Raw genomic sequence first — 55,149 nt, 5'->3', positions numbered from 1 at the left:
AGATCCTTCCGAAAGAACCCGCGATATGCCACGCAGCCCGCAATCGGAAAACAGTGTGTCACGGCGGCCACCGAAAGCTCGGGCGTAGCGAACACGTTCCACGCCACCCATGGCCGATCCAGCTGCACGTAATAGGTGTAGCTACGGTTATCCGGCAGATCGAGCCGGGCCGAGGCGAAGCGACGCGCCTGCAGCGCGAGCTCCAGTCGCTGGCGGGTCGTGTCCGGGGTTTTCGGATCGGCCACGACCTTGTCGATGGACCGGCGTTGCGTGAGCAACGCCGCCTGGCCATGGGTCACGTGCGCGTAGTAGCCGAGCGAGCGGCAACCGGCAAGGACGGTGATCAGGGCGAGCAGGACATAGCGCATGCCTGCATTGTGCCTGCATCGCGTGCCCTGCCTCTCCTCAGTCGTTCGAGCCGCCCGTCATCGACTGCAAGACACCGTCGCGACGAATCAGTCCGTGCATCAGGGCGGCCCCCATGTGCGCGAGGAACGTCAGGAAGAACAACCACGCGAGATACCGGTGCGCTTCCCGCAACCACGCATACAAGGCCGGACCGGCCGGCAGGATCGGTGGCAGCTGGAAGCCGGACCAGAGCGTCACCGGGAAGTTGCCCGCCGACAGCATGCCCCAGCCGATCAGGGGCATGAGGATCATCAGGCCGTAGAGCATCCAGTGCGAACCGTGCGCGGCGAGCTTCTGCCACTCGGGCATGTCCGCCGGCAGCGGCGGCGCCTTGTGCGTGAGGCGGAAGCCGAGACGGATCAGGGCGAGAATGAAGATCGTGATGCCCAACGGCCGGTGGATGGACAGCAGCCATGCGTGCTTCGCCTCGACGCTGGTGACCATGCCCGCACCCACGAACAGCATCGTGAGGACCATGATCGACATCAGCCAGTGCAAGGCACGGGCGAAGGGGTGGAACGTGTCGACGCGGCTCATCGCTGATCCTCCTTCGGGTGGGCGGTACCGGGGAGATGCCCCTCCTCACCGGTGCGGCGCAGATAGGACACCGCATAGGCCGCCGAACGGGCGACGATGATGGGGTCTCCCGAGATCTCAATACCGTGCGGCAGGATCGTCGGATCGTAGTTGACGTCGCGGCAAGGGCCATTCGCCTGCGGCTGCGCGCTGTCGATGACGACCACACCCGCGTCGATCGTCTGCCGGTCGTCCGGCCACGCCTTCGTGGCGTCGTCGACCGGATCGCCAGGCGCGGCGAGGATCATCTGCAGGTGCCAGCGCACGGGCCCCTGGGCCAGGCGCCGGGTCAGGTCGGCCTCGAGGTAGTCGGTGTCGCCGGCTGCGGGCCCACCGTCGCCGGCGGCCGGTGTTTCGGGCACGACCTTCCAGCGGACGGCATGACGCTCGCCGTTCGCGTCGCGGAGGTAGAACGCGTTGATGCTCTGGTAGGTCTCATCGACGTAGCTCGCGGCCGGCTTGGCCGTCTTGATCCAGCCAAGGAAGGGACCGGTTTCCGGATGGCTCATGAAGAAAGCCTTGGCCTTCTCCGGATTCGGCTTGCCGGTGGCCGGATCCGGACTGGTCGCCTTGGTCAGGTCGAAGAACGCCTGGGGCGTCGAGACCGGAAACACCGGCATGGCATTCATCCCGGTGCGCCACTGCTCACCGTCGGCGAGGTCGAAGCGCAGGGCGAAGCTGCGGATCGGCACGCTGCTGTCGGCAGCGTACGGATTGCCGCCCGGAAGCGCGAGGCGTCCGACCACCGGTGTATTCCCGTTGGCGAACAAGGGCGACGACGAATACTTGGCCAGTGCACCACTGGGCTCGAAGTGGCCGCCGACGCAAATGCCCTTGGCATGGTTCCGGCGAAACCCCGGATGTTCGCCGCCACTGGCCTGTAACGCATCGACGATGCGTTTCGGGGTGAGGCGTGCCGGTGTCAGCCAGCCGCCCACATAAGCAAAAGCGGCGGCAACGGCTACGACAACAAGGCCTATCAGTGCCCAGCGCCCGGCCACGTTGGCCGGCGGGGGTCGCTTCTTGGGTTCTTGCATGGTCCTGCTCCTTCTCGCGGGATCGCGTTTCCAGTGTGGGACGTACGTCCACGACTTTTATTCCATTCCGGGGGAATATTTCCTCCCGAACGGCGTCTGATAGTGATGGACCGTCATGGAACGCCCAGGTGAAGAGGCCCGGCATGCCCGATCCGCGAATCGATGAAGCCCTCAGACCGATGCTGCCGCGTTTGCGGCGCTTCGCGCTGTGGCTTGCTCGCGACCCCTTCGTAGCGGACGATCTGGTTCAGTCGACGGTCGAGCGCGCCCTCTCGAAATGGGCGTCTCGCCGTGAAGACGAGAGTCTGCGCGCCTGGCTGTTTGCGATCTTGTACCGCCTGTTCCTGGATGGAAAGCGCCGCGCCACCCGCTATGCCCGGTTCCTCGGCAGCCTGCAGGAGGACGAGCCGACCTGGCCCTCGGCCGAACGTGTGGCCATCGCCAACTCCACCCTCGCCGCCTTCGCCAGCCTGCCGGTGGAACAGCGCAGCCTGTTGCTGTGGATCACGGTCGAGGGCATGAGTTACCAGGAAGTGGCCGACATTCTCGAGATCCCCATCGGCACCGTCATGTCCCGTCTCTCCCGCGCGCGCCGCGCCCTGCGCCTGCTCGGCGAGGGCGGTAGCACCGAAGCCCCTCCCCTGCGACTGCTGAAATGAATACCACGCCTCCCAGCGAACACGACATCCACGCCTATGTCGACGGCCACCTCGACGGTGAGCGTCGCGGTGAAGTGGAGCGCTACCTCAGCCGCCACGCCGAGCACGCGGAAGAGGTGCACGCGTGGCGCCAGGATGCCCAGCAGCTGCGCACCCTGGTGGCGGGAGACCTCGGGACGGCGCCCTCGCTGGAGGCTGCCCTGGACCCGGTCGTCATCCGACAGCGCCGCCACCGTCGTCGCGTAAGCCGGGCCGCCATGGCCGCCGGCCTGGTCCTGTGCCTGGCCTTGGGCGGTATCGGCGGCTGGGCCGCACGCGGCATGGGCACCGGCGGCATCGCGCCGATGGCGGACGCCATGCAGGCCTACCAGCTGCTTGCCGTCGATCACGGTGTGGGCATGGACATCACCACCGGCAACGAAGGCGATCTGCGCGCGTGGCTGGCGGGCCGTGTCGGTGCCACCGTGCACCTGCCCGACCTCGCCGATGCCGGCTTCCGCCCCATGGGCGGCCGGCTCTTCGCCACCGACCAGGGACCGGCGGCGATGGTCCTCTACGACGACGGCAACGGTCATACGGTGAGTTTCTACGTGCGGCCGCCGGGCGCGGCCAGGCGCCTGCTACCCCGAGGCGAGCGCGAGGACAACGGCCTGCTGGCGAACTACTGGTCCGACGGCTGGCATAACTACGCCGTGGTCGCGCTGGCCGACGCAGCCGGCCGGGCCGCTGCGCAGCGCGTCGTCACGAAAGCTATCTGAGGGTTGCCCGCGCTGTTGTGGGAGCCGATTCATCGGCGATTGGGTGCTCGCCGCAACCTGGCCCACTGCCACCGGACCGCCGACAAATCGGCTCCTACCCGCAACCTGGCCCGCTGGCGCGGGATCGCCGATGAATCGGCTCCTACCGAAATAGGGTCAGCGCTCGTGCAATTCGCCCGAGTGCAGCTCCAGCGTCCGGTCCATGCGACCGGCCAGGCGCGTGTCGTGCGTCACCAGCACGAAGCTCGTGCCGATCTCGTGGTTGAGCTCGACCATCAGCTCGTACACCGCCGCTGCGTTCGCTTCGTCGAGGTTGCCCGTCGGCTCATCGCCGAGCACGCAGGCCGGGCGCGTCACCAGCGCACGCGCGACGGCGCAGCGTTGACGCTCGCCACCCGACATCTCGGCCGGGCGATGACGCAGCCGGGCACTCAAGCCGACGCGATCGAGCAAGGCCGTTGCCTCTTTCTGCGCCTGCGCGATGGAAACGCCGCGAATGAGCAGCGGCATGCACACGTTCTCCAGGGCGGTGAACTCGGGTAGCAGATGGTGGAACTGGTAGATGAAGCCGAGCGAGCGATTGCGCTCGCGACCGCGCTCCGCATCCGACAACTCGGACAGCACGCGACCGTTGACCTCGACCTTGCCAGCCGTCAGCGTGTCCAGGCCACCGATGATATGCAGGAGGGTCGACTTGCCCGAGCCGGACGCGCCGACAATCGACATGGTCTCACCGCGACGCAGGGCGAAATTCACGTTCGAAAGCACACCTGTACGCAGGTCGCCTTCTTCGTAGACCTTGGCGACGCCCGTGGCGCGCAGGACGATATCGTCGTTCGTCTTATTCATAACGGAGCGCCTGGGCGGGCTGCGTGCGCGAAGCACGCCACGCCGGATACAGCGTAGCCAGCAGGGAGAAGATGAAGGTCACCAGCACCACCCAGCCCACGTCGGACCACAGTAGCTGGCTCGGCAATTCACTGATGTAGTAGACGTCCGGCGAGAGGAAGGTCTGCCCGGTGACGTGCTCGATCCACTTCACGATGGCCGGCAGGTTGAACGAGAGCAGCCCGCCCAGCAGCACGCCGAAGCCGATACCGACCACGCCGACCAGGATGCCCTGGACCATGAACATGCCCATGATGCTGCGCGGGGTGGAACCCAGCGTGCGCAGGATCGCGATATCGGCCTGCTTGTCGGTCACCAGCATCATCAGCATGGAAATGAGGTTGATCACGGCGACCAGGATGATCAGCGACAGGATGACGAACATCACCGTCTTCTCCATGTCGATCGCACGGAAGAAGTTGGCGTGCGTGTCCATCCAGGTCTCGACGCGATAGGCCTGGCCCAGCTTGTTCACCAGCTGCTGCGCGACCGGCCATGCCTGGCGCATGTCGTCGAGCTTGATGCGGATACCGGTCGGTCCCTCGAGGCCATTGAGACGTTCGGCGTCGGGCATGGAGACCAGCGCGAGGTTCGCGTCGTACTCCTGCATGCCCAGCTCGAAGATACCGCTCACCGTGAAGCTGCGCAGCTTCGGCACCGAACCCATGGGGGTGGCCGTGAACTGCGGCACGACGACGGTGAGCTTGTCGCCCACGTTCACACCCAGCGTGAGGGCCAGCTCGCGACCCAGGATGATCTTCCAGCTGCGGTCCGTAAGATCGGACATCTTGCCTTCAACCATGTGTTTGTCGAGGTCGGAGACATTCGGCTCCATCGACGGCACCACGCCGCGGATCAGCGCACCGCTGGGGCGCTTGGCCTGCAGGAAGGCCTGGGTTTCGACATAAGGCGCGGCGCCGAGCACGTGCTTGGTGCCCTCGGCCGTTTTCACCGCGGTCTGCCAGTTCTGCACGGTATCGTCGATACCGGACACGGTGACGTGCGACACGGCGCCGAGGATGCGCGTGCGCAGTTCGCTGTCGAAACCGTTCATCACCGACATCACGGTAATCAGCGCCGTGACGCTGATCGCGATGCAGACGATCGACACCGTGGAGATGAAGGAGATGAACTGGTTGCGACGCTTGGCGCGCGTGTAGCGCAGTCCGATGAAGAGTTCGAGGGGTCTGAACATACCTGTCGATCGCAGCCTGTAAGAAGGGAGCCCGCCACGAAAGGCATGCACCGCGCGGCAGAGTGCCCGATGCCGCCGGTTCCGGCAAGCTGGCGGCCTCAGTGCGCCGCCGGGAGCCTGGCCCTGAGGACGCGCAAGTGGCCCGCATCGGTGTTATCGGGAAGCAGGGCCACGTGCCCTGCCCGGCCGTCCCAGCGAAAATGCAGGAAGACCGAGGTTCCGACCACGCGCCAGGCCACGAGTTCGGCCGGATACGTGCGTCCCGAGCGCTCCCTGACCGTCCAGAGACCGTCGAACGCCCAATCCAGTCGATCCATGACCGGCCTGCGACCATGCGCCGCACGCGCAAACCCGACGGCGGCGATGAGGCCAGCCAGGGCCCAGCGGGCGATCCAGGGGAGCGAGGTGAACAAGGGGGCGACCGTCGCGAGCGCGACGACCAGTAACACGAAACGGCTCAAACGAGCCGAAGGCCTGACCTCAAAGCTGATGCCGTGCGCGGATCTCATCGATGATCGCCTGCCAGTCGTCGCGAGGGGCGGTGGCATGACCCATCACCCAATCCCAGAGATCGGGATCCTGCACGTCCAGCAGTTCATCGAATGCCATCCGCTTCGCCTCATCGGCGTCGGCGTAGCGCTCGTCCAGCCAGCCACCAAACAGGCGATCGAGCTCGCGCGTACCCCGGCGGGTACGCCAACGCAGTCGCTTGAGGCGGGCTTCTTCCATAGCGTAAGGCTCTAAAACGCTCATTGTAGGAGYCGATTCATCGGCGATGGCCGCGTAGCGGCCGCCAAGTGGCCGCAAGCACCCATTCGCCGATGAATCGGCTCCTACCTGTTCTTATCAGGCCGAGCGACGCTGCACGATCAGCTTCTTGATCTCCGCGATCGCCTTGGCCGGGTTGAGACCCTTCGGGCAGGTGCGCGCGCAGTTCATGATCGTGTGGCAACGGTAGAGCTTGAACGGGTCTTCGAGATCGTCCAGGCGGTTACCGGTGTCTTCGTCGCGGCTGTCGACGATCCAGCGGTAAGCCTGCAGGAGGATCGCCGGACCGAGGTAGCGGTCGCCGTTCCACCAGTAGCTCGGGCACGAGGTGGAGCAGCACGCGCAGAGGATGCACTCGTAGAGACCGTCGAGCTTCTTGCGGTCTTCCGGCGACTGCAGGCGCTCCTTGTCGGCCGGCGCCGGGCTCTGCGTGCGCATCCACGGCTTGATCGACGCGAACTGGGCGTAGAAGTGCGTGAGGTCGGGCACCAGGTCCTTCACCACCGGCATATGCGGCAGCGGGTAGATGGCGACCGTCCCACTGCTGCACTCGTCGATCGCACGGGTGCAGGCCAGGGTGTTCGTGCCGTCGATGTTCATCGCGCACGATCCGCAGATGCCTTCGCGGCACGAGCGGCGCAGCGAGAGCGTCGAGTCGATCTCGTTCTTGATCTTCAGCAGGGCGTCGAGAACCATCGGGCCGCACGTATCGAGATCTACTTCGTACGTGTCGGTGCGCGGGTTCTGGCCGTCGTCCGGCGTCCAGCGATAGACCTTGAAGGTGCGCACGTTCTTCGCGCCCTTCGCCGGGAAATGCTTGCCGGCCTGGATCTTGGAATTCTTGGGTAGCGTGAACTCTGCCACGATTGCCTCTCCGGTCCGGTATCAGTAAACGCGCTTTTTCGGCGGTACGACTTCAACGTCGTCCGTCAGGGTGTACATATGCACCGGGCGGAAGTCGAAGCTGGACTTGCCTGCTTCGTCGATCCACACCAGCGTGTGCTTCTGCCAGTCGTGGTCGTCGCGATCCGGGAAATCTTCGCGGGCATGCGCGCCGCGGCTTTCCGGGCGCTGTTCCGCCGAATGCATCGTGGCCACCGCCTGCGCGAGCAGGTTGGACAGTTCCAGCGTTTCGATCAGGTCGGAGTTCCAGACCATCGAGCGATCGCTGACCTTGACCTGGGCGAACGAGGAGTAGACCTCGGAGATCTTCGCCTTGCCTTCCTTCAGCGTCTCGCCCGTGCGGAACACCGCCGCGTCCGACTGCATCGTCATCTGCATTTCAGCGCGGATGTCGGCGGTCGGCTTGCTGCCATCGGCGTGGCGCAGGGCGTCGAAGCGAGCGAGGATCTTGTCCAGCGCATTGGCCGGGAGATCCTTGTGCGGCGTGCCCGTGGTGATCAGCTCGGCGCAACGATGCGACACGGCGCGACCGAAGACGACCAGGTCGAGTAGCGAGTTCGAGCCCAGGCGGTTCGCACCGTGGACCGATACGCAGGCCGCTTCGCCGATGGCGAACAGGCCCGGCACGATCGAATCCGGATCGTCGTCGCGCTTGGTCACGACTTCGCCGTGATAGTTGGTCGGGATGCCGCCCATSTKGTAGTGGACGGTCGGCAGGACCGGGATCGGCTCCTTGGTCACGTCGACGCCGGCGAAGATGCGTGCCGACTCGGCGATACCCGGGAGACGCTCGTTGATGACCTCGGGACCGAGGTGCATCAGGTTGAGGTGGATGTGGTCCTTCTTCGGGCCCACACCGCGACCTTCGCGGATCTCGATGGTCATCGCGCGGCTCACGACGTCGCGCGAGGCGAGGTCCTTCGCGTTCGGCGCGTAGCGCTCCATGAAGCGCTCACCCTCGGAGTTGGTCAGGTAGCCACCTTCACCGCGGACACCCTCGGTGATCAGGCAACCCGCGCCGTAGATGCCCGTCGGGTGGAACTGCACGAACTCCATATCCTGCAGCGGCAGGCCGGAGCGCAGCACCATGCCGCCACCGTCGCCCGTGCAGGTGTGCGCCGAGGTGGCGCTGAAGTAGGCACGGCCGTAGCCACCCGTCGCCATGACCACGGCGTGGCCGCGGAACAGGTGCAGGGTGCCTTCGTTCATGTCGAGGGCGAGCACGCCCACGCACTTGCCATCCTCGAACACGAGGTCGATGGCGAAGTATTCGATGAAGAACGTGGCGTCGTGCGCCAGGGCCTGCTGGTAGAGCGTATGCAGGATGGCGTGACCGGTACGGTCGGCCGCGGCGCAGGTGCGCTGCGCGGTGCCCTGGCCGTAATGCGTGGTCATGCCGCCGAACGGACGCTGGTAGATCTTGCCTTCCTCGGTACGCGAGAACGGCACGCCGTAGTGTTCCAGCTCGATGATGGCCGGAATGGCCTCACGGCACATGTATTCGATCGCGTCCTGGTCGCCGAGCCAGTCGGAGCCCTTGATCGTGTCGTAGAAGTGATAGCGCCAGTCGTCCTCACCCATGTTGCCGAGCGCGGCGGAAATACCACCCTGCGCAGCCACCGTATGCGAACGGGTCGGGAAGACCTTGGTGATGCACGCGGCCTTGAGGCCCTTCTCGGCCAGGCCGAACGTGGCACGCAGGCCCGCGCCACCGGCGCCGACCACGATCACGTCGTACTTGTGTTGTTGAATCTTATAGGATTCCATCGATCAGCTTCCGAGCGCGATGCGCAGCACGGCCAGCACGCCCATGAGCGCGGCAAGTACGGCGATGAACTTGATGAGCACCAGCGAAGCCACTTCGAGCCAGCGGGTGTGGACGTAGTCTTCGATCACCACCTGCAGGCCGAGCACGGCGTGCTTGAACATGGTGATGATGAGAGCGATGAGCAGCACCGCGTTCCAGGGCTTCGCGATGGTCGCGCGGGCCGTGGCGTAATCGGTGTGCATCAGGCCGAGCACGGTGATGACGAACCACAGGGTCAGGAAGACCAGGGCGAGCGCCGTGATGCGCTGGGTCATCCAGTGGCCAACGCCTTCCTTCGCCGAGCCCAGGCCGCGTGCGCGGGCGAGCGGGTTACGCAGGTCCTTGCTCATGCGTGGCCTCCGGTCAGTACATAGGCCCAGACGGCGACCGTGAGCACGATGGAGACGATGATCGCCATCCAGCTCGAACGGACGAACGACTCGATCGCGTAACCCTTGCCGGTGTCCTGGACCAGGTGACGGATGCCGTTGCACAGGTGATAGAAGAAGGCCAGGGTCCAGCCGATCATGATGATCGTACCGAGAAGGCTGGTGGCGCAGGCGGTAAAGGTCGCAAAGGCGTCCTGACCGGCAGCGAGGGCAGCGAGGCCCCATACGATGAGCAGGCTACCGACGGCGAGGATGATGCCGGTGGCACGATGCAGGATGGAGGAAGCCATCTGCACTTGCCACTTGTAGACCTGGAGATGCGGTGAGAGCGGTCGTCCCGTTTGTGCCATGGCGGCTATCCTGGATTGGAATCGCTGATGCCCGACGATCTCCCTCGCCTTCCGATCCTCAGAAGTCGATGCAGCGTCCGTTCTTTTCCCAGTCGCCGTAACGCGTTGGGTCCAATGGCGCTTTCTCGACCCCTGGCGCGCCGTTCGTGGGGACGAGCGGCGTGACGAGCGGTTTCGCCGGAGCGGAATCATTCGCGTCTTTGGGTTCGGAGGAATTGTCGGACATGGTTATAAAGCCCTAAAAGCGTAATACCTGTGCCCCGGCAGCACAACCTTCACGATCATGAAGAGGGTTGGTTTGCCCTTGGGCCGACCGTATATCTTACGCCTCCGCCCTGCCTTGCGCCTCCCCATGCCGAGCCGTACCACTCGCAGCATCACCCTGACCGGCCCCGACGCGGCCTCCTTCGCCAACGCCCAGTTCAGCAGCGACGTCCTCGCGCTGGCTCCCGGCCGGTGGCAGTGGAGCGGCTGGCTCGACCCCAAGGGCCGGGTCCGCGCGTTGCTTCAGATTGCCCGCCCCGATGACGAGCGCTTCGTCGTGATGCCCCGTGGCGGCGACAGCGAAKCGATCGCGAACGACCTGCGTCGTTTCGTTTTTCGATCCAAGGTAAAGATCGTCGTGTCCGACGTGCTGCATACGAGCGACGGCGATGCACTCGATGATTCACATGCAAGCGAAGATGCAAGTGGTGCGATCCGTTTCGGCGAAGGCGACGCATCACTGCGTTACAGCAGCGCGACGCATGCAACGACCGACGCGTGGCACACGCGGCACATCGAGAAAGGTTACGCATGGTTGCCCGATGCGACGATCGACACGTTGTTACCACCCGCACTCTCGATGGAGCGCCTGAGTGCCGTCTCATTCACTAAAGGTTGTTTCCCCGGCCAGGAAATCGCGGCGCGCTTGCATCATCTGGGCGGTCACAAGAAGCATCTACATGTCGTTGCAAGCGAGCGCGCACTCGTCGAAGGAGATTCACTGCGCGTTGACGGCAAAGCTGTCGGCATCGTGCTGATGTGCAACACATCATCAACGAGGCCTATATCGCTTGTCGTACTGGATGATGCGGCCGTCCAGGCGGACACTCTTGAAATCGAAGGCATACGTCTGCACATCGTTTCGACGTTCGAGGCATGAGTTCTTGCAAGCATGTTCGTAAAATAACGTTTCACGGTGTGTGTGAGTAAAAGCTGAACCGTACCGCGCACGCACTTGCCAAATTTGCATCCCGCTACTAGGCTCCGCCGATCCATTTCAGTGTCCGTGGTGTTGCGCCACGGTTACACCCGCGACGATCCGTCGATGATGACGGTTCTGGCGCGACCCGGTTAAATCACCGGAGCACGAAACGCGCGCACGTTCTCACTGCGCGTCGTAAGCCGACGGAGCCGCCGCCCATTGCGCGATGCCGCTCCCTTTCGGTGCACCCCCATTACCGGACGGCTCCGGACAGCCGTTTAGTACAGTCACAGTGTGTGACGCCCGACTCGTTCGCCTAACAGATTCACAGCGAATGTCCTCGGTTGGTCCAGGTAGTAACGGCCTGCCCGCCCGTCTACCGCTCATACGTCCCCCATGGCTCTTTCCAAAGAATGCCGCAAGTGACGGAAAAGCTCGTTGGAGGCAGATACACATGAAACTTTCCGCTTTGCTATGGATGGCGTCCGTCCTTCCTAGCCACCTCGCTGACCAGACGTGCCTGGCAACGACGGTTTATCTCGAAGCACGCAGCGAACCCACCATCGGCCAGTACGCCGTGGCGGAAGTCGCCCTACGGCGCCGCGATCGCGGCATGGGCGGCGATAAGGTGTGTGCCGTCGTCTCGGCGCCACGCCAGTTTGCAATCACGACGACACCGAAGGATTTCGAAATCACCGATCTCGTTTCGTGGACCAAGGCGTGGAAAATCGCCGGCGACTCGCTGAACAACTGGAGCCTGCCAAAGAGCGAACGCCTGGTTTATGTTCCACAGGCCGATCATTTCGCGACCGTAGCCGTCGCGCCGAGCTGGTCCGCCAGCCGCATCGTTCGCAAGATCGGTGACCACGCTTTCTACGCCGTCAACTGACGTAAGCGAAGGAAAGCGCGGGGAGAAGGAATCCAGGCGGGCAGCTTGGGATTCCCGGGAAAAGGGCCCTCGGATGAGGGCTTTTTTTTGCCCTTTTTTCAGACCCAACGCCGACTAATGCAGCGCTCTTTGTAGGAGCCGATTCATCGGCGAAAGGACCTCGCCCCCATGCATGCAAATAGTCCCAAAAAAAGGCCAGCTACGTAGCTGGCCTTTTTTTGTTTAGACGTCTAGACGTCCGATAAAAGCTTAGCCAATGAATCGGCTCCCACAAAAGCCAGAGTTACCGGCGATAAACGTGATCGCCCTGGATGACGACGTAGTCACCGCGACGCAGCTGCGGATCTTCCCGCTGCGTCACCGTCGCCACGCGTCCGTCGTCCAGGCGGATACGCACCCGGAACGCCACCTCGTCAGCACCGTTGCGTTTGCCGACGGCATTGCCGACGAAGCCACCGGCCACGGCACCGCCGACGGTCGCGGCCGTGCGGCCGTCGCCGTGACCTACCGTATTACCCAGCAGGCCACCGGCCACCGCGCCGATCACGGCACCCAGTGGCGACGAGTCACGCTGCGTGTAGACCTGCTCCACATCGCTCACCGTGCCGCACTGGTCGCAGCCCCGCGGCGGGCCCGAATACACCACGCGATCCTGTTGGTAGACCCGCCGCGGCGGCTCATAGCACGCCGTCAACGACAGGGTGGCTACGGCAGCGGCGACGAGGCCGGACTTACGGACGAGATTGTGCATGGGTGACGTCCTGGTGGATGTGGTTATCAACGTGCGTCGGAAACGACGGAAACGCCTTCCTGGACCTCGACGCGATCGCCCGGATCGTGATCCATGCGTACCGAACGGGTCACGCCGTTGTACTCGTAGCGCACGTCATAGGCGACGACCTTGTCACCGCTAGTGCCCTGCACGGTTTCACACTTGCGCACCGTGCTAGTCGTCGTATTCGACTCCTGACGGTTTTGCTGGATCTCGTGGCCGGCGTAGCCGCCACCCACCGCACCCGCCACCGTGGCGAGCGTACGGCCCTTGCCGTGGCCGATCTGGTTACCCAGCAGGCCACCCGCAACGGCACCGATGGCCGTACCGGCGATCTGGTGCTGGTCCTTGACCGGTACATGCCGGGTCACCACCTCGTCGTGGCACTGGCGCTGAGCTGCGGAAGCCGCCTCACGCACCGGATCGACGCTGACCACGCGGCCGTACTTCGGGCCCGCCGGCTCCGGCGGCGGCGCGGCAGCAGCGTTGAGCGCGGCGGTGCCGGGGCTCTGGGCATTGGCCACATCGGCGTTCGCATCGCGATTGCAGGCGGAAAGGCTCAACACCAGGGCCGCGCCCAAACTCGCATTCAGGACGGAAATCTTCAACCTGCTCATAACCCTACTCTCCTAACAAAGGTCGGCGACTCGATGGCGCGACAGCACCATCACCCGGAAGTCGCCTCGGTTCACATTTGACAGTCGTTAAACTGAACGACGCCTTAGACTCAAGCCTACAACCCCACCGGCCGCTGACTGACATGCTCGATCTGGTAGATACCCACGCGCATCTGGACGACCGCTCGTTCGACGGCGACCGCAGCGCGATGTTCGGACGAGCCAGCCAGGCCGGCGTGCGGCGCTGGATCGTACCGGCGATCGACCGCGGAAACTGGGAGGCCATCGAGGTTTTGTGTGCGGCGCGTGAAGGTGCCTTTCCCGCTTACGGGTTGCACCCGCTGATGATCGACGCGCATCGAGAGGAGCATCTGGCCGAATTGCCCACCTGGCTCGACGCCCACGGCGCCATCGCCGTCGGCGAGATCGGCCTGGATTTCTACGTCGAGGGACTCGATCCCGCACGACAGCGGGAGGTGTTCCTCCGCCAGCTTGAGATCGCGCGTCAGCACGACCTGCCTGTCATCGTGCATGCGCGGCGCGCCTTTGAAGAAACGATCCACACCTTGCGCCGCTTCAAGGGCTTGCGCGGCGTGGTGCACAGTTTTTCCGGGAGCGAAGAGCAGGCACGGCAGCTCTTTGATCTCGGCTTCCACCTGGGTATCGGCGGCCCGGTGACCTACGAGCGCGCCAATCGCATCCGCCGCGTGGTCGCCGCGATGCCCCTCGAATGGCTGCTTCTGGAAACCGACGCGCCCGACCAGCCCTGCGCTCACCATCGCGGCGAACGCAACGAACCGGCCTACATGACCGATGTGCTCGAGACGATCGTCTCGTTGCGCGGCGAATCCGCCGAGGACATCGCCGCGGCCACCACGGCCAACGCGGTCAAGCTCTTCAAACTCTAACGCCGGAATCCGCAGAGGATCGGGTAGGAGCCGATTCATCGGCGATCCCGCGGCAGCGGGGCCAGCCTGAGGCGAGCACCCGATCGCCGATGAATCGGCTCCTACAATGGTCGAGCGACCCGGGCACATTGCGCCGAGCCCGGACTGCTTGCTAACCTGATAGTTCACCAGCGAACTATTAGCCAGCGAAATGTCTAGCCTCAAACCCTGTGTCGATGCCCTCTACGAGGGTGTGGACCGCGTCGCGCAAAGCGTTCCCGGCGTGCCCCAGTCCGAGGTCTTCCTCGTCCGTCTGCTGATGCTGACCGCAGGCGCGCTGCTGCGCGAGTTCGAGCACAAGCTCAAGCCCTACGGCATGAACGACAGCGACTTCCGCACGCTGATGATGCTTTACAGCAGCGAGGACGGCAGTGCGACGCCCGGCGAGCTCTGCGCCCTGGCCGAGCAGAAGCCGACCAACATGACTCGCATCGCCAACGCGCTGGCCAAGAAGGACCTGATCTCTCGGTCGCATGCCACGCACGACCGCCGCCAGGTCTTGCTCAGAATCACCCCGGCCGGCCGGCGCTTCGTCAACAAGATGCTCCCGCCGATGTTCCCGCCCCTGGTGGAGAACTTCGCCTGCTTCAGCTCCGCCGAGCGCAAGACCTTCGAAAAGCTCCTCAAGAAGCTGGCCCTGCACATCGACCGCACGGTCGACACGGACGACACACCATGACACCTGCCCTGCTCCGCCCGGCCCTGCTCGCGGCCGCGGTCGCCACGCTGCTCGCCGCCTGCCATATCCCGGCGAAGGTCGACCGGCCCGTGCTTCGCGACGAGGCACCGCTCGCCGGTCTCACCACCGATCAGCGCCCGGGCTGGCCAGCCGCCGAATGGTGGCGCGCCTATGGCGACCCACAGCTCGACACCCTGATGGACATGGCCCTGCGCGGTGCACCGGACCTCGCCCAGGCGAAGACTCGCGTGGACACGGCCCAGCAGAACATCCGCGTGGCCGCCGCTCAGGCCGGACTACGGGTGGACGGCAGCGCGCAGGTGACACGCCAGCGGATGAGCGAGCACGGCCTGATTCCCGCGCAGTTTCTCGGTTTCACCTGGTACAACCAGGCCGATCTCGGCGTCCAGGTGAGCTACGACTTCGACTGGTGGGGAAAGAAACGCTTCGCCCTCGAGTCCGCGATCGACAGCGCACGCGCCGCGGAAGCGGAACGCTCGGCATCGTCGTTGGCTATCCAGGCCGTTGTCGCCGATACCTATTTCGGCTGGCTCGCCGACATGTCGCGCGTCGCGCTCGCTGACCGGCTGATCGCGGCACGCCAGCGCGCACTGCGCATCGCCGAACTTCGCGTCAAGCAAGGCGTCGATGTGCCGGACACCGCGCAGCAGGCACGTGCCGAACTCTCCGCCGCGAAGCAGCAGCGCGTCGCACTCCAGGGTTCGGCGGACATCCGTCGTGCCTCGATCGCGACCCTCGTCGGCGTATCGCCCGCCGCCCTGCCCGCCCTCACGCCACGACCGCTGCCCACGGTATCGCCCGGCCTTCCCGCCAACGTCGGCGCCGACCTGATGGCACGCCGCCCGGATATCGCGGCGAGCCGCTGGCAGGTGGAAGCGGCAGTCCGGCAGACCGATGCCGCGCGGGCACAGTTCTTCCCCGACGTGAGTCTCTCGGCCATGGCTGGCCTGTCGAGTATCGACCTGGACAAGTTCTTCACCACGGGCAGCCGGGTGTTTTCACTGACGCCGGCGCTGCATCTTCCGATCTTCGAAGGCGGTGCGCTGGAAGCCAATCATGGCGTCACCCAGGCCCAGCTCGGTGCCTCCGTCGCCCAGTACAACGCCACCGTCGCCTCGGCCGCGCGTGATGTCGCCACGCAGGCTCTCGGCGCGCAGCAGATCGCCGGCCGTCGTGTGCAGCAGGCGGAGCAGATCGACGCCGCCAACATCCTTCTCGCCAGCGCGAAAGCGCGTGCGGCGCGAGGCGTACGCGACGACCGCGAGTCGCTCGCCACCGAGGCCAGCCTCATCCAGCAACAGGACATGGACGCCGACCTGCAAGGCCAGGCGCTGTCGACCGATGTTGCCCTGATCAAATCCCTCGGCGGCGGATACCGCGCTGAAACCCCCGATTCCAACGGAGCCAAGAGCCCATGAGCGCCACCACGACCGACACGCCGCCTCCCCAGGACGAAAGCGGCAACGCACCCAAGGACAAGGGTAAGCGGAACCGTGCGCTGCTCATCGCCGCGCTCGTCTTCGGCCTGGGCGCCCTCGCCTGGTTCCTGCTCTGGCTGTTCGTGTTCTCGAAGCGAGAGACCACCGACGACGCCTATGTCGGCGGCAATCAGGTGGGCATCTCGGCCCAGGTGCCGGGCATCGTCATCGGCGTCTACGCCGACGACACCCAGCGCGTGAATGCCGGCCAGTTGCTGGTGAAGCTCGACCCGACCGACGGCGATGTCGCCTTGCGCAAGGCGAGCAGCGCTCTCGCCCAGGCCGTGCGCCAGGTTCGCCAGCAGACGCAGTCCGCCGCCAGCGCCGACGCCGCCCTCGGCACGCGCCGCCAGGACCTGAAGCGCGCCCAGGACGACCTCAAGCGCCGGATTCCGCTGCTCGCCGAAAAGGCCGTGGCGCCCGAAGAAGTGCAGCATGCGCGCGACGCCGTCGACACCGCGCAGTCCGCGCTCGAATCCGCCCAGCGTCAGGCCGACGCCTCGCGTGCCCTGATCGATGGCAGCGACGTGGAGACCAACCCCACCGTGGAACAGGCCCGCGCCGGCTTCCGCCAGGCCTGGATCGCCGCGCAGCGCAACGCCATCGTCGCGCCCATCGACGGTTATGTCGCGCTTCGCAGCGTGCAGGTCGGCAACAGCGTGCAGCCCGGCCAGCCGCTGATGACCGTCGTGCCCTTGCATGATCTGTGGGTGGACGCGAACTTCAAGGAAAGCCAGCTACGCCACGTGCGTATCGGCCAGCCCGCGAAGATCGAAGCCGACATCTACGGCGGTGGCACCGAGTACCACGGCAAGGTGGTCGGTCTCGGCGCCGGCACGGGTAGCGCGTTCTCGCTGCTTCCCGCGCAGAACGCCACCGGCAACTGGATCAAGGTCGTGCAGCGTATTCCCGTGCGCATCGCGCTCGATCCGAAGGATCTCGACAAGCATCCGCTGCGCATCGGCCTGTCGACTGCGGTGACCGTCGACATCACCGACGACAAGGGCGATGTGCTCGCGCCGTCGCCTTCGACGACACCGGTCGCGCAGACCAAGGTCTATGACGATGTGGCCGCCAAGGCCGATGCCGCCGCGGACGCGATCGTGCGCAAGAACCTTGGAGCGAGCGTGCCTTGAGCGACGCCGCCGCCCTCCCCGACGCCGCACCGGCGAACGGCCTCAAGCCGATCCAGGGCGCGACACTCGTCCTGTTGACGATCGCCGTCGCGTTCTCCACGTTCATGGAGATCCTCGACACGACGATCGTCAACGTGGCCGTGCCGCATATCGCCGGCAGCCTCGGCGTGAGCTCGAGCGAGGGCACCTGGGCGATCAGCTCGTACTCGCTGGCCAGCGCGATCATGCAGCCGCTGACGGGCTGGCTGGCCAAGCGCTTCGGTGAAGTGAAGACCTTCGTCTTCTCCGTGATGCTGTTCGTACTGTTCTCGATGCTGTGCGGCCTCGCGACCAGCATGCCCATGCTGGTGATTTTCCGCCTGCTGCAGGGTGCGGGCTCGGGACCGATGGTCGCCTTGTCGCTGTCGCTGCTGCTGTCGAGCTATCCGAAAACCAAGCAAGGCATGGCGCTGGCGATGTGGGCGATGACCGTGGTGGTTGCGCCGATCTTCGGCCCTATCCTCGGTGGCTACCTCACGGACAATTTCTCGTGGCCGTGGATCTTCTACATCAACGTACCCGTTGGCGCGCTGGCCGGCGTGATCACCTGGACCATCCTGCGTGAGCGCGAAACGAAGATCGTCCGCGCGCCGATCGATACCGTGGGCCTGGCGTTGCTGGTCATCGGCATCGGCTCGCTGCAGTTCATGCTCGACAATGGCAACGACCACGACTGGTTCGCCTCGCCCCTGATCCTCACCCTCGGCCTGATTGCCCTGGTCGCCCTGGTTTTCCTGGTGATCTGGGAACTCACCGCGAAGCATCCGGTGGTCGATCTGTCACTGTTCGGCCGGCGCAACTTCGCCATCGGCGTGACCGCCCTGTCGCTGGGCATGCTCGCCTTCTTCGGCATCAACGTGGTGTTTCCGCTGTGGTTGCAGACCACGCTCGGCTACACCTCGACCTGGGCGGGCCTCGCCACAGCGCCTGTGGGCATTCTCGCCTTCATCGTCTCGCCCTTCATCGGCAAGAACATCCAGCGGCTGGAACTGCGTGCGGTGGTGACCTTCGCATTCATGGTCTTTGCCTTCACCTCGTTCTGGTTCGCCGGCTTCAACAGCGGTGCCTCGTTCGCCGCCCTGGTGCTGCCGCGTTTCATCATGGGTATCGCGATCGCCTGCTTCTTCATCCCGCTCAACCAGATCTTCCTGTCCGGCCTGAATCCGGACCAGATCGCCGGTGCGTCGGGTCTGGCCAACTTCTGTCGCACCCTGGCCTCCAGTGTCTCCACGGCGCTCACGGTGACGCTCTGGCAGCACCGGGGCGAAGCCCACCACGCCTCGCTGACCGAGTACGTGACCCAGGCCTCGCCGGCCACCACGGCGTACACAGACAGGCTGGCCACCCTGGGCATCCACGGCAAGCCGTCGCTGGCGGTGGTCGACCAGATCCTGACTCGAGAGGCCCTGACCCTCGCCGTCAACGACGTGTTCTTCGGCTGCGCCGTCCTGTTCCTCGCCCTCATCCCGATTCTTTGGCTGGCCAAGCCGCCCTTTGGAAATGCCGGTGGTGCCGCCGCACATTAAATTGCCGTTATCTGAATCGATTGAAAAACAACATGTGAAATCCGAAAACGATTACGCCCCCTTTCGGCAACTGGTGCGGCGCAATACCTCGTGGTAGCTTTCGCCGCATGGCACAAACCCTACGCATCATTAAGAAGTATCCGAACCGCCGTCTCTACGACACGGAGATCTCGAGCTACATCACGCTGGAGGAAGTCCGTCAGCTGGTGCTCGATGGGGAGAACTTCGAAGTCCGTGACGCCAAGTCGGGCGAGGATCTGACGCGCTCCGTCCTTCTGCAGATCATTGCGGAACACGAGGAGCATGGTCAGCCGATGCTTTCCCCGCAGTTGCTGTCGCACATCATCCGCTTCTACGGCGACTCGCTGCAGGGCTTCATGGGGCCGTATCTGGAGCGCAGCCTGCAGGTCTTCCTCGACCAGCAGCAGCAGTTCCGTACGCAGCTGAACAGCCTGATGGGCCAGACCCCCTGGTCGATGCTCAACGAGATGACCGAACGCAACCTCGACGTATGGAAGTCGATGCAGCGCGGCTTCCTCGATGCGGCCACGGCGAAGCCGGCCGAACCTGTCACGCGGACCACCCGCCCGACGGGCAAGAAAGCCAGCTAATCCTGACGCTGCGCCGCGGGCTTGCCCCCAGCGGCGCTGCGGCGCACGATGCGCTGCCCTGCAATATCGCGCCCCCGAAACCAGGCCGCCCATGCCCCGTAACGACATCGCCGTGGTCGGCGCCGGATTGGTCGGCGCCCTGGTTGCCACCTTGCTCACCCAGCGCGGTTTTCGCGTCACGGTTTACGAGAAGCGCTCCGATCCTCGCCGCGCCGGCTTCCAGGGCGGCCGATCGATCAACCTCGCCCTGGCCGAACGCGGCCTGCACGCCCTGCGAGCGACGGGCCTGGCCGATAAGGTGCTCGAACAGGCCGTTATGATGCGCGGCCGCATGGTCCATGACCCCGCCGGCCACAGCGGCCTGCAGCGCTACGGCGTGGACGATTCGGAAGTCATCTGGTCGGTCTCGCGAGGCGGCCTGAACACCCTCATGCTCGACGCCGCCGAAGCGGCCGGTGCGACGGTCCACTTCGACCAGGGCCTGGCCTCGGCCGACCTCGACGCCGGCACGCTCACCCTGAGTGACCCTCAGGGCGAGCTACGCACGGTCGATGCGCCGGTGGTGATCGGCGCCGATGGTGCGGGTTCCGCCCTGCGTGCCGCGATGCACCTGCATTCGCCCCTGGGCGAGCGCATCGAGGAGCTCGGCCACGGCTACAAGGAACTGGAGATCCCGCCGCGCGCGGACGCCTCCGGCCCCTTCGCGATCGAGCGCAACGCATTGCATATCTGGCCGCGCGGTCACTACATGTGCATCGCCCTGCCGAACCGCGAGGGCAGCTTCACGGTCACCCTGTTCCTGCCTAATGAAGGCGAGCATCCGAGCTTCCGCAGCATCGCGGGTGCCGGCGCCGCCGAAGCCTTCTTCCGTGCTGATTTCCCCGATGCGCTGGCCCTGATGCCGGAGTTCGCCACCGACTGGGCGGCCCATCCGGTCGGCACGCTGGCCACGCTGTACCTGGATCGCTGGCATATCGGCGGTCGCGCGCTCCTGATCGGCGATGCCGCGCATGCCATGGTGCCGTTCCATGGCCAGGGCATGAACTGCGGGTTCGAAGATGCGGCCGACCTCGCCGACCTTTTCGCCGCGCAGCCGGATGATGCCGCGGCGGTGTTCGCCGCGTTCGAGCAACGACGCAAGCCGAATGCGGATGCGATCGCGCGCATGGCGCTGGAAAACTACGTGGAGATGCGTGATTCCGTCGCGGATCCGCATTACCTGCGCAAGCGCGAACTCGGCGGATTGCTGGCCGAGTGCTCGCCGACGCACTACCTGCCGCGGTATCGCATGGTGACCTTTACGCATCTGCCGTATCGGTATGCGCTGGAACGTGGGCAGGCGCAGGATGTGCTGGTGGAGCAATTGTTGAAGGGGCACGAGTCGGTGGCGGACGTCGATCTCGACGCCGCGGTGCGGGCGCTGGAGGCTACGTTACCGCCGTTGCCTGCGCAGGCGTTTGAGCGGGGGTGAGGGGCGGGTACCAACCGCGTCGCTAGCACCCTTCGCCGATGAATCGGCTCCTACCTAGAGCAGTATCCGACATAGAGCAGTATCCGACTCGATGATTTCTTCGCCCGACAATAACGCCCTGCTCGAAGCGCGAGGCTTGTGCTTCCTGCGTCAGGATGAGCCGGTGTTCGGGCCGATCGACTTCGCGCTGCATGGCGGCGAGATCGCCCTGGTCGAGGGTGATAACGGCAGTGGCAAGACGACGCTGATGCGCGTGCTCACCGGCATGCTCCGACCCGGGGAGGGCGAGGTGCTGCTCGACGGCGCGCCCTTCTCTCTCGATACGGTGGCTGGTGCCGTGGTGTTCCTGGGTCATCACCTGGGGCTCAAAGTCGACATGACACCGCGCGAGAACCTGCACCTCGCGGCAGGCCTGTACGGCAGACGCAACGGGACCGACGAAAGCGCCGTGCTCCGCGAGGTCGGTCTCGCAGGCTACGAAGACGAGCCCGTGCGCCAGCTCTCGGCCGGACAGAAAAAGCGTGCCGCCCTTGCCCGCCTGCTCCTGCTGCCGGCTCGCGTGTGGCTGCTCGACGAGCCCTACGCCAATCTCGATCGCGACGGCATCGCGCTGGTGAATCGCCTGCTCGAGCAGCACGCCGCGCGAGGCGGTGCCGCCCTGGTGACCAGCCACGGCGCGGTCAGCTTCGCGGGCGGCGAGCCGCGTCGCATCCGGTTGCACGCATGACGCCCGGCAGCACGTCCGCCGCCTGCGCCGCGCTGCTGCGACGCGACCTGACGCTGGCCTGGCGGCGTCGTGGCGATATCGCCATGCCCGTGCTCTACGCGGTGATCGTCACTACCCTGTTCCCGTTTGCCATCGGTCCGGAGCCGGCCCTGCTGGCCCGCATCGCGGGTGGCGTGGTGTTCGTCATCGTGCTGCTGGCCATCCTGCTTTCGCTGGACCATCTTTTCCGCGGCGACATCGAGGATGGCTCGATGGAGCTGCTGATGCTGGCTCCGCAGCCGCTGGCCCTGTTGGTGGGCATGAAGATCCTCGCACACTGGATCACGTCGTCCTTGCCGTTGATCGTCGTCGCACCGGTGCTCGCCAGCATGCTGAAGTTGCCGCCCGAGGCCATGCCGGTGCTGGTGATCGCGCTGCTTCTGTCGACACCGCTCCTGTGCCTGCTCGGCGCGGTGCTGGTCGCGCTGACGGCCGGGTCCAGACGCTCTGGTATGCTTCTGGCGCTCATGTTGTTGCCGCTGTGCGTACCGGTCGTGATCTTCGCCGCCGGGGCTCTGGCCGCCGCGCAGGAGGGTTTGCCCTGGGTCGCGCCGATCGCCTGGCTGGGCGCTGGCCTTGCCATGGCGCTCGTCCTCGCACCGCTGGCCTGCGCCGCCGCGCTTCGCATCGCCATGGACACATGAACGCACGCAACCGTGGGGGCCGATTCGCGGACTCACGGTGTCCGAACGCATGGTTGACAGGTAACGATGGCTAACTGGGTTCCCCTCTGGCTTCACCGCCTCGGCTCGCCGCCGGTGTTCTACCGGTTCGCCGGTGCCGTGCGCCCGTGGGCGTTCGGCCTGGCGCTGCTGCTCGGCGCCGTGGCGCTGTACGGCGGCCTCGTGCTGGCGCCGGCGGATTACCAGCAGGGCGATGCGTACCGGATCATCTTTATCCATGTTCCCAGTGCCTGGATGAGCCTGTTCATCTACGGCGCGATGGCGGTCGCCGCCTTCGTCGGCCTCGTCTGGCGGATCAAGATCGCCGAGGTCGTGGCGATGGAATCCGCACCGGTCGGCGCCGCCTTCACCCTGATCACGCTGGTGACCGGTTCGCTCTGGGGCAAGCCCATGTGGGGCACCTGGTGGACCTGGGACGCCCGACTCACCTCCGAACTGGTGTTGCTCTTCATCTACCTGGGCATCATCGGCCTGTATCACTCGTTCGAGGATCGCCGCCAGGGTGCACGCGCCGCCGCCTTCCTGGTCCTGGTCGGCGCGGTAAACGTGCCGATCGTGCATTTCTCGGTGAACTGGTGGAACACGTTGCACCAGGGCTCGACCGTGCGCCTGCTCGGCCCGTCGCATATCGAGGCGAGCATGCTCTGGCCCCTGCTGACCATGATGGCCGCGACCAAGTGCTACTACGTGGCCAGCCTGTTTGCGCGCGTGCGCGCCGACCTCATCGCCTCCGAAGGTGGCAAGGCCTGGGTGCGCGAGATCGCACTCGGCCAGCCCGGGAACGACACCGCATGAGCCAGTTCCTCGCCATGGGCGGTTACGGTTCTTACGTGTGGACCGCTTTCGCCACCTTCCTCATCGTCCTCCTCATCGACACGCTGGCCCCGTTGGCCCGGCGCCGCCGCAACCTGCGCGAACTTCGCGCACGGCTCGCGCGCCAGGAAAACCGCCGCCGTCCCGGAACCCCGCCAAGCAATGAATCCAACGCGTAAACGTCGCCTCGCCATCGTGATCTCCGTCATCGCCGCCGCCGTCGTGGCGATCGGCCTGACCGTGTTCGCCCTGCAGCGGAACATGAGTTACCTGTTCACCCCGAGCCAGGTGCAGGAAGGCCAGGCCACGCAATACACGAGCTTCCGTCTCGGCGGCATGGTCAAGGCTGGCTCCATCCAGCGCGCCACCAGCAGCTTGCGCGTGAGCTTCATCGTGATCGATGCCGACGGCGCCATGCCCGTCGAATACACCGGCATCCTTCCCGACCTGTTCCGCGACAACCAGTCGGTGATCGCCACCGGTCGCATGGACAGTGGGCGTTTCATCGCCAGCGAGGTCCTCGCCAAGCATGACGAGAACTACATGCCCAAGGAGCTCAAGGACGCCATGGCCAAGGCCCACCAGAACAAGAAGATCGACGACACCGCGATGAAGGACACCCCGAAGTGATCCCCGAGCTCGGCCAGTTCGCCCTTGTCCTCGCGCTGCTCCTCGCCATCGCGCAGGGCGTGCTGCCGATCATCGGCGCCTGGCGCAACAACGCCGCGCTGATCGCCATCGCGCGTCCCGCCGCCGCCGGCCAGGGTGTGTTCGTCTTCGCCGCGATGGCGATCCTGATCTACGCGTTCCTGACCTACGACTTCTCGGTGGCCTATGTCGCCGACAACTCGAACCTCGCCCTGCCCTGGTACTACCGCGTCACCGCGGTATGGGGCGCGCACGAAGGCTCGATGCTGCTCTGGGTGTTCATCCTCAACGTGTGGTCGGTGGCGCTGGCCGCCCTGAGCCGTCACCTACCGCCGGCCTTCCTCGCCCGCGTTCTGGGTGTGCTCGGCCTTATCGGCGTCGGTTTCCTCGCCTTCATCCTGTTCACCTCCAACCCCTTCCTGCGCGAGCTGCCGATGCCCGCCGATGGCGGCGACCTCAATCCGGTGCTGCAGGACCCGGGCATGACCTTCCATCCGCCCGTGCTCTACATGGGCTACGTGGGCTTCTCGGTCGCCTTCGCATTCTCGATCGCCGCCTTGCTCGGCGGCGGCATGGAGCAGGCCTGGGTACGCTGGGCACGGCCATGGACCAATGTCGCGTGGGCGTTCCTCACCCTGGGCATCGTCGCCGGTAGCTGGTGGGCGTATGCCGAGCTCGGCTGGGGTGGTTGGTGGTTCTGGGATCCGGTCGAGAACGCCTCGTTCATGCCGTGGCTGGTCGGTGTCGCCTTGATTCATGCGCAGGCCGTGACCGAGAAGCGCGGCTCGTTGCCCGCCTGGACCATCCTGCTTTCGTTGTTCGCGTTCTCGCTGTCGTTGCTCGGCACCTTCCTGGTCCGCTCGGGCGTGCTGACCTCGGTCCACGCGTTCGCGTCCGATCCGCGTCGCGGCCTGTACATCCTCGGCTTCCTGATCATCGTCATCGGCGGTTCGTTGTTGCTCTATGCGATCCGCGCGCCGAAGGTCGCCACCGGTAAACCGTTCGCGCCGTTGTCCCGGGAGACCGGGATCATGGTGGCGAACCTGCTCTTCACCACGGCAGCCGCCATGGTGTTGCTCGGCACGTTGTTCCCCCTCATCGGCGATGCGCTGAACCTCGGTCGCGTCTCCGTCGGGCCGCCTTACTTCGGCTTCCTGTTCGTGCTGCTGATGGCGCCCGCGGTGCTGCTGCTGCCGTTCGGACCGTATCTGCGCTGGGGCCGGGCCGAAGGCAGTCAGCTGACGACCGTCGCCCTGCGCGCCGGTATCGCCGCGATCATCTGCGCGATCGTCGCGGCGTTCTTCGCGCAGGGCCACCTGCGCGCGATCGCCGGTATCGCGGGCGCGGTGTGGGTGGCGGCCGGCACCCTGTCGTACGTGATCAAGCGGTGGCGCGAGATGCCGCGCGGTCGCCGCTTCCCGGCCGAGATGGCCGGCATGCTGCTCGCGCATACGGGCGTCGCGATCTTCCTGATTGGCGTGATGCTGTCCGAATCGCTGAGCGTCGAACGCGACGTTCGCCTCGAGCCGGGCCAGACGGAATCGGTAGGCGGCTACGATTTCCGTTTCGACGGTGTCGAGGAAACCACGGGACCGAACTGGCGCGCCGACGAAGGCATCGTCGCGATCCTTCGCGATGGCAAGACGCTCGCGACGATGCACCCGCAGAAGCGCACGTATTCGCGCGGCCAGGTGCAGACCGAATCGGCGATCGATGCCGGCCTGTTCCGCGATATCTACGTCGCCCTCGGTGAACCGATGGAAGCGACCAACGTGAAAGGTGCCTGGGCCTTGCGCCTGTACCACAAGCCCTTCGTGCGCTGGATCTGGCTGGGTGGCCTCTTCATGATGGCGGGCGGCTTCCTGGCGGCCGGCGAACGCCGCTTCCGCGCCAAGCGGGCGCCATCGACCGAAACCACGACGACCGTCGTCGTGCCGCCGAAGGCATCGCTCGCATGAGTCGCCTTCTGCCCTTGTTCGGTTTCCTCGTGCTGGTCGGTCTGTTCGGCTTCGGCATCTGGTGGAACACGCAACATGACCAGCATGAGATCGTCTCGCCGCTGATCGACAAGCCCGCGCCGGCATTCGCCCTGCCCGTCCTCGACGACGCAGGCCGCACGGTCAGCAAGGCGTCGCTGCTCGGCAAGCCCTACTTCCTCAACGTGTTCGCCAGCTGGTGCATCGAATGCGTGCACGAGCATCCGCTGCTGATGACCGAGGTGAAGCAGCTCGGCCTGCCCCTCGTCGGCTTCAACTACAAGGACGATCCGCAGGCAGCGACGGCATGGCTCGCCGAGCACGGCAATCCTTTCGACGTCATCGTCGCCGATCGCGAAGGCCGGAGCGCCATCGACTTCGGCGTGTACGCCGCGCCCGAGACCTTCCTGGTCGATGCCAAGGGTGTGATCCGCTATAAACGCATCGGGCCCATCACGCCCGAGGTGATCGACCGGGAAATCCGACCGGCGTTGGCTGCGCTGGCCAAGGAAGCGCCGTGATGCCTCGCTGGTTTCTCATGCTCGCGTTGATCGTCCTGCCCGCGCTGGGTGCTGCGCAGGCGATTCAGCCGCTGCCGTTCCGCGATCATGCGGAAGAAGTTCGCTTCCAGCATCTCAGCGCCGAACTGCGTTGCCCGATGTGCCAGAACGAGACCCTCGCCGACTCCAATGCGCCGATCGCGCACGACCTTCGTCGCCAGGTGTTCGAGATGATCCAGGCGGGCAAGAGCGACGACGAGATCAAGGCCTTCCTCGTCGATCGCTATTCGCAGTTCGTGCTCTATAAACCACCGGTCGAGCCGAGCACCTGGCTGCTCTGGTTCGGCCCGCTCGTCCTGCTTGCCATCGGCGCCATCGTCGTTGCCGTGCAGGTGCGACGCCGCGCTCGTCAGGCACCCGCCGACACGACGCCGATCAACGACACCGGGGACGATTGGTGACCTACGCGTTCTATCTCGCCGCCGGGGCCATGCTGGCCCTTGCGCTGGCCCTGCTCCTGGTTCCGATCGTTCGCCATGGCCGTCGCCACGGTCGCTCGCGCGGTGTGTTCGCCCTGCTGGTCGCGATAGCCGTCGTCGTGCCCGTGGCCAGCGTGGGCCTCTATGCGCTGGTCGGTACGCCGTCGACGCTCGGTGGCGTCGAGCCGGCGAAGGAAATGGACGTCGGCGAAGCCATCACGGCCCTGCGTGCGCGCCTGAAGGAACATCCCGAGGACGCCCAGGGATGGCTCCTGCTCGGCCAGACTTTCACCATGCTCAAGCAGCCGGCCGACGCGCGCGACGCCTTTGACGGCGCCCTCAAGGCCGATCCGACCAACGGCGCGGCGATGGTCGGCTGGGCCGAGGCCGATTCGCTGGTCCGCGACGATCACCGCATCGAAGGTCGCGCTCTCGACCTGCTCCAGGCCGCCGTCGCCGCCAACCCGCAGAACCAACGCGCGCTCTGGCTACTCGGCATCAGCCAGTTCCAGCACGAGAAGTACACCGACGCGTCGGCGACATGGAAGACCCTGCAGCCGATGCTCGATCCCGATTCGAACGTGGCCCACGCCGTCGCCGAACAAATCGCACAGGCCGACAAGCGCGCGGCGGCCGGCGCAGGCAAGTAAGCGCGACACCCGTCACCCGTGGCACCATGACGGGTATCGAGTGAAGGATCTTTCCATGGGTGACGCACGCCGCTACCACGCGCTTTCCTCGCCGTTCCGCATGAAGCGCGGCGGCCAACTCCACGGCGCACGCGTCGCCTACGAAACCTGGGGCACGCTGGATGCCGCGCGTGGTAACGCCGTGCTGATCCTTACCGGCCTTTCGCCGAGCGCGCATGCCGCCGCCAACGCCGAGGATCCGACGCCAGGCTGGTGGGACGACATGATCGGCCCCGGCAAGGCCTTCGACACCGATCGCTACTTCGTCATCTGCGTGAACTCGTTGGGCAGCGACAAGGGCTCGACCTGCCCGGCGTCGATCGACCCGGCGACGGGCGAGGCGTATCGACTGACCTTCCCCGAACTCTCGCTGGAAGACGTCGCCAACGCCGCTTACGAAGCCGTGACCGGGCTCGATATCACCGAGCTGGCCTGCCTGGTCGGTTGTTCGATGGGCGGCATGAGCGCACTGGCGTATATGCTGCTGCACCCGGGCTCGGCGCGCACCCACCTGAGCGTCGACACCGCACCGCAGGCTCAGCCGTTCGCCATCGCCATCCGTTCGCTGCAGCGCGAGGCGATCCGCCTGGATCCCCATTGGAACGAAGGCCGCTACGACGACGAGCGCTGGCCGGAACACGGCATGAGCATCGCCCGCAAGCTAGGCGTCATCACGTATCGCTCGGCCATGGAATGGAACGGGCGTTTCGCACGCATCCGCCTGGACCCGGAGCAGCGCGAGGAAAACGAGCCCTTCGGCTTCGAGTTCCAAGTGGAGTCCTACCTCGAAGGGCACGCGCGCCGTTTCAATCGCCAGTTCGACCCGAACAGCTACCTCTACCTGTCGCGCGCCAGCGACTGGTTCGACATCTCCGAATACGGCGACGGCGACGTGATGCGCGGCCTGGGCCGGATCCAGGTCGAGCGCGCCATGGTCATTGGCGTCAGCACGGACATCCTGTTCCCCCTGGAACAGCAGGAAACCATCGCCGAGGGGCTGGAAGCGGCCGGCGCCAGGGTGGAGTTCATCGCCCTGGATTCCCCTCAGGGCCACGATGCCTTCCTCGTCGACATCGAAAACTACAGCCGGGCCATCGGCGGCTTTCTCGGCTCGCTTTGACCCCTTTTGCTATGATTGGGGCCGAACGGCGTCCCCACGCCACCGCCATCCAGAGGTTCCAGCCATGATCACGGTCGACTTTCCGGGCAGCCGCAAGCTCATCGATGCCATCGATGCCTCGGTGGCCCAGGCAAGCACTCCGGCGATCACCGACGCCCTGCGCAACGCGCTGTGTCGTCTGATCCGCTCCGAAGAAGTGAAGCTGCCCGAGTGCGTATTCGAAATGGCCGGCGACCACTACGCCCGCCGCGAGCTCTACCGCAGTGACGACCATGGCTACAGCGTCATCGCCATGACCTGGGGTCCGGGTCAGGGCACGCTCATCCACGATCACAGCGGCATGTGGTGCGTCGAAGGTGTCTGGGCCGGTTCGCTCGAGATCGTCCAGTACGAATTGGGCGATCACGAAGCCGAGCGCTACCACTTCCGCCCCGTCGGTTCGATCCAGGCAGGCCCCGGCTCGGCCGGCAGCCTCATCCCGCCGCACGAGTACCACACCATCCGCAATCCCAGCGAGGATTCGGTCGCGGTCAGCCTGCACATCTATTCGGGCCGCATGACGCAGTGTGCCGTGTTCAAACCCGAAGGCGACGACTGGTACCAGCGTACCGAACGCCAGCTGGGTCTCGACCAGGTCCACTGATTCACGCATAATGCGTGGCCCCATGCCGAAATGGCGGAACCGGTAGACGCGGCGGACTCAAAATCCGTTTGTAGTGATACAGTGAGGGTTCGAGTCCCTCTTTCGGCACCAGACACGAAAATCAGGGGTTGGTAAGCAATTCGACCGATCTCCAGAACCCGCCCTAACCGGCGGGTTTTTTGTTGTTCGCACTCGCACCACGGCCCGCTGGTATCGAAGAACGGCGTCTTTCTGGCCTGATAGCCAACCGGTTCCATCGGCGTCTATCCTACTCGCCACTCATGCAGGCTCGGCCGTGGCCGACGGCCTTTTCATATCATCTGCCGCACGTTCACAAAGATGCGATTCCATGACTATCCAAGTTCACGGTAAGGCACGCAGATGTGCTGTGAGGATGCTCCTTTCCTTTGCGCTTTCCATCTTTCTCATGGGCTCAGCCAGTGCTCAGGCCGCTGAGAGCCAAGGCACCACTGTCTTCCTGAGGCTCCCGGTGAAGCAAGCGAAGGCGTTTGGCCCGATCGAAAGCATCCATGTGGAGGTCGCCTGCAGCTGGATATCCGGACTGAAGAACGTTCCCGATCTCTATAACATCCGGATGGGATACGACATGCCCACAGTCAACATGTTCGACGCCGACCCTCGTCTTGGTGCCGCTGCTGTTGGACTCGCCGCATGGGATGGAGTCATCGGGGTTCGTATCCCGCCCGATGCCGACGCAAGGTCGTGTTTCAAGGTAACCGTCTCAGTCGGAGGCAGGTCGGGGAAATTTGAGACGTGGACGGGGCGACAGTTAGGATTGCCCTGACATCGGGCGACGCCGCTTCGGCTGGAGTCCTTATTCATGCGATCGCTCGATGATTGGAGACCAGACAGCGACCTCCGAAGCGGATTCCAAAGTCTTCGATTGTTCTCATTGAACCCGCCCTTCCGGCGGGTTTTTTGTTGGCTGCGGTGCGCGCCGAGCACATCCCCAACGCAGACGGCGCAAGGCCTGGCGACTCATGCCGCACAAGGACGACTGATAATGCGTTGCCCTGGACGTAGGATGTTCGGTTGGTAAATCACCGCGCACGAAAGGAACTACGTGACATCGACCGATCACGAGTGCAGTTGCCGCAGGCAGCACCCCAAGACCATCGCCCGCGTCGATACCCGTAACGCGGGATTGGAAGAGTTCGACCGTGCATGTAAAAGATTCGACGATATCTTGGAGAAGATGCGTCACCTTCCAACAAAGCGTTTCGTGAACGTGTTGGCGTGCGTCTGGCTCGTCGCACTGTTTGCCGCCACGGCCGCCATCCACATTACGGTTCTTCATATCGTCGCCGAGCGCGATGCCGCGGCAGCCGTCGGCGCCTCGAGAAGAAAATAGGCGCCGACAAACCCAAGATATCCGCGCCTCAGGACAGAAAACCACCATCGACCGTCAGGCTCGCACCCGTCGTAAAACGAGCCTCCGGGCCCGCAAGGTAAGCAACCAGCGCCGCCACTTCATCGGCCTTGCCCATCCGACCCAACGGAATCAGCGGCAAGACCAGGTCTTCGACGTAGGCAGGATTCATATCCGTGGCGATGGGACCTGGCTGCACGTTATTGACGGTAATACCGCGTGGGCCGAGGTCTCGCGCGAAGCCGCGGGTCATCGACTTGATCGCACCTTTCGATGCGCTGTAGATCGCCGTACCGGGGAAGCCGCTGCGGTCGGCAACGATGCTGCCTACCGTGATCACACTGCCACCCTCGCCCATGTGTTTCACCGCTGCTCGCGTACCTGCGTAGACCGCGCGCACGTTGATGGCGAAGACGCGGTCGAACTCCTCGACCGGCAGATCGTCGATCGGGCCGTGGGTAATCACGCCGGCGTTGTTGACGAGGATGTCGAGCCGCCCATGCCGAGCCGCCGCCGCATCGATCGCGGCCCCGAGTGCATTCGCATCGGCACTGTCGGCCCGCACCGCTGCCGCCTGACCACCCGCCGCCGCCACGTCGGCGACGAGCGCATCAGCGGCCGTTGACGCCGACGCGTATGTGAACGTGACGCTGGCGCCCTGCAAGGCAAGTCGACGGACGATGGCTGCACCGATGCCACGCGACCCACCGGTGACGAAGGCGATCTTTCCCTCAAGCGGACGTGTGTTCATATGGTCTCCAGTTATGGATTGATTGATCAATTAAAGGTCAGAAAAAAGCGAGGCATGACCCTCGCACTGGGAGCTGGCTGACCAACAACACCCCAATCATAGCAAATAACGGACTGATCATTCCACAACTTGATTCAGGGCGGCGTCAACGCCCGTAACGCGACACTTACGATCCCATGCAAGACCGCCCGCGAGGCCCCGCCGCGAGCCGCGACCTTCAGGCCCGACAGCGTCGCCAGCAGGAACTGAGCGGCGGCGGCAGGATCGAGGTCGCTGGCGAGCTCACCCCTTTCGATGCCGTCACGCAGCCGGCTCTCGAAGGCCAGCAGGGTACGGTGACCGACCGCATCCGTCACCGCACGAACGTCGGGCTCCGTGGTGCCGAATTCCGTGACGGCATGGATGCCCAGGCACGCCGGGGCGGCGCCTGAAACAGCGTCGTCCACGAAGCCCAGTAGTGCGCGCTCGATGCCTTCGAGCACGGCGTCGGTGGCAAACATGGCTGACAGCGTCGCGCCGGTGCTGTCGTCCGAATACCGGCGCAGAGCCTCGATGTACAGGCGCCGCTTGTCGCCGAACGTGTCGTACAGGCTCTGCCGCCCGATCTTCATGGCCTCCAGCAACATCGGGGTCGATGTGCCCTCGAACCCGTGGGCGGCGAAGACCTCGATCGCCCGCTGGAGTGCCGTATCGCGGTCGAATTCACGTGGACGTGCCATGCCTGATCACTTCTGGATCGAAAAGTCCACAAAATCTTAGCACGATCATGGCCTCGCCCCGCCGCAGCGGCTAGACTGCAGCCATGAGTGACGCCGGGGCCACGTTGCAAGAAGACATCGAAGCATCGATCGAAGCGATATCTCGCCTGTCGGTCGTGCCACGCATCCTCGATGCCGTGGTTCGCGCCACCGGCATGCGCTTCGCCGCCGTAGCCCGGGTCACGGAGAACCGCTGGACGGCCTGTGCCGTGCGCGACGATCTCGGGTTCGGCCTGAAACCGGGCGAGGACCTCGTTCTGGAAACCACCATCTGCAACGACATCCGTTCGCACCCCCAGCCGGTGGTATTCGGTCACGCCAGCGAACACCCTATCTACTCGAAGCATCACACGCCGAAACACTACGGGCTGGAGAGCTACGCCTCGGTCCCCATCTTCACGGTGGGCGGCGAGTTTTTCGGCACCCTGTGCGCCATCGATTCGCGCCCGGTGTCCCTCGACGAAGAACAACTCGCCACGGAGATGATTCTCTATGGCGAGTTGATTGCCACCCAGATGGCTCTCGAGGGCCGCGTCGAACACGCCGAGCGCGCGCTGCGCACTTCCGTCGACGAAGGGGTGCTGCGCGAGCAGTTCCTCGCCGTGGTCGGCCATGACCTGCGCAGCCCCTTGCAGGCGGCCGGCATGGCAGCCGAAGCGTTGTCCGGCATGGACCTGCCGCCGCGGGCCGGACGCCTTGCCAGCGTGGTCACCGCCAGCACGAAACGCATGGCCGACCTGATCGACGACATCATGGATTTCGCACGCGCACGCCTGGCATCGGGCATTCCGGTCGCCCAATTGGATCAGGGCAACCTGGGCGCCCTGATCGGTCGGGTGGTGGCCGAGGTAGCCGCCGCGCATCCCGCCGTACGGATTGCCTGCGACGTACACGTCCCGGACGCTCTTCGATTCGATCCGGTGCGCCTGCAACAGCTGTTCGCCAACCTGCTCAACAACGCCGTCGCACACGGCGATACGCGTCACCCCATCCGCGTCGACGGGCATGTCCAGGACGATCACATCGTGCTCGCGGTGACCAACTTCGGCACGCCGATCGATCTGGCGACCCAGGGCATGCTCTTCCAGCCGTTCTACCGCCCTGAGAGCGCGACGCCACGTCCTGGCCTCGGCCTCGGGCTGTATATCGCCTCGGAGATCGCGCGTGCCCATGACGGCACGCTCACTGTGTGTTCGAACACGGACGACGGTACCTGCTTCACGCTGCGCCTGCCCCTCGCGGGCATCTGAGCTTCAGCGCGCCGCACTCGCCGTCGGGTATTCGGTGGTGGTTTCGAACTCCGCGTAGGGCTGCCCGCTCTCCGCAAGGCTGGCCAGAGGCAGTCGTTCGGCAACGCCCATCAGGCGGGCGCGAAGTACGCTGACCTCACGCAGCTTCTCGGATGCCGCAAATGAGTATTGATCGGTCATTTCGAAGGCAGCGACGACGTTGCCGTCTTCGCTTCGCATGATCCAGGGGCGGCGAGCCGTGATCAGGCCCCCGCGCTGCATTGCCTCGTAGATCTCCAGCAGAATCGAAACAACCAGATCGGTGCGGCCCGGAAAAGGCCGATAGCCAACGATGATGGAGGTAGACACGTGCGGACCTCATGGCATTGGAGAGGCGACACCGCATTTGTAACCAGTAACGGTTCGGCGTCAAGCGTTACATGGAGCGGTTTCGGCAAACCTTCGCGACCGGCGTCACAGCTCGCGAACCACGCGGAATCCGACGCGTGCGCTGCGTAGATCCGCCTCGGCCCCCTGGCGGTAGGCGGAACGCACCATGTCCGGCGCACTGCCCCAGGAACCGCCACGGATCACACGCCGCGAACACCCCGGATTGACCCAGGATTCGCCCGTGCGCGGCGCGCGAATGTAGTTGTCGTGCCAGCAGTCGCCGACCCATTCGGACACGTTGCCACCCATGTCGTACAAGCCGAACGGATTCGGTGTGAAGCTCATGACGGGTGCCGGGCCCCAGTAACTGTCCTTGTAGCCGCCAAATGCGTTGCTCCAGCGCCGACCCGAGCCGGAACGGTCGTTACCGCCGGTGAGGTTCTCCACCCGCGAGGTAGGATTGTCGTTACCCCACCAGTAGCGCGTGGTGCTGCCGGCGCGTAGTGCGTATTCGAATTCGGCCTCGCTGGCGAGGCGGTACTTCTTGCCGGTGCGTTGCGACAGCCAGTCCGCGTAAGCCTTGGCGTCGTTCCAGGACACGTTGATGACCGGCAGGCGCTCCTGGCCGGGCTTGCCCGCGTAATCGTCTTGCCAGGTTGCCGCCGCATCGTCACGCAGGCCACCGCTTTGTTCGTCGTAGACGCTGCCGCCACCCAACGATTGCGACTGCGGGACGTAGCCGCTTGACCGGACAAAGTCGCGGAACTGGCCGATCGTCACGGCGCTGCGGCCCATGCCGACGCCCTTGTCGATCTGGACCTCGTGCGCAGGCGCCTCGTTCGTGTCGTGGCCTCGTTCGCCGTCCGGCGAGCCCATCATGAAGTGCCCGGTCGGCAGGACGACGAGGGCCGGTGCCTGCCCGGTCGAGTCGACGAAACGATCGGCGAAGACCTGACCCGGCTTGTAGCTCGCGTACAGACGGGCATTGGTCACCCGCTCGTTGAAGTCGTCGATGCCGGCGAGGTCGGGACTGATCTGCTGCGCCTTGGTCGCCAGTTGCTGGGCCAGTTCCAGATTGCCCGCATCCAGCGCGGAACGCGCCTGGGCGAGCATCGCCGAGCCGCTTTGGCGGCGCATGCCTTCGATGCGACCGCGCGTGTCCTGCAGCCCCTGCGATTCGGGCAGGATCGTCGCCGCTTCGGCCAGCGCGGCATCCGCCGCCGTGAAATCGTTCTGGGCGACAGCGGCCAGTGCCTTGTCGAGCACGACACGCTGGACCTGGATGATGCCCTGCTCCGCGACCGCATTGTCCGGATCCAGCTGGAGTACATCGCGATACGTGTCGAGCGCGCTGTCACCCTGGGGTCGGTCCGCCTTGCCTTCCTGAAGCTGGCTGGCGGCCTTGCCCAGCATCGGCCGCACCTTGTCGAGGAGGGCCAGTTTCTCCTGCAAGGGGCCGACTTCGGAGGCACTGGCTGGCAAGGCCTTCAGCGCGGCCAGTGCGTCACGGGCGGCATCGGCGTCGCCCAGGGCAATGTCCTGTTCGATTTCCGCCGCGAGCCGCGCACGCACTTCGTCCATGCCCCCTAGCGCCCGCTGACTGTCGGCCTTCTGCTTGAGCACGGCCATGAACATCGTGGCGGCGCTGTCCTTGCCACCCACAAGGCGATCCGCCTGCAAGGCCTTGTCCGCACGATCGAGCACGGCGGTCAGCTCGGGAGAATCCGGGGTCTTCTGCGCCGGGAGCGCGACTTCATCGGTTTTTTCACGTCGACGCGCGGCGATCACCGAAGCCGGTGCGAGCATGATGGGCGGTCCCGCATCGATTTCCGACACGATGGCCCCGGGCGCCGCCTGTGGACGCTGATCGAAACCCATCGTCGTGGGCTGCCCGCGTAGCGGCGAGTGGGCCGTGTTCTGACCTGGTTGCACGTGCAGCAATTGCGGAAAGAAGTGATAGAACAAGGCGAAACCGAGCACGGCCACACCCAGAGCTCCGCCAATGGCGCGCTGTCGGCGGACGGTTTCGGTGTTCGGCATGGTGGGCTGTTCCGTGCGGGCCTGCTATCGTGCGCTGCCACCTTAGAGAATCGCGTGCGGCAGGGCAACACGAACGTCGCACGCGCGCCATGCATGCACAAGGAAGCAGGAATGACATCGAGCGACCTCGCTCCCGCCGCACCGTGGATCGACAACCACGACGAACTGGCCACCTGGCTGGCCCCCGTCGGCCCGACCGACGTCGTCGGACTCGACACCGAGTTCATGAGGCGCAACACCTTCTACCCGCAACTCGCCCTGCTCCAGCTGGCCCACGAGGGCCGCTACGCCCTGATCGACCCGGTGGCGTTCCCGCTCGGTGACGTGCTCCGCCCGACATTCGCCGATAACCCCGTGGTCACGGTGATGCACAGCGCCGGCGAAGATCTCGAAGCCATGGCGCCGTTCCTGCCCGATGGCCCTCACACCTTGTTCGATACCCAGATCGCCGCGGCCTTCGTCGGCATGGGTCTGGGCATCAGCTACCGTGCGCTCGTCGCGGAGCTGGTCGGCGCTGAACTCGACAAAGGCGAGACGCGCAGCGATTGGCTGCAGCGTCCACTGACCGAGTCGCAGAAGCTCTACGCGACGCTCGATGTGGTCCACCTGCATCCCGTGCACGCCATCCTGAGTGAACGCCTGGTCGAGCGCGATCGCGCTGCCTGGCACGCCGAGGATTGCGCGCGGATGAAACGCCGTGCCAGCGAACGCGAAGGAGATCCACAGCCACAGCGCAGCTTCAAGAGTGCCGCGGATTGGACGCCCGAGAAGCAGGCCCTGCTACGCCGCGTGCTGCGCTGGCGTGAAACCAGTGCCCGCGAACTCGACAAGCCCCGCTCCTGGTTGCTCGAAGACGCGCAGGCGCTCGACCTCACCAGCAGCCTGCCCCGCGATGCCGCGAATCTCGACGAGCGCGTACGCGGTACCCGTGCCCTGCGTGCGCCGCAGCGCAAGGAACTGTTCGATCTACTCCAGCGCCCGCTGGAAGCCCATGAAATCGAATCGACCGCGTCGGTCGTCGGTCACCCCGTGGGCGACGCCAAGCGCGCCATCAATGAAATGCGCAGCGTGATCGACCTGCTCGCCACGCAACTCGATCTGCCGCCCGGCCTGCTCTGCTCACGCCGATCGATGGAGGAATACGTGATGACAGGCATATGGCCCGAAGCCCTCGAAGGCTGGCGCCGTGGTGTTCTCCATGAGCGCCTAGCTGGCCTGCTACCCGGCTAACCCATCCTCACCGCCGAATAAAAGAAGGTCGGTCCCTTACGGGCCCGACCTTTTTTTTGCCAGTCGCCGCTCTGGTAGGAGCCGATTCATCGGCGAACCCCGCGGCAGCGGGCCAGGGTGCGGCGAGCACCCCATCGCCGATAAATCGGCTCCTACACGAGCGGAAACACCGCCGATTTAGTTGAACGACGCGCCGAACGTGATCATGAACGCGCGCGGCTGCAGCAAGCCGTAGGTCGGCGAGCTGGTGTACAGCGAACCCTGCGTGGTCGCCAGGAACTGCGCCGAGCTGACATACGAGAACGCCTTACGATCGGTCAGATTGCTCACGTTGACCTTGATGTACGGGGTCTTCAGGGCATCCCAGTCGCTGAAGCGATAGCCACCGGCCAGGTTGAACTGCGTAAAGCCGCCGACGCGCTCGGTGTTCAGGTAATCACCGTACAGCGAGCTGGTGACGCGAGCCGACAACGTCGCCCAGATGTGCGCGCTGTCGTCGTAGCCGATGCTCACGTTGCCGATGTTGCGGGCGGTATCCGGCATCGTCTTGCCGTTGGCCGGATAGATGCCGTCGCCGCCGCCGTCGATGTTGCCGACGATCTTGGCCTGGGTGTACGTGTACGAGGCATACGCCGTCCAGTCCTGGCTCAGCTTGTAGCTGGCTTCGGAGCTGAAACCCTGCATGTGCATGCGCTTGATCGACGTGTAGTACGTGTAGCCGGTGGTCTCGTCGAACGCGCTTTCCTGCTTGTTGTTGTAGTTGCTGCGGTAGACGTCGGCACTGACCGAGAGCGCGTCTCCGTAAAAACGCCAGCCGAGATCCGTGTTCCACGCCGTTTCCGGTGCGTTGGCGGCCTGCTGGTTGGCCAGCGAGTTCAGCAACAGCACGGTGTTCGGCGGCGCGCGGAAGGTCTTGCCGCTACCGAGGTAGAACTGGTTCTGTTCGTCCATCTGGAACTTGATGCCTGCCGTCGGCAACACCTTGTGCCAGTTCTTGTCGACGTCGGTGGTGAACTGCTGCTTCGTTGCCGCGCCGGCGATCGAGCCCGGGTATTCCTGTGCGAAGCCGGTGCGGTTCGTCCATAGGTAGCTCACGCCCGCGGTGAAGGTCCAGTAATCATTCGGCGTCCAGTTATCGGTAACGAAGCCCTTCTTGATCTCGGTGTTCGTGTACTCGTTGTAGACCTTCTGGCCGAGGCCGCTGTTCGGATAAAGCACGAAGGCGTCGTCGCCCCATACCGACGCCGGCGTGCCCTGGTTGTTCACCAGGCCGTAGAGGTCAGACTGGCTCTTGCGCGAACGCTCGTACCACACGCCGTACTCGAGGCTGTTGTCCTGACCCAGGTCCTGGTTGAACTTGGCGATGATGCCGGGACGATAGGTCAGCGCGGCCGAGTACGAATAGACCACGCCCTTGTCGTTGGCGTTGACGACGCCGTTGTTGTTGACGTCCTGGTTGGCGTAGCCGAAGCGGTCCGCACCGGTCGGGCTCTCGTTCACCGTCGCGCCGGCGCCGCCACCACCGTTGCCGTACCAGAAGTAAGGCACCACGGAGAGGTGCACGCTGTCGCTGAGCTTGAACTCACCGTCGAGGCTGGCCATGTAGCTCTTGAACGGGTTGGTGCGCAGACCGTAGTAGTACGTGTTGTTGTTGATCGCGGCGGTCGAGCTGCCCGGCATCCAGGTGTTCAGGTAATCGTAGTGGTAGCCGTTCTGCGCCACCTGCGCCTTGGTCAGCGAGCGGTAGTTGATGTTGTTTTCGCGGTTGTACTGCAGGGAAGCGCTGATCGAGTTGTTGTCGTCGATCGTCCAGACCGACTTGCCGTCGACCTTGGTCACTTCCATGTCGCCCGGGCCACGCCACTTGTCGGCGGTGTTCCGCGAGTACGAAATCCACGAACGTACCGGACCGGTATCGCCGGTGTTGAGGCGGATGAACGTGCGACGGTAATCGTTGTTACCCAGGCTCTGGGTGAAATCCACGCCGGCCTTGTGCGAGGGATCGATCGTCGCCCAGCCGATGTGACCACCGCTGGCGCCGGAATCCGGCATGTCGATATCCGGGATGCCCTGGAGCACCGTGATGTCGCCCATATTCTCGCTGTCACCGTATTCGGTCGCGTACACGGAGTAGCTGCCCGAGTCGGTGATCGGCGCGCCGTTGAGCGTCATGCCGATGTCCGACGAGTCGAAGCCGCGGATCGAGTAGTGGCCGTTGGCCAGCCCCGTCACGTCATCCGTCGCGGCGTTCACGCCCGGGATCGAACCGATCATCTGGGTGAAGTTCGCGCCCGGCGATGCCTTGACGATGGCGTCGCGCGTAATCGTCGAAACCGCCTTGGCGGCCGTCTGCACCGACATCAGGCCAGCGCCGAGGGTCAGGCTCGAAGCCTGGACCTGCACGTTGCTCATCTGCTGCACGCGGCGGGTGTCGTTGGACGTCGTCGTGTTCGAGGTGCTCGAAGCGCTGCGCTGCGAAGGCGCCTGTGCCGTCGTCGAGGTATCGGCCTGACCCGTCGCATCCTGTGCCCAGACCGAAGCAGCGGTCATCGAAAAGACGACGGCAATCGCCATGGAGAGGTGGTTTCTTTTCACTGGAGTTTCCTGAGTTACAAGGGTTGAATCGTTGTCCGCAGTTAACCGCTCGACACTATCTTTCGATAATCGAAGGCTCATGCGGCTTCTGCTGTCATTTCCGCGTAATACTTGCTGTCACACGCAAGTTCACACGCTTTCCCTGGGCATAAAAAAGCCCAGTCGACGTTGACCGGGCGAATATTGCGAAATCGGTTTTTAATTGCGTCTAATCGCGAGAAATAATGCCTTGTTACTTACTTCCCCAGAATATTCTCATGCGTATTTTACAGGATATTTACAAAGGCGCCATTAGCTCCGACGGCTAACGCGATTAATGCCCTGGTTCAGCGCGTCGTGCCCCCGTCACCTTTGAAGGCGATCAGAAACTCGACGGACGACACGTAGTCGGAAACCGCGCGCAAAGCGGCGGCGGCTTCGCTGCCCAGAACCCTGTCGACCTGCGCGTTGGCGACGGCCCAATGCGTCAGCGCCCGATGCAAGAGATCGGTCCCGTCGGCAGTCAACATGGCGCGCTTGGCACGTTTGTCCGAGGCATCCGGAAACAGCTCGACCAGACCATCCCTGATCAATGGCCGTAACGCATGGGTCACCGCGGATATCTGCAGGGCGAGCTTCGTGGCGAGATCCTGCAAGGTGGGCACCTGTCCCTCGTTGGCAGCGGCAAGTCGCTCGATTTCCGCCAACAGTCCAATCTGGGTTGCCTTCAGTCCCACCGGCGCGAGCGCCTCGTCGTAGAGGCTCCCGAGGCGCCGTCCAGCCCGCCTGACGGCTGTGTTCGTGCAAGCGATGGCAAGGAAGGCGCTCAGGTCCGCGATGGCCTTATCCGTCTCCGTTGGGCTTGCAGCTGCTTTTTTTGGTGATCTTGGCATGACGTAAGGATCGTTGAGCACTGAAGCATTGACAAGACGCCATCCTACGCCTATAAGGTTGAGCCCTCAACATCATGATTGAGCCCTCAACCTAAACACGTGGAGTCACAAACATGGCCTCTTCCAGGAAAACCGCTGTCGTCACGGGCGCGTCGTCGGGTATCGGCGCCGTCTACGCCCAACGTCTGGCTGCCCGTGGCTACGACCTCGTCCTCGTCGCCCGTCGTGCGGATCGCCTCGCCGCCCTCGCCGAACAGCTCACCAAGGCCCACGGTGTCGATGTCCGCGTCGTTGCCGCCGATCTCGAGAAGGACACGGACGTCGCCCGGGTGGAAGCCCTTCTCAAGGACGACGCCAGCATCGCGATGCTGGTCAACAACGCGGGCCTGGCCCGACTTCGTCCCCTGCTCGAGACATCCACCGACGATGCACACTCGCAGGTGGCCCTGAACATCACGGCGCTCACGCGCCTGACGCGGGCTGTCCTGCCAGCCTTTGTCGCACGCGATGCCGGCACCATCATCAATGTGGCCTCGGTGCTCGCGGTGCATTCGCTGCCCATCAGCGCGGTCTACAGCGGCAGCAAAGCTTACGTGCTCGCCTTCACGCGCGGCCTTCAGGATGAACTGGCCAAGACCGGCGTCAAGGTCCAGCTTGTCCTGCCTGCCTCCACGGCAACTGAGATCTGGTCGGAGGAAGTGTCGGGCATTCCGCTTTCCGCCCTCAGGAAGGAATCCATCATGAGTGCCGAAGACATGGTCGACGCCGCGCTCACCGGGCTGGACAACGGCGAAACCATCACCTGGCCGTCCGTTGCCGACCAAGGTCTGTGGACGGCGTACGACGCCGCGCGCTCCTCGTTGTTTGCGGCGACACAAACCGGCATGCCTGCGCCGCGCTACCTCAAGGCATAACGCCTGCTAACATCGTGACGACACGCTCCACCTTTCGTCGTCAACCGAACCGCGCCTTGTGCCGATGGCGCAAGGCGCAAGGCGCTTTTCATGAAACCTCATCGATTGGGCGACATCGCGGCCTTCGTGGCCGTCGTGAAAGCGGGAAGCCTCACCGGCGCCACGGCGTCACTCGAGCTGACACGCTCGGCTATCGGCAAGAGCATCGTCCGCCTGGAAACCCAGCTGGGTGTACGCCTGCTCAACCGCACCACACGCCGGCTGAGCCTGACCGATGAAGGCGCGGTGGTCTACGCGCGCTGGCGACAGATCTTGGATGAGCTGGAAGACGTGGACGCCACCATGGCGCTCCGCCGTAGCGAACCTACCGGCACGCTGAAGTTCTTGATGCCGCCGACGTTCGGGCAACGTCATGTCCTGCCCGTGCTCAACGATTACCTCAGGCAATGGCCGGGGCTTCGTGCGGAGCTCTGGTTCACCGATCGCTTCGTCGATCTGGTCGAGGATGGTTTCGATCTGGCGATACGGATCGGCGCACCCAAGGAAGATTCGCAGATGCTCACGCGCACCGTGGCATGGCGGCAATTCATCGTCTGCGCATCGCCCGATTACCTGGCCAAGCGCGGTACACCCATGGCGCCACGCGAGCTCATCGATCACGACACGATCATGTACGCCGTCGGCGAACAACCGCGTCCATGGCGTCTGCATACAGACGACGGTCCCCATGCGTACGAGGGGCCCGCGCGCCTGGACATCGACAGTTATGAAGTCATGCGCGAACTCGCCCTGGCCGGGTTCGGGCTGACCTTCCTGCCCAACTACCTTCTTGCCGACGAACTGCGCGCCGGAACGCTCGTTGAAGTGTTACGCGACCATCGACCGCCGCCCGATCCCATCCGGCTGGTGTATCCGAGCAGGCGTCACCTTGCGCCTCGTACCCGGGCCTTCATCGACCTGCTCGCACAGCGCTGGGAATCCGCGGCGCCCTGGGACGACTGACCGTCGGCGACGCTTCGCTATTGGGGATTCGCAGGCCCGGATGAAGGTCGCCTGGGGTGGTATATCCCGGGTGCGCATCGGCCGACACTGCCGCATCGCAACTTCCCGGCACCCCACGCCATGAAAGCTTCCGTCCCTGCCACCCGCCCCACCCTGCTGATGGCGTGCGCGCTCTTCGCCGCGACCCTGCTGGCCGGCTGCCATGCCACCACCGACGCACGGTGGACGACGGCCAACGACACCGTCTATCGCTGGGAGCACGCCATGCCGACCTTGCCCGTCGAGGTTCGCGGCCAGCTGCCGAACGTCTCCAACGCGCAGATGGTCCAGGCGATCCCTCGTGCACTTCCCGCACGTCAGCCAGCCGACCAGACCGTCGCGCGACTCGTCGTCGATGCCGGCAGCGACCTTGCACCGGCCAACGACTCGTACTGCGCAGCCACGGCGCCTGCACCAGCCGCTGTCGCATCCCGCACGTCGCTCGCGCTCACCCTGGCGCTCTGCGACGGGCCACGTCTGGTCGCCTCGTCGCGTTCGCAGGTCGCGCCCGGCAAGACCCACGTCGACGACCTCCCCCGCCAGATCGACCACCTGAAAAACCTGATGCTCATCGGGATCGACGAAAGCCCTGCCCAGTACGTCCACATCCAAAGCTGAGCGCCGCGTTTTCGATCACTCGATAAGGGGACGGCGTTGATCGCCTTAAACAAACCCTGGCTTGCCGAGTTTCTCACAGGAGAGCGGCAGGCCTGGATCTTCGTGTTCAAGTGCCTGCTCGCGTTCTACGTCGCGGCATGGCTGGCGATGTTGCTTCAACTTGAACAACCGGCGACGTCGATGGTCACGGTAGGCCTGGTGATGCACCCGCAAAGCGGGATGGTGCGCGCGAAAGGCTTCTATCGCGCCATCGGCAACGTGGCGGGAAGCCTCTTCGCGCTCGTGCTCATCGCGGCATTCGCCCAGCAGCGTGAGCTGTTCCTTCTTGCGCTGTCGTTGTGGGTCGCTGGCTGCGCAGGCGGTGCGATGAAGTACCGCAACTTCATGTCTTACGGGTTCGTGTTGTCAGGCTATACCGCGGCGATCGTGGCACTCCCGGCGATCAGCGATCCCTACAACGTCTTCGACGCGGCGATGATGCGCGTGAGCGAGGTCCTGCTAGGCGTGATCGTGGCCGGCGTGGTCAGCGACGTGATTTTTCCCGATCGACTCGGCGATGTGCTTCGCCGCAGCAGGCGCGGACACTTCGAGCAGTTCATCGCGATGGCCAGCGAGCCCCTGGATGGCTCGACGCCTCGTTCCCAGATGGAACGCACGCACCTGCGGTTCGTCCGTTCAGCGGTACAGATCGAGGACCTGCGGTCATCGGTCATCTTCGAAGACCCGGACACGCGCGCACGCAGCCGTCGCATGCAATTGCATAACCTGAAATACATGGCGGCCGCGACGACGTTCCAGTCGCTGTACCACCTGATCGACCGCCTGCGCCGTCAGAGCCATCCCGATACGGCGGATGCGCTCGTCCGCCTCTACGACCCGATTGGGGAGGCCCTCTTGGCAGGTCCGACCAACGCGCCCGAACCCAAGGCACTGGCCGACCGCATCGCCGCCTCCGAGGCGAAGCTGCCCGCGCTCGCCATCGAGATGCGAGAAGCCTTTCGGAATGACCTGGACCTGCAAATGGAGTTCGACGGCGGAGCCACGCTGGTTCGCCGGTTCGCGAGCGAGTTGCACGATCTCGTCATGCTTGAAGCGACCCTGCGCAAACCTCTGGGACGCCTTCCGGACGGCATCGATCACGTGGGTTTCAAGCGGTCCAACGATCACGTCGCGCCCTTGATCACCGCGCTACGAGGCTTTCTCGCACTGGCCATGCTGAGTCTCTTCTGGATCGACACCAGCTGGGCCTCAGGTCCCAGTGCGCTGCTGACCGCCTCGTATTTCTGCGGTTTGCTGGCCACCTCGCCGACGCCGGTATCGGCCGCGATCAATATCTCGATCGGTTATGCGCTCGGGATGTCGGCGGCCTTCGTCGTCGCGTTCTGCCTGATGCCGGGCAGCGACGGCTTCACGATGCTGATCCTGGCGTCCCTGCCCCTGATGGCGATCGGCCCGTATCTGCTGACACGCAATGCGACCCTTCCCGGCATGGGTACCGGCTACGTGATGAGCTTCGCGGGCATCCTCGCCCTGAAGAATCCGATGGTCTACAACCCCGAGCAGTTCCTCAACGATGCGATCGCGTCGTGGTTCGGCGTCGTCGCCTGTGCCGTCGCATTCATGCTCATTCCCACGGTCATCGGGACGTCCTGGCTGCGTCGTCGCCAGCTGCGAAAACTTCGACAGCAGGTCGCGGTCGCCGCCTCATCACCCATGACCGGCCTGCTCTACGAGACCGAAAGCGCCAATCGCGATCTGCTTCACCAGATCGTCCAGCACACCCGCCCCGATAGCGAAGAAATGCGACACCTGCTGACCTGGGACCTCGCCGTCCATGAATGCGTACGCGCCATTATCGAATTGCGACAGGACATGCAGCACGCCGAGCTTCCGCCGCCCCTGAAGCACATCATGCAGCGTTCCGTCGACGCCCTGGCCGAACTCTACGACGCGCCCGATACACGGCGCTGGCAGGAGGCCGACCGGATCGTCGGGCATGCGATCACGTTGACCGCCCAGACGTTGCCGCGCGCCCAGGCAAGTTGTCGGCCGCCCCTGGCCCACCTCCTGCAGCTTCGTGCGGCGCTTCGCGACGACGCATCCGCCCTCGCCCCGTTCATCGCCAGCCCCCCGGAGCCCTCGCATGCCGCGTGAAGTCGACCTTGCCGGCGCCACCGTGCCCGGCCTCCTGCTCGTGTATCTCGCCTGCTTGCTCGCGCAGTGGGTCATCGACACGGTCGCCGGGCGTTTCGGCCTGTATCGCCATGTCTGGCATCCGCCCCTGTTCCGGGTCGCCCTGTTCGCCTGCCTGTTCAGTGCGATCGGTCTGCTGTTGTATCCCTGAGTACCCCGATGAAGCCCGCCCTCCAGTCATTGCTCCGCCTCGGCCTCACCGCCGCCATCGTGATCATCGCCATGTTCCTCGGGCGCGGTTTGTGGAATCACTACATGTATTCCCCGTGGACGCGCGATGCGCGCATGCGCGCCGAGGTGGTACGCATCGCGCCGGATGTCTCCGGCCTCGTCATCCGCGTTGCGGTGGTCGACAACCAGGAAGTCAGGAAGGGCGATGTCCTGTACGAGATCGATCCGGCACGCTTTCGGTTCGCCCTGCAGCAGGCAGAGGCCAGCCTCGCTGCAGCCAAGGCCAGTGCCCGCGCTGCCGGCGCCAATATCGATGCCGTCCTCGCTAGCGCCGAAGCACGGAAGACCGAGTACGACATGCGCCAGGAGCAGGCTGCGCGTCGCCAGGCGCTGGTGGACGTGGTGCCGAAGGAGGAGCGGAACAACGCCAAGTCGGTTGCCGACTCGGCGATGGCCGCATGGCACGAAGCTCAGGCCAGCGGCCATCAGGCCGGCGCCGCGCGTGAGCAGGCCCTGGCCGCCGTCGCCCTCGCGCAAGTGGCTACCGACACCGCGAAGCTGGACCTGGAACGGACCCAGGTACGGGCGCCAGTCGATGGCTACATGACCAACTTGACGGTACGCACCGGCGACTACGCCGCCAGCGGCAACGCGTCCATGGCACTGATCGACCGACACGGTTATTACGTCTACGGCTACTTCGAAGAAACCAAGCTGCCGCGTCTGCACGTGGGCGACCCCGTCGACATCCGCCTCCTGAGCGGCGGCGCCCACTTCGGTGGTCGCATCACGGGCGTCGCCCGCGGCATCACCGACCGTGACAACCCGACCGGCAGGGACCTCCTGGCCGACGTGAATCCCACATTCACCTGGGTGCGCCTGGCGCAACGCGTGCCGGTACGCATCGCCATCGACGAGGCCAGCGTGCCACGCGGCGTGATCCTGGCCGCCGGCTTGACCGCCACGGTCACAGCAAAAGCCTCTGTAGGAGCCGATTCATCGGCGATCCCGCGACAGCGGGCCCGCTCACGTCTTGGTTGCGACATCACACGCGCCACCCTTGGCGACACCAAAAACCCCTGCTAAGATCGGCAGCCTGTGGGGCCTTAGCTCAGCCGGGAGAGCGCGTCGTTCGCAATGACGAGGTCGGGGGTTCGATCCCCCCAGGCTCCACCACTTATCGAACACACGAAAACCTCGAAGACCACCGGTCTCCGAGGTTTTTTTGTGTGGCTTGTTGTAGGAGCCGATTCATTGGCGATAGCCAGCTCGCAGCAAGCCCCATCGCCGGCATAGCCGGCTCCCACACAGAGCAACTCAGCCCCGGCAACCGGCCAGGAGATCGAGCTGCGGCTCGTACACCGTCGTGCGCGTATCGAAGAAGCCCAGCAACGTATGGAAGACGTTGTCCTGGCTCGCCGGCTGCACGCGCCGCTGCGCCATGCAATCCAGACGCACTCCCGCATCACGCACCCAACCCGGCGACAGCCACAACAGCATAGGAATGTGCTTCTGCTGGCTGGGCGCCTTGTCCCAGTCCGCGCCGTGCAGATAGATATCGTTCTCGCCCAGCGATTCGCCGTGGTCGGAGAGGTACATCATCGCGCTGTCGGTCTCGGGGGCGGCCTTGAGCGCATCCACGACCTCGCCGAGGATGTGGTCGGTGTAGAGAATCGTGTTGTCGTAACTGGCGACCGCCTGGGCATAGGTGCAGGTCTGCACCTCGGCCGTATCGCAACCCGGTTTGAACACATTGAAGGCCGCCGGATAGCGCTGGAAATACGCGGGTCCGTGACTACCCTTGATGTGCAGTACCAGCAACGCAGGCGAGCGCATCTTCGCCAGGCGCTCCGGCAGGTCGGCGACCAGCACATCGTCCTGGCAACCGTTGGCATCGCACAGGCCGTCGATCTTCGCTGCCGTGAGGTCGTCGTTGGGCACGCGCAGGCAGACGTCCTTGCAGCCCTCGTCGTTGTCGCGCCAGTACACGTCCACGCCGGCATGCTGAAGCACATCCAGCGCGTTCCAGTGTGCCTTGGCCACCGGCTTGTCGAACTTCGCGCGGGTCATGTTGGAGAACATGCACGGTACGGACACCGTGGTCGCCGTACCGCACGACCACGCGTCGCTGAAGTAGAGGGCGCCGGCCCGTTTCATCTCGGGATTGGTCTCGCGTGCGTAGCCTTGCAACGACTGGTTCTCCGCCCGCGCCGTCTCACCCACCACGAACACCACCACGCGCTTGCGGGCCGCCATAGCAGCGCTGGGCGCCAGCGTGGCATCCGTACCGATCGGCGTCATCGTCTTCTTCGGACGGAAGACGTCGCGTTGCAGGTAGTGGAACGTGCCGCTGAGCGCCGCGTACGGATTGAACACCTCGTACATCGGGCGGTGATTGCGCTCGAAGTAAACGTAGTTACGACCAGTGAGCAGCGGCGGCACGAGCAACAGCGCGGCGGCACCGATCACGATGGCCGTACGCCAACGCAGGCTCCGCCAACGCGGCATGAAACGAACAGGTACCAGCAGGACCAGGATGGCCGGCAACACGCCGAACAGCGCAATCCAGCCGACGGACGCGGTGGTGATCAGCGCCATCGCTTCGGCGCGCGTCGTCTCGAAAATGCTCTGGATGATTTCTTCGTTCAGGCGCGCACCGAACGTCTGCTCGTAATACGCGCTCGCCGCCGAGACCAGGATCAGCAGGGCCAGCAAGCCCTTGCCGATCCGCGGCCACAGGGCCAGCGCAAGCGTCAGGACGAGGTTGCCGATCAACCGACAATAAACGGTCACACTCAGGGCCCAGAATCCGGGCATCCCCTGGGAAGCCGCCAGGGCCTCGCGCACCTCGGGCCACAGGGTGCGATTGAGCGCGACGAGGATGTAAACGGCAACGATGGCGCCCAGCGCCCAGGCGGGCAGCGCCCACTTCGCACGGCCTGACGCCGGGCGGTCTTGAATGATCATCCAGCATCCTGTGCGGCTCGACACGATCGCGAGCCCTTTGAAGCCGTGAAATCTACAGTAGAGCTGTCGTTGGCTCAAACGGCCACTGGCGGGCGCCCTACCCAACTAAGCTTGCGCTAAGCCGCCGGCGCCCCCGCGTGTTGGGCAAACATATCCGCAAGGCTTCCGGGAGCGCCACCGCCGAACATCAGCTCGCTCAGTGCATTGGCCTCGGTAGCCGCGACGGTGCTCCGGGGAAACATCGCCGTCTCATACGCCAGGAGCGCGCCTTCGACATCGTCGGGACGAGCGGCCAGCGCCTTGCCCAGTTCCGCGCCGTCAAGCATGGCCAGATTGGCGCCTTCACCCGACGGCATCATCAGGTGCGCCGCATCGCCGATCAGCGTCACTCCGGGGATACGGGGCCAATGATGGTCGCTGGGCAGTGCGTGGATCGGACGGGGTACCGGCGCCGTGTCGCTCCCGGTGACGAGCGCCTTCAACGCCGGCGCCCAGTCATCGAACTCTCTCGCGACCGCCGCCAGGGCTGGCGTCGCGTCCGCGAAATCGATGCCGGCGAGCCAACCTTCCGGCTTGCTCAACGCCACGTAGGTATGCAACACGGCGTTGGGCTCACGGTGGGCCAGGATCCCCTTTCCGGGTGCCAGCGCGAAGAACGCACCGCCGCCCACCGCTTGCGCGCAAGCCACGTGACGGACATCGACATCGTGCAGATAGGTCTCGACGAACGATATGCCGACGTACGCGGGCTTCGCATCCGAAAGCAGGCGGCGCACTTTCGACCACGCGCCATCGGCACCCACCAGCAGGTCGGTTGCTGCGGTCGAGCCGTCGTTGAATGTGAGTACGTGCCGGCCGCCACCAAGTGGCGACACCGATACGAGCTTATGACCCCAGCGAATGCTTGCTGCGGGAAGCGACTCGATGAGTACGCGACGTAACTGGCCTCTGGGCACCTCGGGTCGACCGCCCGTCCCATCGTCCGGCTGGTCGAAAAGAAGCTCCCCATCCTTGTCGAATCCCCGGGTGGCTTGCCCTCCGGGATGAATGAGCGCAAGGAATTCGTCGAACACGCCAGCCGCCTTGAGTGCCACCTGCCCGTTTTCCCGATGGATATCGAGCATCCCTCCCTGCGCCCGCGCGTCGGGCGACGCCTCCGCTTCGTACACCGTCGCAGCGATGCCGTGGACGTGAAGCACGCGCGCGAGGGTCAAGCCGCCGAGACCGGCGCCGACGATAGCAATGGAAGGTGTCATCGAGATTCCTGGATGATCAGCACGAATGGAACGTCATTCCAGTAGATTGGAACAGCGTTCCATTTATGTCAACATGGGCTATGGCCAAGAAACCTCCTGCTCCACCCAGGCGCGAAGGATCGCTTTCGCGGGACCGCATCATCGAAGCGGCCATCGTGATTCTCGACGAAGCTGGCGAAGCTGGACTGACCTTTCGTGCCCTCGCCGAACGACTCGTCACCGGCTCTGGCGCGATCTACTGGCACATCGCCAACAAGGGCGAACTCCTCGTCGCCGCCTGCGATGCCATCGTCGCCCGCGCGATGAGCGATGTCAGCGGCGACGCCACACCCGAAGCCTCCATTCGCGCCATCGCCCTAGGCATGTTCGACGCGATCGACGACCACCCGTGGGTCGGTTCGGCACTCACCCATGCGCCGGGCCAATTGCCAGCCGTGCGCCTTCTTGAACGATTGGGCCAGCCACTTCGCGCACTGGACGTGCCGCGCGAACGCGAATGGAAAACCGTATCCGCCTTGCTGAGCTACATCCTTGGCGTGGGCGCGCAGAACGCAGCGAACCGACAGTTCGCCTTTGCCGAAGGACTCGAGCGGGATAGCTTTCTCGCCTCGGTGTCGACCGCATGGTCCGAACTCGATGCCGCGGAATATCCCTTCGCGCGCAGTATCGCCGCTCAACTGAGCGATCACGACGATCGCGAGGATTTCCTCGCAGGTGTCGACCTGATTCTTGGCGGCATCCGCGTGCTGCCATAGCCGTTCATCTGCCAGCCAGCTACCAGGCTCGATTCCGCGTAGCCTTTCGCCGTCCCCGTTGTTGGCACACGCCCTCTCATGACTGATCCCTTGCATCCGCCCCATGATCGGGCGGCGCTTCCGCTCGCCCCCGCGTTGGACCCTGCCCTTGCGCAGGCTCACATGCCAAGCCGATTGCCTCGGCTTCGCCGGCGTCTGGTCGCCTCGACGCTGATCGCCATGCTGCTGGCAGCCGTCGTCGCGGTCATCGCATACGGGCTGACGCGACTCATTGCCCTGGTGACGCAAGTCGCCTTCTTCGGGCAGTGGAGCACGGTGTGGGTGAGTCCAGCGACCAACCAGCGCGGCGTCTGGGTCATCGTCATTCCCGTAGTCGGTGGCCTCATCGTCGGCCTGATGGCGCGATGGGGTTCTCGTGCCATCCGCGGACACGGTATTCCCGAAGCGATGGAGCAGGTGCTCACCAATGWAAGCCGCATCGCCGCGCGCATGATCTGGTTGAAGCCGTTGTCCTCGGCAGTGGCGATCGGTACCGGCGGTCCCTTCGGTGCGGAAGGGCCGATCATCGCCACGGGTGGCGCGCTCGGATCCTATGTCGGGCAACTGCTTCCCGTCACCGCCGACGAGCGCAAGACCTTGCTCGCCGCCGGTGCCGCCGCCGGCATGGCGGCGATCTTTGCCGCGCCCCTGGCGGCCGTCTTACTGAGCATTGAGCTGCTGCTGTTCGAGCGTCGTGCACGATCGCTCGTACCGGTGGCGATGGCCGCTGCGACAGGTGCGGCGGTTCGCTTCGCGCTCGAAGGCCCGGGCCCGGTGTTTCCCATGGCCGCCCTGGCACCCGCCTCGTTCGTCGCCCTGTCGTTCTATACGCTCCTGGGCCTGGTCTTCGGCGTGGCAGGCGTGGCGGTGACCCGCCTTGTCTACGGCCTGGAAGATGCCTTCGAGAAGCTGCCGATCCACTGGATGTGGTGGCCTGCGATCGGTGGACTCGCGGTCGGACTCGTCGGCTACCTCGTGCCTTCAACCCTCGGCGTGGGCTACGAGAACATCGTCGCCGTCATCGGTGGTCATCTGACCATGGGTGCACTGGCAATCCTCGCCTTCGCGAAACTGGTCTCGTGGTCGATCGCGTTGGGCAGCGGGACATCCGGCGGTACGCTCGCCCCCCTGTTCACCATCGGCGGTGCGCTAGGTGGCTTGCTCGGTGTCTGCCTGGCCCATTGGCCGATCACCCAGGTCGATCCGCGCATGGCCGCGCTGATCGGCATGGCGGCGCTGTTCGCCAGTGCGTCGCGTGCGATGTTGACGGCCGCCGTCTTCGTGTTCGAGACGACCATGCAGCCGCATGCCCTGCTGCCCCTGCTGGCGGCATGCGTCGCGGCCTACCTCGTCTCGGGACTGATGATGAAGCACACGATCATGACCGAGAAGATCGCGCGGCGCGGTGTCCATGTACCGACCGACCTCGTCGCGGACCACGCACCCTCACACACGGCATCCCACTGATCGAACGTCAGTGCTCGTCGCGCTCGCGCGCAAGGGCGTGTGTGCGCGCGACAAAATCCGCCTGCAACGGCGTCGGCATCCAGTCGCGCCGGCGGGTCAGTGCGATACGCCGGCGCAGCTCCTTGCCCAGGTCGCCGATCTCGGTCAGCGTGCCTGCGCGATACTCGAAAAGAAACTGATCCCGTGACACCAGGGTGAGCCAATCACCCTGCAGCAACAGTCCGCGCGTGACCAGCACCGAACCGCATTCGATACGCAGCCGTGGCGGTGCCACGCCACGGCTGGTGAAGATCTGTTCCCACTTGTTCCGCAGCGGAATGCCGGGTGCTGAAACCACCCACGGGTAGGCCAGCAGGTCGGAGAGTTCCAGCTGTTTCTTGTCGCGCAAGGGATGGTCCGCGCGGGCGACCACGACAGGATCGTCATCGAACAGTTCTTCCTGCACCACATCGCGGTGGGGCGCCGGATCGCGGCGGGCGCCGATGATGAGATCGAGATCGCCCTGACGCAGGCCGGCGAGCAGGTCGCGATACGGTGCCTCAACCACCTTCACTGCTGCCGAGATGTGCGCCGTGGTGAATCGCGCAAGCAGATCGGAGAAGAAGATGGCGCGGGCGCTGGGCAGGATGCCTACCGTCACGCGGCCGGCGTCGTCGGTATTCATCGCCCGGATTTCTTCCAGGCCGGCGCGCAATTCCGAAAGCATCAGTCGCGCAAAGCGCACGAAGCGACTTGCTACATCGGTAGGCCGCACGATGCGTCCCACGCGAACGAAAAGATCGGTGCCGAGAATATCCTGCAGTTCACGTACGGCACGATGCACGGCAGGCTGCGATAAGCCCGTCAACTCCGATGCCTGCACATAGCTGCTGTTGCCCTCGACGGCAATGAGCGCTCGCAGCTGCACCATGGTCACGCGCCGTTCGATGTGCGGCAGCGGTGCCAGACGTGCGGAGCGTCGTACCAGGCGCCCACCATGGGCGAGGTAGTGCAGCGCACGATCGATGCGAAGCATCATCGTGCGCCCGGCGACCGTCGCCGAAACACCGCCTGGCTGCCTGTCCAGCAGGCGCTCACCGAGCACGCGCTCCATCTTCGCTACCGCCTTCGCCAAGGCTGGCTGGGAGAGGCTGACCTCGCGTGCGGCCGCACTCATGCTGCCCGAGCGGCCGGTGACCAACAGGGCATCCAGGTGCCTCAGGTTGAGCTGGAAGATCTCATTCACGAGCAATCAATCGCATTTACTTATAGCCCGATCATAAAACGAAATGGCAAAGCGCGCACTGGGCGGTCACCGTAGAGTCATCCGCCGCTACCGAAAACGGGCATGTCAACAGTCAATACCAAACTCGAAAGGCCCGGCAAGGCACTTATCGACGCGCTGGCCGCCCTCGGGGTGGCCACGATCCACGAGGCACAGGGTCGCAAGGGCCTCATGGCCACGCACCTGCGCCCGATCTATGCCGGCGCCCGCGTTGCAGGTTCGGCGGTGACGGTATCCCTGCCTCCCGGCGACAACTGGATGCTGCACGTCGCCATCGAACAACTCCAGGACGGCGACCTGCTCATCGTGGCGCCGACGAGCGACTGCAGTGACGGTTACTTCGGTGACCTGCTCGCCACCTCGGCGATGGCCCGTGGATGCCGCGGCCTCGTGATCGACGCCGGGGTGCGCGACGTTCGCGATTTGACCGCCATGGGCTTTCCGGTGTGGTCGAAGGCGATTTCCGCCCAGGGCACGGTGAAGGAAACCCTGGGTTCGGTGAACGTGCCGCTGGTCTGTGGCAACGCCTATGTGCGTCCCGGCGACATCGTCGTGGCTGACGACGACGGCGTATGCGTGGTTCGTCACGAAGAGGCCGATGAGGTCCTTGCAAAAAGCCTGGATCGTGAAGCCCGCGAGGCGCAGGTCCGCGAACGATTGAGGACGGGCGAACTCGGGCTGGACATCTACGCCATGCGCGAGCGCCTGGCGTCCAAGGGTCTCGTCTACCGCTAACCGCCTCGCTCACGCCCCCTCCCCTGTTTCGAGAACGATAAGAAAACCCATGAAGATCTTCGATACACACACGCATGTGATCTCCCCGGATACCGCGACCTACCCGACCGATCCGATCGGCGGACATCAGTCCGAGTGGTCGCAGGCACGTCCGGTCGACGCGGCTGGCTTGCTGCGTTCGATCGACGACGCCGGTATCGCCAAGGCGGTGGTCGTGCAGGCATCGACGGTCTATGGCCACGACAATCGCTACGTGGTCGAGACCGTACGCGCCAATCCATCGCGTTTCGTCGGTGTCTACTCGATCGACGCGCTTGCGCCCGACGCGGTCGAGCGCATCGATCACTGGCAGTCGCAAGGCCTCTCGGGTTTTCGCCTGTTCACCACCGGCAGCACCATGCCAGGCCAGTCCGATTGGCTGGGCCACAAGGATTCACTGCCCGCCTGGGCGCATGCCGAGAAGCGTGGCATTCCGGTCTGCCTGCAAATGACCATGGAAGGCCTACCCGCCCTGCGCGCGATCCTCGAGCGCTTTCCGCAGGTGCGTGTGCTGCTCGATCATTGCGCGCGTCCGGAGCTTTCCGACGGCGCTCCGTTCGCGGCAGCCCAGGCCCTATTCGACATCGCGACCTTCCCGGGCGTGTACCTCAAGCTCACCAACCGCACCCTTGCGGCGGCCACCGCCGGCAAGTCGACGCCACGCGCCTTCCTGGAACGCACGATCGAGACCTTCGGTGCGGGACGGATTGCCTGGGGTTCCAACTTCCCGGCGGCCGAGGGCTCGCTACCGACACTTTTAGCCACCGCCCGCGACGCGCTTGCCAGCCTCTTACCGCAAGACCGAGCCCTGATCTTCTGCGGCACGGCAGCAGCCATCGATCCGTCGCTGTCGGAGGGTGGCACGCATGTCTGAGCCAAGCCCGATGCGGACCGTGCTCGCCACGTCGGCGCTGACCACGCCGATCAAGCGCGGCGCGTTGACCCGCCCCCGCGAGGGCTACGACTTTGTCGACGTGTCGCCGGTCCACAAAGCGTTTGCACCGATGG

59 protein-coding genes and 2 tRNA genes (1 of these 61 only partly in view) are annotated in these 55,149 nt (G+C 64.8%); 38 read left to right on the top strand and 23 right to left on the bottom strand.

The window, feature by feature from the left end:
* The 3 genes in view from AC1DYM_RS16070 to AC1DYM_RS16060 are tightly spaced (at most 37 nt apart) and all read right to left on the bottom strand, a layout consistent with a single transcriptional unit that may run on beyond the window.
* A protein-coding gene (locus tag AC1DYM_RS16070; RefSeq protein WP_477339988.1) for an aminopeptidase crosses the window boundary here: on the bottom strand, window positions 1-368 show its 5' end (the start). Its footprint begins 661 nt before the window's first position; the window shows 368 of its 1,029 coding nt (coding positions 1-368); the start codon lies at window positions 366-368; its stop codon lies off the left edge, out of view.
* A gap of 37 nt (window positions 369-405) precedes the next feature.
* A complete protein-coding gene (locus AC1DYM_RS16065) occupies window positions 406-945 on the bottom strand; it encodes a cytochrome b (RefSeq protein ID WP_477339986.1) in 540 nt (179 codons plus the stop codon).
* Window positions 942-2,021 (bottom strand): catalase family peroxidase, encoded by a 1,080-nt coding sequence (locus AC1DYM_RS16060; protein WP_477339984.1) that lies wholly within the window; start codon window positions 2,019-2,021, stop codon window positions 942-944. The genes AC1DYM_RS16065 and AC1DYM_RS16060 overlap by 4 nt, the downstream gene beginning before the upstream one ends.
* A gap of 143 nt (window positions 2,022-2,164) precedes the next feature.
* On the opposite strand from AC1DYM_RS16060, the gene AC1DYM_RS16055 reads away from it, so the two are divergent.
* Window positions 2,165-2,680: an RNA polymerase sigma factor gene (locus AC1DYM_RS16055; protein WP_477339982.1), complete on the top strand. Its 516-nt coding sequence runs from the start codon at window positions 2,165-2,167 to the stop codon at window positions 2,678-2,680.
* Complete coding sequence (locus tag AC1DYM_RS16050) at window positions 2,677-3,438, top strand: anti-sigma factor family protein (protein ID WP_477339980.1); 762 nt, start codon at window positions 2,677-2,679, stop codon at window positions 3,436-3,438. The genes AC1DYM_RS16055 and AC1DYM_RS16050 overlap by 4 nt, the downstream gene beginning before the upstream one ends.
* Before the next feature lie 156 nt (window positions 3,439-3,594).
* Here AC1DYM_RS16050 and lolD read toward each other — a convergent pair whose 3' ends face one another.
* From lolD to AC1DYM_RS16005, 9 genes are all read right to left on the bottom strand, one after another.
* Window positions 3,595-4,287: a lipoprotein-releasing ABC transporter ATP-binding protein LolD gene (lolD, locus tag AC1DYM_RS16045; RefSeq protein WP_046966638.1), complete on the bottom strand. Its 693-nt coding sequence runs from the start codon at window positions 4,285-4,287 to the stop codon at window positions 3,595-3,597.
* A complete protein-coding gene (locus AC1DYM_RS16040) occupies window positions 4,280-5,521 on the bottom strand; it encodes a lipoprotein-releasing ABC transporter permease subunit (RefSeq protein ID WP_477339977.1) in 1,242 nt (413 codons plus the stop codon). The genes lolD and AC1DYM_RS16040 overlap by 8 nt, the downstream gene beginning before the upstream one ends.
* Before the next feature lie 98 nt (window positions 5,522-5,619).
* On the bottom strand, window positions 5,620-6,030 hold the full coding sequence (locus AC1DYM_RS16035; protein ID WP_477339975.1) for a protein YgfX: 411 nt from the start codon (window positions 6,028-6,030) through the stop codon (window positions 5,620-5,622).
* Window positions 6,002-6,250 (bottom strand): FAD assembly factor SdhE, encoded by a 249-nt coding sequence (locus AC1DYM_RS16030; RefSeq protein ID WP_046966635.1) that lies wholly within the window; start codon window positions 6,248-6,250, stop codon window positions 6,002-6,004. Before AC1DYM_RS16030 ends, AC1DYM_RS16035 begins: the two co-directional genes overlap by 29 nt.
* Before the next feature lie 117 nt (window positions 6,251-6,367).
* Window positions 6,368-7,153, bottom strand: coding sequence for a succinate dehydrogenase iron-sulfur subunit (locus AC1DYM_RS16025; RefSeq protein WP_046966634.1), 786 nt, complete (start codon window positions 7,151-7,153; stop codon window positions 6,368-6,370).
* A 21-nt stretch (window positions 7,154-7,174) separates the two neighbouring features.
* Entirely contained in the window at window positions 7,175-8,959 is a 1,785-nt protein-coding gene (gene sdhA / locus AC1DYM_RS16020) for a succinate dehydrogenase flavoprotein subunit (protein WP_477339972.1), read from the bottom strand.
* 3 nt (window positions 8,960-8,962) lie between these two features.
* Window positions 8,963-9,349: a succinate dehydrogenase, hydrophobic membrane anchor protein gene (sdhD, locus tag AC1DYM_RS16015; protein WP_477339970.1), complete on the bottom strand. Its 387-nt coding sequence runs from the start codon at window positions 9,347-9,349 to the stop codon at window positions 8,963-8,965.
* Entirely contained in the window at window positions 9,346-9,738 is a 393-nt protein-coding gene (sdhC, locus tag AC1DYM_RS16010; RefSeq protein ID WP_477339968.1) for a succinate dehydrogenase, cytochrome b556 subunit, read from the bottom strand. Before sdhC ends, sdhD begins: the two co-directional genes overlap by 4 nt.
* Before the next feature lie 58 nt (window positions 9,739-9,796).
* The gene (locus tag AC1DYM_RS16005; RefSeq protein WP_477339966.1) at window positions 9,797-9,964 is read right to left on the bottom strand and encodes a DUF1674 domain-containing protein; all 168 of its coding nucleotides are present in this window, start codon (window positions 9,962-9,964) and stop codon (window positions 9,797-9,799) included.
* A gap of 396 nt (window positions 9,965-10,360) precedes the next feature.
* Here AC1DYM_RS16005 and ygfZ point away from each other — a divergent pair, with 396 nt between their 5' ends.
* A complete protein-coding gene (gene ygfZ / locus AC1DYM_RS16000; RefSeq protein ID WP_477339964.1) occupies window positions 10,361-10,882 on the top strand; it encodes a CAF17-like 4Fe-4S cluster assembly/insertion protein YgfZ in 522 nt (173 codons plus the stop codon).
* A gap of 496 nt (window positions 10,883-11,378) precedes the next feature.
* Complete coding sequence (locus AC1DYM_RS15995) at window positions 11,379-11,813, top strand: cell wall hydrolase (protein ID WP_046966629.1); 435 nt, start codon at window positions 11,379-11,381, stop codon at window positions 11,811-11,813.
* Window positions 11,814-12,096: 283 nt separating this feature from the next.
* Here AC1DYM_RS15995 and AC1DYM_RS15990 read toward each other — a convergent pair whose 3' ends face one another.
* The gene (locus AC1DYM_RS15990; RefSeq protein ID WP_046966628.1) at window positions 12,097-12,564 is read right to left on the bottom strand and encodes an outer membrane lipoprotein; all 468 of its coding nucleotides are present in this window, start codon (window positions 12,562-12,564) and stop codon (window positions 12,097-12,099) included.
* 26 nt (window positions 12,565-12,590) lie between these two features.
* A complete protein-coding gene (locus AC1DYM_RS15985; protein ID WP_046966627.1) occupies window positions 12,591-13,202 on the bottom strand; it encodes a glycine zipper 2TM domain-containing protein in 612 nt (203 codons plus the stop codon).
* Window positions 13,203-13,345: 143 nt separating this feature from the next.
* On the opposite strand from AC1DYM_RS15985, the gene AC1DYM_RS15980 reads away from it, so the two are divergent.
* The 21 genes from AC1DYM_RS15980 (at window position 13,346) to AC1DYM_RS15880 (ending at window position 30,799) form a co-directional block, all read left to right on the top strand.
* Window positions 13,346-14,110 (top strand): TatD family hydrolase, encoded by a 765-nt coding sequence (locus AC1DYM_RS15980; protein WP_477340006.1) that lies wholly within the window; start codon window positions 13,346-13,348, stop codon window positions 14,108-14,110.
* Between the two features lie 190 nt (window positions 14,111-14,300).
* On the top strand, window positions 14,301-14,828 hold the full coding sequence (locus AC1DYM_RS15975) for a MarR family winged helix-turn-helix transcriptional regulator (RefSeq protein ID WP_477339961.1): 528 nt from the start codon (window positions 14,301-14,303) through the stop codon (window positions 14,826-14,828).
* Entirely contained in the window at window positions 14,825-16,267 is a 1,443-nt protein-coding gene (locus AC1DYM_RS15970; RefSeq protein ID WP_477339959.1) for an efflux transporter outer membrane subunit, read from the top strand. Before AC1DYM_RS15975 ends, AC1DYM_RS15970 begins: the two co-directional genes overlap by 4 nt.
* Window positions 16,264-17,463, top strand: coding sequence for an EmrA/EmrK family multidrug efflux transporter periplasmic adaptor subunit (locus AC1DYM_RS15965; RefSeq protein ID WP_477339957.1), 1,200 nt, complete (start codon window positions 16,264-16,266; stop codon window positions 17,461-17,463). The genes AC1DYM_RS15970 and AC1DYM_RS15965 overlap by 4 nt, the downstream gene beginning before the upstream one ends.
* On the top strand, window positions 17,460-19,028 hold the full coding sequence (locus tag AC1DYM_RS15960; RefSeq protein WP_477339955.1) for a DHA2 family efflux MFS transporter permease subunit: 1,569 nt from the start codon (window positions 17,460-17,462) through the stop codon (window positions 19,026-19,028). Before AC1DYM_RS15965 ends, AC1DYM_RS15960 begins: the two co-directional genes overlap by 4 nt.
* 107 nt (window positions 19,029-19,135) lie before the next feature.
* Window positions 19,136-19,639: a polyhydroxyalkanoate synthesis repressor PhaR gene (gene phaR, locus AC1DYM_RS15955; RefSeq protein ID WP_046966621.1), complete on the top strand. Its 504-nt coding sequence runs from the start codon at window positions 19,136-19,138 to the stop codon at window positions 19,637-19,639.
* A gap of 91 nt (window positions 19,640-19,730) precedes the next feature.
* Window positions 19,731-21,110: an FAD-dependent oxidoreductase gene (locus tag AC1DYM_RS15950; protein WP_477339954.1), complete on the top strand. Its 1,380-nt coding sequence runs from the start codon at window positions 19,731-19,733 to the stop codon at window positions 21,108-21,110.
* 91 nt (window positions 21,111-21,201) lie between these two features.
* The gene (gene ccmA, locus AC1DYM_RS15945) at window positions 21,202-21,837 is read left to right on the top strand and encodes a cytochrome c biogenesis heme-transporting ATPase CcmA (protein ID WP_477339952.1); all 636 of its coding nucleotides are present in this window, start codon (window positions 21,202-21,204) and stop codon (window positions 21,835-21,837) included.
* Complete coding sequence (ccmB, locus tag AC1DYM_RS15940; protein WP_477339950.1) at window positions 21,834-22,520, top strand: heme exporter protein CcmB; 687 nt, start codon at window positions 21,834-21,836, stop codon at window positions 22,518-22,520. Before ccmA ends, ccmB begins: the two co-directional genes overlap by 4 nt.
* A gap of 66 nt (window positions 22,521-22,586) precedes the next feature.
* Window positions 22,587-23,354, top strand: coding sequence for a heme ABC transporter permease (locus tag AC1DYM_RS15935; protein ID WP_477339948.1), 768 nt, complete (start codon window positions 22,587-22,589; stop codon window positions 23,352-23,354).
* On the top strand, window positions 23,351-23,551 hold the full coding sequence (gene ccmD, locus AC1DYM_RS15930; protein WP_046966616.1) for a heme exporter protein CcmD: 201 nt from the start codon (window positions 23,351-23,353) through the stop codon (window positions 23,549-23,551). Before AC1DYM_RS15935 ends, ccmD begins: the two co-directional genes overlap by 4 nt.
* Window positions 23,535-24,002, top strand: coding sequence for a cytochrome c maturation protein CcmE (gene ccmE / locus AC1DYM_RS15925; protein WP_046966615.1), 468 nt, complete (start codon window positions 23,535-23,537; stop codon window positions 24,000-24,002). The genes ccmD and ccmE overlap by 17 nt, the downstream gene beginning before the upstream one ends.
* Window positions 23,999-25,978: a heme lyase CcmF/NrfE family subunit gene (locus AC1DYM_RS15920; protein WP_477339945.1), complete on the top strand. Its 1,980-nt coding sequence runs from the start codon at window positions 23,999-24,001 to the stop codon at window positions 25,976-25,978. Before ccmE ends, AC1DYM_RS15920 begins: the two co-directional genes overlap by 4 nt.
* Entirely contained in the window at window positions 25,975-26,517 is a 543-nt protein-coding gene (locus tag AC1DYM_RS15915; protein WP_046966613.1) for a DsbE family thiol:disulfide interchange protein, read from the top strand. Before AC1DYM_RS15920 ends, AC1DYM_RS15915 begins: the two co-directional genes overlap by 4 nt.
* Complete coding sequence (locus AC1DYM_RS15910) at window positions 26,517-26,957, top strand: cytochrome c-type biogenesis protein (RefSeq protein WP_477339943.1); 441 nt, start codon at window positions 26,517-26,519, stop codon at window positions 26,955-26,957. Before AC1DYM_RS15915 ends, AC1DYM_RS15910 begins: the two co-directional genes overlap by 1 nt.
* The gene (locus AC1DYM_RS15905) at window positions 26,954-27,625 is read left to right on the top strand and encodes a tetratricopeptide repeat protein (RefSeq protein ID WP_477339941.1); all 672 of its coding nucleotides are present in this window, start codon (window positions 26,954-26,956) and stop codon (window positions 27,623-27,625) included. The genes AC1DYM_RS15910 and AC1DYM_RS15905 overlap by 4 nt, the downstream gene beginning before the upstream one ends.
* A 55-nt stretch (window positions 27,626-27,680) precedes the next feature.
* A complete protein-coding gene (gene metX, locus AC1DYM_RS15900) occupies window positions 27,681-28,784 on the top strand; it encodes a homoserine O-acetyltransferase MetX (protein ID WP_477339939.1) in 1,104 nt (367 codons plus the stop codon).
* A 64-nt stretch (window positions 28,785-28,848) separates the two neighbouring features.
* Window positions 28,849-29,427 carry a cysteine dioxygenase family protein gene (locus tag AC1DYM_RS15895; RefSeq protein WP_477339937.1) on the top strand — a complete coding sequence of 193 codons (579 nt, stop codon included), beginning with the start codon at window positions 28,849-28,851 and terminating at the stop codon, window positions 29,425-29,427.
* Window positions 29,428-29,451: 24 nt separating this feature from the next.
* Window positions 29,452-29,538, top strand: a tRNA-Leu gene (locus tag AC1DYM_RS15890).
* A gap of 238 nt (window positions 29,539-29,776) precedes the next feature.
* The gene (locus tag AC1DYM_RS15885) at window positions 29,777-30,232 is read left to right on the top strand and encodes a hypothetical protein (RefSeq protein WP_477339935.1); all 456 of its coding nucleotides are present in this window, start codon (window positions 29,777-29,779) and stop codon (window positions 30,230-30,232) included.
* Between the two features lie 279 nt (window positions 30,233-30,511).
* Entirely contained in the window at window positions 30,512-30,799 is a 288-nt protein-coding gene (locus AC1DYM_RS15880) for a hypothetical protein (RefSeq protein WP_477339933.1), read from the top strand.
* A gap of 28 nt (window positions 30,800-30,827) precedes the next feature.
* Here AC1DYM_RS15880 and AC1DYM_RS15875 read toward each other — a convergent pair whose 3' ends face one another.
* Together AC1DYM_RS15875 and AC1DYM_RS15870 are read right to left on the bottom strand one after the other, a co-directional pair.
* Window positions 30,828-31,568, bottom strand: a complete 741-nt coding sequence (locus AC1DYM_RS15875) for an SDR family oxidoreductase (protein ID WP_477339931.1) — start codon at window positions 31,566-31,568, stop codon at window positions 30,828-30,830.
* Between the two features lie 134 nt (window positions 31,569-31,702).
* Window positions 31,703-32,287, bottom strand: coding sequence for a TetR/AcrR family transcriptional regulator (locus AC1DYM_RS15870; protein WP_477339929.1), 585 nt, complete (start codon window positions 32,285-32,287; stop codon window positions 31,703-31,705).
* Window positions 32,288-32,370: 83 nt separating this feature from the next.
* On the opposite strand from AC1DYM_RS15870, the gene AC1DYM_RS15865 reads away from it, so the two are divergent.
* Window positions 32,371-33,576 carry a GAF domain-containing sensor histidine kinase gene (locus tag AC1DYM_RS15865; protein WP_477339927.1) on the top strand — a complete coding sequence of 402 codons (1,206 nt, stop codon included), beginning with the start codon at window positions 32,371-32,373 and terminating at the stop codon, window positions 33,574-33,576.
* A 3-nt stretch (window positions 33,577-33,579) separates the two neighbouring features.
* Here the strand turns inward: AC1DYM_RS15865 and AC1DYM_RS15860 are convergent, their stop codons facing one another.
* On the bottom strand, window positions 33,580-33,924 hold the full coding sequence (locus AC1DYM_RS15860; protein WP_477339925.1) for a hypothetical protein: 345 nt from the start codon (window positions 33,922-33,924) through the stop codon (window positions 33,580-33,582).
* A 105-nt stretch (window positions 33,925-34,029) separates the two neighbouring features.
* A complete protein-coding gene (locus tag AC1DYM_RS15855) occupies window positions 34,030-35,985 on the bottom strand; it encodes a formylglycine-generating enzyme family protein (protein WP_477339923.1) in 1,956 nt (651 codons plus the stop codon).
* 111 nt (window positions 35,986-36,096) lie between these two features.
* On the opposite strand from AC1DYM_RS15855, the gene rnd reads away from it, so the two are divergent.
* Window positions 36,097-37,215, top strand: coding sequence for a ribonuclease D (gene rnd / locus AC1DYM_RS15850; protein WP_477339921.1), 1,119 nt, complete (start codon window positions 36,097-36,099; stop codon window positions 37,213-37,215).
* Between the two features lie 177 nt (window positions 37,216-37,392).
* Here the strand turns inward: rnd and AC1DYM_RS15845 are convergent, their stop codons facing one another.
* The gene (locus tag AC1DYM_RS15845; RefSeq protein ID WP_477339919.1) at window positions 37,393-39,810 is read right to left on the bottom strand and encodes a TonB-dependent receptor; all 2,418 of its coding nucleotides are present in this window, start codon (window positions 39,808-39,810) and stop codon (window positions 37,393-37,395) included.
* A 326-nt stretch (window positions 39,811-40,136) separates the two neighbouring features.
* Window positions 40,137-40,682, bottom strand: coding sequence for a MarR family winged helix-turn-helix transcriptional regulator (locus AC1DYM_RS15840; protein ID WP_477339917.1), 546 nt, complete (start codon window positions 40,680-40,682; stop codon window positions 40,137-40,139).
* Between the two features lie 113 nt (window positions 40,683-40,795).
* On the opposite strand from AC1DYM_RS15840, the gene AC1DYM_RS15835 reads away from it, so the two are divergent.
* The 7 genes from AC1DYM_RS15835 to AC1DYM_RS15805 all read left to right on the top strand — a co-directional run bounded on the left by AC1DYM_RS15835 (window position 40,796) and on the right by AC1DYM_RS15805 (window position 46,795).
* Complete coding sequence (locus tag AC1DYM_RS15835) at window positions 40,796-41,596, top strand: SDR family NAD(P)-dependent oxidoreductase (RefSeq protein WP_477339915.1); 801 nt, start codon at window positions 40,796-40,798, stop codon at window positions 41,594-41,596.
* A 90-nt stretch (window positions 41,597-41,686) separates the two neighbouring features.
* Window positions 41,687-42,598, top strand: a complete 912-nt coding sequence (locus tag AC1DYM_RS15830; protein WP_477339913.1) for a LysR family transcriptional regulator — start codon at window positions 41,687-41,689, stop codon at window positions 42,596-42,598.
* Window positions 42,599-42,718: 120 nt separating this feature from the next.
* Window positions 42,719-43,255 (top strand): hypothetical protein, encoded by a 537-nt coding sequence (locus tag AC1DYM_RS15825; RefSeq protein ID WP_477339911.1) that lies wholly within the window; start codon window positions 42,719-42,721, stop codon window positions 43,253-43,255.
* Window positions 43,256-43,291: 36 nt separating this feature from the next.
* Window positions 43,292-45,409, top strand: coding sequence for an FUSC family protein (locus AC1DYM_RS15820; protein WP_477339909.1), 2,118 nt, complete (start codon window positions 43,292-43,294; stop codon window positions 45,407-45,409).
* The gene (locus AC1DYM_RS15815; RefSeq protein WP_477339907.1) at window positions 45,399-45,599 is read left to right on the top strand and encodes a DUF1656 domain-containing protein; all 201 of its coding nucleotides are present in this window, start codon (window positions 45,399-45,401) and stop codon (window positions 45,597-45,599) included. Before AC1DYM_RS15820 ends, AC1DYM_RS15815 begins: the two co-directional genes overlap by 11 nt.
* 8 nt (window positions 45,600-45,607) lie before the next feature.
* Window positions 45,608-46,705, top strand: coding sequence for an HlyD family secretion protein (locus AC1DYM_RS15810; RefSeq protein ID WP_477339905.1), 1,098 nt, complete (start codon window positions 45,608-45,610; stop codon window positions 46,703-46,705).
* 14 nt (window positions 46,706-46,719) lie between these two features.
* A tRNA-Ala gene (locus tag AC1DYM_RS15805) sits at window positions 46,720-46,795 on the top strand.
* Window positions 46,796-46,936: 141 nt separating this feature from the next.
* On the opposite strand, the gene AC1DYM_RS15800 is transcribed toward AC1DYM_RS15805, so the two are convergent.
* Both AC1DYM_RS15800 and AC1DYM_RS15795 read right to left on the bottom strand, forming a co-directional pair.
* On the bottom strand, window positions 46,937-48,586 hold the full coding sequence (locus tag AC1DYM_RS15800) for a phosphoethanolamine transferase (RefSeq protein ID WP_477339903.1): 1,650 nt from the start codon (window positions 48,584-48,586) through the stop codon (window positions 46,937-46,939).
* A gap of 116 nt (window positions 48,587-48,702) precedes the next feature.
* Window positions 48,703-49,842 (bottom strand): FAD-dependent oxidoreductase, encoded by a 1,140-nt coding sequence (locus AC1DYM_RS15795; RefSeq protein ID WP_477339901.1) that lies wholly within the window; start codon window positions 49,840-49,842, stop codon window positions 48,703-48,705.
* 65 nt (window positions 49,843-49,907) lie between these two features.
* Between AC1DYM_RS15795 and AC1DYM_RS15790 the strand changes: the two genes are divergently transcribed.
* Both AC1DYM_RS15790 and AC1DYM_RS15785 read left to right on the top strand, forming a co-directional pair.
* Window positions 49,908-50,597, top strand: a complete 690-nt coding sequence (locus AC1DYM_RS15790; protein ID WP_477339899.1) for a TetR/AcrR family transcriptional regulator — start codon at window positions 49,908-49,910, stop codon at window positions 50,595-50,597.
* Between the two features lie 162 nt (window positions 50,598-50,759).
* A complete protein-coding gene (locus AC1DYM_RS15785; protein WP_477339897.1) occupies window positions 50,760-52,103 on the top strand; it encodes a chloride channel protein in 1,344 nt (447 codons plus the stop codon).
* A gap of 7 nt (window positions 52,104-52,110) precedes the next feature.
* Here the strand turns inward: AC1DYM_RS15785 and AC1DYM_RS15780 are convergent, their stop codons facing one another.
* The gene (locus AC1DYM_RS15780) at window positions 52,111-53,328 is read right to left on the bottom strand and encodes a LysR family transcriptional regulator (protein WP_477339895.1); all 1,218 of its coding nucleotides are present in this window, start codon (window positions 53,326-53,328) and stop codon (window positions 52,111-52,113) included.
* A gap of 102 nt (window positions 53,329-53,430) precedes the next feature.
* On the opposite strand from AC1DYM_RS15780, the gene AC1DYM_RS15775 reads away from it, so the two are divergent.
* Both AC1DYM_RS15775 and AC1DYM_RS15770 read left to right on the top strand, forming a co-directional pair.
* Window positions 53,431-54,102 carry a 4-carboxy-4-hydroxy-2-oxoadipate aldolase/oxaloacetate decarboxylase gene (locus AC1DYM_RS15775; RefSeq protein ID WP_477339893.1) on the top strand — a complete coding sequence of 224 codons (672 nt, stop codon included), beginning with the start codon at window positions 53,431-53,433 and terminating at the stop codon, window positions 54,100-54,102.
* Window positions 54,103-54,151: 49 nt separating this feature from the next.
* Window positions 54,152-55,015: an amidohydrolase family protein gene (locus AC1DYM_RS15770; protein WP_477339891.1), complete on the top strand. Its 864-nt coding sequence runs from the start codon at window positions 54,152-54,154 to the stop codon at window positions 55,013-55,015.
* Window positions 55,016-55,149: the final 134 nt, after the last annotated feature.

It is taken from the genome of Luteibacter sp. P1_D3 (genome assembly GCF_056406135.1).
This window is presented reverse-complemented; position numbering and strand designations above follow the sequence as displayed.

Bases quoted from the DNA above. Each gene is read 5' to 3' on its own strand.
- AC1DYM_RS16065 (WP_477339986.1), bottom strand. From the start codon at position 945: ATGAGCCGCGTCGACACGTTCCACCCCTTCGCCCGTGCCTTGCACTGG.
- AC1DYM_RS16060 (WP_477339984.1), bottom strand. From the start codon at position 2,021: ATGCAAGAACCCAAGAAGCGACCCCCGCCGGCCAACGTGGCCGGGCGC.
- AC1DYM_RS16055 (WP_477339982.1), top strand. From the start codon at position 2,165: ATGCCCGATCCGCGAATCGATGAAGCCCTCAGACCGATGCTGCCGCGT.
- AC1DYM_RS16050 (WP_477339980.1), top strand. From the start codon at position 2,677: ATGAATACCACGCCTCCCAGCGAACACGACATCCACGCCTATGTCGAC.
- lolD (WP_046966638.1), bottom strand. From the start codon at position 4,287: ATGAATAAGACGAACGACGATATCGTCCTGCGCGCCACGGGCGTCGCC.
- AC1DYM_RS16040 (WP_477339977.1), bottom strand. From the start codon at position 5,521: ATGTTCAGACCCCTCGAACTCTTCATCGGACTGCGCTACACGCGCGCC.
- AC1DYM_RS16035 (WP_477339975.1), bottom strand. From the start codon at position 6,030: ATGAGATCCGCGCACGGCATCAGCTTTGAGGTCAGGCCTTCGGCTCGT.
- AC1DYM_RS16030 (WP_046966635.1), bottom strand. From the start codon at position 6,250: ATGGAAGAAGCCCGCCTCAAGCGACTGCGTTGGCGTACCCGCCGGGGT.
- sdhD (WP_477339970.1), bottom strand. From the start codon at position 9,349: ATGAGCAAGGACCTGCGTAACCCGCTCGCCCGCGCACGCGGCCTGGGC.
- sdhC (WP_477339968.1), bottom strand. From the start codon at position 9,738: ATGGCACAAACGGGACGACCGCTCTCACCGCATCTCCAGGTCTACAAG.
- AC1DYM_RS16005 (WP_477339966.1), bottom strand. From the start codon at position 9,964: ATGTCCGACAATTCCTCCGAACCCAAAGACGCGAATGATTCCGCTCCG.
- AC1DYM_RS15995 (WP_046966629.1), top strand. From the start codon at position 11,379: ATGAAACTTTCCGCTTTGCTATGGATGGCGTCCGTCCTTCCTAGCCAC.
- AC1DYM_RS15990 (WP_046966628.1), bottom strand. From the start codon at position 12,564: ATGCACAATCTCGTCCGTAAGTCCGGCCTCGTCGCCGCTGCCGTAGCC.
- AC1DYM_RS15985 (WP_046966627.1), bottom strand. From the start codon at position 13,202: ATGAGCAGGTTGAAGATTTCCGTCCTGAATGCGAGTTTGGGCGCGGCC.
- AC1DYM_RS15980 (WP_477340006.1), top strand. From the start codon at position 13,346: ATGCTCGATCTGGTAGATACCCACGCGCATCTGGACGACCGCTCGTTC.
- AC1DYM_RS15975 (WP_477339961.1), top strand. From the start codon at position 14,301: ATGTCTAGCCTCAAACCCTGTGTCGATGCCCTCTACGAGGGTGTGGAC.
- AC1DYM_RS15970 (WP_477339959.1), top strand. From the start codon at position 14,825: ATGACACCTGCCCTGCTCCGCCCGGCCCTGCTCGCGGCCGCGGTCGCC.
- AC1DYM_RS15965 (WP_477339957.1), top strand. From the start codon at position 16,264: ATGAGCGCCACCACGACCGACACGCCGCCTCCCCAGGACGAAAGCGGC.
- phaR (WP_046966621.1), top strand. From the start codon at position 19,136: ATGGCACAAACCCTACGCATCATTAAGAAGTATCCGAACCGCCGTCTC.
- AC1DYM_RS15950 (WP_477339954.1), top strand. From the start codon at position 19,731: ATGCCCCGTAACGACATCGCCGTGGTCGGCGCCGGATTGGTCGGCGCC.
- ccmA (WP_477339952.1), top strand. From the start codon at position 21,202: ATGATTTCTTCGCCCGACAATAACGCCCTGCTCGAAGCGCGAGGCTTG.
- ccmB (WP_477339950.1), top strand. From the start codon at position 21,834: ATGACGCCCGGCAGCACGTCCGCCGCCTGCGCCGCGCTGCTGCGACGC.
- AC1DYM_RS15935 (WP_477339948.1), top strand. From the start codon at position 22,587: ATGGCTAACTGGGTTCCCCTCTGGCTTCACCGCCTCGGCTCGCCGCCG.
- ccmD (WP_046966616.1), top strand. From the start codon at position 23,351: ATGAGCCAGTTCCTCGCCATGGGCGGTTACGGTTCTTACGTGTGGACC.
- ccmE (WP_046966615.1), top strand. From the start codon at position 23,535: ATGAATCCAACGCGTAAACGTCGCCTCGCCATCGTGATCTCCGTCATC.
- AC1DYM_RS15915 (WP_046966613.1), top strand. From the start codon at position 25,975: ATGAGTCGCCTTCTGCCCTTGTTCGGTTTCCTCGTGCTGGTCGGTCTG.
- AC1DYM_RS15910 (WP_477339943.1), top strand. From the start codon at position 26,517: ATGCCTCGCTGGTTTCTCATGCTCGCGTTGATCGTCCTGCCCGCGCTG.
- metX (WP_477339939.1), top strand. From the start codon at position 27,681: ATGGGTGACGCACGCCGCTACCACGCGCTTTCCTCGCCGTTCCGCATG.
- AC1DYM_RS15895 (WP_477339937.1), top strand. From the start codon at position 28,849: ATGATCACGGTCGACTTTCCGGGCAGCCGCAAGCTCATCGATGCCATC.
- AC1DYM_RS15885 (WP_477339935.1), top strand. From the start codon at position 29,777: ATGACTATCCAAGTTCACGGTAAGGCACGCAGATGTGCTGTGAGGATG.
- AC1DYM_RS15875 (WP_477339931.1), bottom strand. From the start codon at position 31,568: ATGAACACACGTCCGCTTGAGGGAAAGATCGCCTTCGTCACCGGTGGG.
- AC1DYM_RS15870 (WP_477339929.1), bottom strand. From the start codon at position 32,287: ATGGCACGTCCACGTGAATTCGACCGCGATACGGCACTCCAGCGGGCG.
- AC1DYM_RS15865 (WP_477339927.1), top strand. From the start codon at position 32,371: ATGAGTGACGCCGGGGCCACGTTGCAAGAAGACATCGAAGCATCGATC.
- AC1DYM_RS15855 (WP_477339923.1), bottom strand. From the start codon at position 35,985: ATGCCGAACACCGAAACCGTCCGCCGACAGCGCGCCATTGGCGGAGCT.
- rnd (WP_477339921.1), top strand. From the start codon at position 36,097: ATGACATCGAGCGACCTCGCTCCCGCCGCACCGTGGATCGACAACCAC.
- AC1DYM_RS15840 (WP_477339917.1), bottom strand. From the start codon at position 40,682: ATGCCAAGATCACCAAAAAAAGCAGCTGCAAGCCCAACGGAGACGGAT.
- AC1DYM_RS15835 (WP_477339915.1), top strand. From the start codon at position 40,796: ATGGCCTCTTCCAGGAAAACCGCTGTCGTCACGGGCGCGTCGTCGGGT.
- AC1DYM_RS15830 (WP_477339913.1), top strand. From the start codon at position 41,687: ATGAAACCTCATCGATTGGGCGACATCGCGGCCTTCGTGGCCGTCGTG.
- AC1DYM_RS15825 (WP_477339911.1), top strand. From the start codon at position 42,719: ATGAAAGCTTCCGTCCCTGCCACCCGCCCCACCCTGCTGATGGCGTGC.
- AC1DYM_RS15815 (WP_477339907.1), top strand. From the start codon at position 45,399: ATGCCGCGTGAAGTCGACCTTGCCGGCGCCACCGTGCCCGGCCTCCTG.
- AC1DYM_RS15810 (WP_477339905.1), top strand. From the start codon at position 45,608: ATGAAGCCCGCCCTCCAGTCATTGCTCCGCCTCGGCCTCACCGCCGCC.
- AC1DYM_RS15800 (WP_477339903.1), bottom strand. From the start codon at position 48,586: ATGATCATTCAAGACCGCCCGGCGTCAGGCCGTGCGAAGTGGGCGCTG.
- AC1DYM_RS15795 (WP_477339901.1), bottom strand. From the start codon at position 49,842: ATGACACCTTCCATTGCTATCGTCGGCGCCGGTCTCGGCGGCTTGACC.
- AC1DYM_RS15790 (WP_477339899.1), top strand. From the start codon at position 49,908: ATGTCAACATGGGCTATGGCCAAGAAACCTCCTGCTCCACCCAGGCGC.
- AC1DYM_RS15775 (WP_477339893.1), top strand. From the start codon at position 53,431: ATGTCAACAGTCAATACCAAACTCGAAAGGCCCGGCAAGGCACTTATC.
- AC1DYM_RS15770 (WP_477339891.1), top strand. From the start codon at position 54,152: ATGAAGATCTTCGATACACACACGCATGTGATCTCCCCGGATACCGCG.